The following is a 45744-nucleotide window of genomic DNA, read 5'->3' as shown; positions in this document are numbered from 1 at the left end:
CCCACCCACAGGGTCGGCAGTCTGAAAATCACCCAGCCCCCGGAGCACCCACCCCCGGAGCCGCCCCCGGCCCCCCACCCTCCCGAAAGCCCCCACCCACCCGAGAACCACCCACCCCACCACAAACAAGGGCGCCCCCTCCCCGACCCGGAGGTCGAAAAGGGGGCGCCCTCAAAAGGCTCTGCTACAACCTCAGTTGTCGCCGTCCTCGTCGATCAGGAAGCCCCGCATCGGCGCCGGAGCCTGCTGCATCGGCTGCGGCGGCTGCGGTCGGACGGCCGCCATCGGCTGGGTCATCCCGGCCGGCTGCATCTGCGGCGCACCGCTGTTGCCACCGGTCGACTGCCCGCCGAAGCTCGGCGCCGAGGAGTTGCCGCCGAAGGCGCTGTTCCCGCCGAAGGACGGCGAGTTGCCACCGAAGGACGGCTGGTTGCCGCCGAAGCTCGGCGCACCGCTGCTCATCGCACCGGCACCGGCCGGGGCCATCGACGAGGCCGCCGGCGGCAGCGACGCGGTGGCGGGGATCCGCGGCGGAGCGAGCGAGTCGTCGGCCTGCGACTCCAGCTGGCGCAGCTGGGTCTCCAGGTACGACTTCAGTCGCGTGCGGTACTCACGCTCGAACGCCCGCAGGTCTTCGACCTTGCGCTCCAGCGTGGCCCGCGCCGACTCCAGCGATCCCATCGCGACGCGGTGCTTCTCCTGCGCGTCCCGCTCCAGCGCGTCGGCCTTCGCACGGGCGTCGCGCTCCAGGCCCTCGGCCCGGCTGCGCGCCTCGCCGACGATCTTGTTGGCCTCGGAACGGGCCTCGGAGATCGCCTGGTCGGCGGTCTGCTGAGCGAGCGCCAGCACGCGGGCGGCACTGTCGCCGCCGGGGCCCTGCTGCTGCATCGGGCCGCCCATGGGGCCGCCCATCTGCTGCGGGCCGCCCATGGGGCCGCCCATCGGCTGCATCTGCTGCTGGCCCATGCCCTGGCCCATCGGGTTGCCCATCTGCTGCGGGCCACCGGGACCGCCCATGGGCTGCAGCATCTGACCGCCCATCGGCTGGACCAGCTGCTGCTGGCCGCCCATGGTCTGGTTCATCTGCTGCTGCTGCGGGCCGCCGGCGGGAAGCTGCGGCGCGGATCCGGCGGGCAGGCCGAGGGGCTGGTTGCCCATCTGCTGCTGCTGAGGGCCGGGGCCCATCTGCTGGGGACCACCCGGGCCCATCTGCTGCGGGCCGCCGGGGCCCATCTGCTGCGGACCACCCGGACCCTGCTGGCCGGGGACCGGCGGGCCGGATATGGCGGCCGGCACCGGAGCGCCGCCCTGTCGGGGCGCGTCCTGCTGCGGCTCCTTGCGCAGGTTGGCCTGGTTCTGCGCGGCGGCACGAGTCGCGGCGGCCAGCTTGGCGCGCAGGTCCTCGTTCTCCCGGAGGAGGCGGGTCAGCTCCGCCTCGACCTCGTCGAGGAAGGCATCGACCTCGTCCTCGTCATAGCCTTCACGCAGGCGGACGGTCGTGAACTGCTTGTTCCGAACGTCCTCGGGGGTCAATGGCATCTCTTCACCTCAACGTGATCGTCGGCACACCGGCATCCTGTCGCATCGCTCACCTACGACTAGGGGTGCACAAGCGAGATCAGGACATACACAATGATCATCAGTACGAAGAAGGACAGGTCGAGCGCCACGCCCCCGAAACGCAACGGCGGAATGAGCCGCCGAAGAAGCTTGAGCGGCGGATCCGTGACAGTGTACGTGGCCTCCAGGACCAGGACCATGGCCTTGCCGGGCCGCCACGAACGCGCGAACTGGAAGACCCAGTCCATGACCAGCCGTACGAGCAGGAACACCAGGAAGACGGTCAGGGCGTAGTAGAGCACCGCCCACACGATGTCCATCGCGTATCCCTCTCCCCGGTCCCGATCCCTCGGGCCTGCCGCTCGTCACCTGTCGCCAACCACTGTTGATCAGATCCACACGTAAAGTCGTGGCCGGGTCAGCTCTGGTTGAAGAACCCACCCTCGGCGATCCGAGCCTTGTCCTCCGCCGTGACATCGACGTTAGCAGGCGACAGCAGGAACACCTTCTGTGTCACGCGCTCGATACTGCCGTGCAGACCGAAGACGAGTCCAGCCGCGAAGTCTACGAGGCGCTTCGCGTCGGTGTCGTCCATCTCGGTCAGATTCATGATCACGGGGGTCCCGCCACGGAACTGTTCCCCGATGGTACGGGCCTCGTTGTAGGTCCGGGGGTGCAGCGTGGTGATGCGGTAGGGCTCTCGTTCGTTCACGACCTTGGGCATGATCACCGGTGCGCTCTTCTCCAGGTTGTGGCGACGTTCGGGTGTGATGGACGACACGGGGGCCATCCTCGGAGTCTCCTGGCGGATCGGCACCGCCGCGGGCACCGGCTGCGGGGTGATCGAGGAGACCGGGGCGGGCGCGGCGGCCGCGGGAGCCGGGGCCGGCCGGGGGATGTCCTCGGTCCGCTGGCCCGTCCGGATCGGTTCGGGGTCCGCGTCGTAGTCGTCGTCGGGGTCGTACCCCTGGCCGTCGTACGTCTCGTCCTCCACGAGGCCGAGGTAGACCGCCATCTTGCGCATTGCGCCGGCCATGCTCCTGTCTCCTCCGCTCATAGCCACCTCGCTCGCGCTCGGTGGCGGCTTCGCGATGCGCGCACCTTCTGATGGTCGCTTCGCTCGTTCCGTACGGACCGGCTCCGGCCCGGGCCGTACGGCCCCGCCTGCGGATTCCGCGGTCCCTCCACGACGGCGTGTCAGCCCGACGGCCGGTCAGATGCGTGGAGTGGGGGCCGCGGAGCTGCGATCCACGGTTCGCTAGCGCTCCGAAGAGCTGCTAGATTCTGTCCTATTTTGTCCTGCTGTCTGATCTACTTACCCGGTGACGTTACCTGAGGGGTGACCTCACTCCGAGTACCGCCGTTCCGACGCGCACATGTGTCGCTCCGGCGGCAATCGCCTGCTCAAGGTCACCGCTCATCCCTGCGGAGACCATGGTGGCAGCCGGATGGGCCGCCCGTACGGCGGTTGCGATTTCCGCCAGCCGATCGAAGGCCCGGGCCGGGTCTCCGGCCAGCGGGCCGGCCAGCGGAGCGACCGTCATCACACCGTCCAGCCGCAGCCCGGGCGTGTCGGCGATCGCGTCGGCCAGTTGCGCGACGTCCTCCGGCGCGACCCCCGCCCGGTGCTCACCCTCCCCGTGCGCCTTGTCCAGCGCCACCTGCACCAGGCAGCCCAGCTCCGGGCGCTCCGCCTTGAGCACCGCCGCGGAGAGCGACTCGACCAGCCGGAGCCGGTCCACCGAGTGCACGTGGTTCGCGTAGCGGACGACCGAACGGACCTTGTTGGTCTGCAGCTGGCCGACGAAGTGCCAGTCAAGAGGAAGGTTTCTGCACTGCTCCGCCTTGGGAGCGGCGTCCTGGTCCCGGTTCTCCGCGACGTCCGTCACCCCGAGACCGGCCAGCAGCGCGGTGTCCTCGGCGGGGTAGGTCTTGGTGACGACGACCAGGGTGACCTCCTCCCGGGCGCGCCCGGCGGCCGCGCACGCGTCCGCGATCCGGCGCTCGACCACGTCGAGGTTGGTGCCGAGTTCCTCGTACCGGTCCCGCTGGCCCTCCGTCAGCGCCGCAGTGAACTCGGGGCTTCCCGGGAACGGTCCGTAGATGTCGTTCGTCATCAGTGATCAGAGCCCAACCAGACGTAGCTCGCGAGCCGGCCGGTGCGCTGCTCGCGGCGATAGGAGTAGTGATCGGCGGATTCAAGGGTGCAGACCGGTGATCTCACCAGTTCCTTGACCCCCACCGCGGCCAGCTGGGCCGCGACTCCCTCCGGCACGTCCAGCGCCGGAGTCCCCCAGGAGGTCTCGGCGAAGGCCTCCGGCACCACCGCGGCGACCTCGGCGCGCAACTGCGCCGGCACCTCGTAGCAGCGGCCGCAGACCGCGGGCCCGGTGGCGGCGGTGATCCGCGAGGGCTCCGCGCCCAGTTCGACCATCGCCCGGACGGCCGCGGGCACCACCCCGGCCGCAAGCCCGGGCCGGCCCGCGTGGGCCGCGCCCACCACGCCCGCCACCGGATCGGCCAGCAGCACCGGAGTGCAGTCGGCCGTCAGCACCGCCAGCGCGAGCGGCCGGTCGGAGACCACCGCGTCCACCGTCGGGGCCTGACCGGGCGGCTGGCGCCCGGTCACCACGGCGACCTCGGCGCCGTGCACCTGGTTCATCCACACCACGTCGGCCGGGTCGAGACCCAGCTCCCGGGCGGCCAGCGCCCGGTTCTCCCGCACGGCCTCCGGGTCGTCCCCCACCGCGCCGCCGAGGTTGAGCTCCCCGTACGGCGAAGTGCTCACCCCGCCCCACCGGGAGGTGAAGGCGAAGTGAGCACCCGCGCGGATCGAGTGATCGATCACTTAAGGAAGTCCGGGACGTCGAGCTCCTCTGCCGGGCTCTCCACGAACGGCTGCCGGGCCGGCTGCACCTGCGGCGGCACCGGGGCGGCGGTGGTGGTGGCCGAGGTCTCGGCGGTCCGGCTCGACGACGCGGTCGAGGACTCGCCCTCCGAGCGGGACGTCACCGAGCCGATGCTCCCGTAGGACGGGCGGCCGGCCGGACGCTCCGGGGCGGCCGGCGGGGTGGCCGGGCGCTCCGGGGCGGTGGACTTGACCACCGGGTCGCGGACGATCGCCGGCGGCTGCCCGCCGTCGAAGCCGGCCGCGATGACGGTGACCCGGACCTCGTCGCCGAGCGCGTCGTCGATGACCGCACCGAAGATGATGTTCGCCTCGGGGTGGGCGGCCTCGCTGACCAGCTGGGCCGACTCGTTGATCTCGAACAGGCCGAGGTCGGAGCCGCCCGAGATGGACAGCAGCACGCCGCGGGCGCCGTCGATCGAGGCCTCCAGCAGCGGCGAGGAGATCGCCATCACGGCGGCGGCCTTGGCGCGGTCCTCACCGCGGGCCGAGCCGATGCCCATGAGCGCCGAACCGGCCTCCGACATCACGGACTTGACGTCGGCGAAGTCGAGGTTGATCAGACCCGGGGTGGTGATCAGGTCGGTGATGCCCTGGACACCGGAGAGCAGGACCTGGTCGGCCGAGCGGAAAGCGTCGAGCACGCTGACCTGGCGGTCCGAAATGGACAGCAGTCGGTCGTTGGGGATCACGATGAGGGTGTCGACCTCTTCGCGCAGGGAGGCGATTCCGTCCTCGGCCTGGTTGGCCCGGCGCCGTCCCTCGAAGGTGAACGGACGGGTGACCACGCCGATGGTCAGGGCGCCCAGGGAGCGCGCGATGTTGGCGACGACGGGCGCGCCGCCCGTGCCCGTGCCACCGCCCTCACCGGCGGTCACGAAGACCATGTCGGCCCCCTTGAGGACCTCCTCGATCTCCTCGCGGTGGTCCTCGGCGGCCTTCCGGCCGACCTCGGGGTTGGCGCCGGCGCCGAGGCCCCGGGTGAGTTCACGGCCCACATCGAGCTTGACGTCGGCGTCGCTCATCAGGAGGGCCTGCGCATCGGTGTTGATCGCGATGAACTCGACGCCCTTGAGACCGACCTCGATCATCCGGTTGATGGCGTTGACACCACCGCCGCCGATTCCGACGACCTTGATGACTGCGAGGTAGTTCTGCGGTGCTGCCACGTCGAAGGCCTCTCGCCTCGAATTTCCGGGTCGGCCCGACCCGGGGCGGGGCCGTACCGACGGATGTCGATGGGTAGGGAGCCTGGTTTCTGACTGAATGTCCGAAATGCCGACCGCCGACCCCAACCCTAAACTTGACCTTTAGGGTTAGTTCTGTGCCTCCGTCACATCACCAGGAAACACAGTCTGGTGACACAGGACACTAGGTGGCTCCGGGCACGCGTTTCAACGAACACGCCGAGCTTCCCTTTTTCTTTTGAGCCTATGTGATCATCGGCCGGCATAGGAAACCGGGGGTGACCACCAAGAGTCGGGCCGACACTTCAAGGCGTCAACCCCTCCCTCAGGCAGAGAACCTACCGGATCATCCCGACACCGCCGGCGCCTCCGGCGCCGTCACGTCGAAGTTCGTGCCCTTCTGGTTCATCAGTGCGACCAGCACCCTGGCCTTCCGGTCGATCTGCTCCGGACTCCCCCAGCGCACCGTCGCACCCCCGCTGAGCTGCAACTCGATGTCGTCGTAGGAGTGCACCAGCACCGAGCCGGCCCGCTTGGCGACCTCCGGCGGCAGCCCGGCGGCCACCGCCACCGCGCCCTGCACCAATTGCGGACGGGAGATCACCCCGTCCACGTCGTTCGCCTGCTGACTGAGTCGCAGCTCGACCACCGGAACGCCCTCCGGCGGAGCCGGTTCGGTGGCGAAGCTCACGCCCCCGGCATCCACCTGGGTGAACTGGCCGTCATCCCCCTTGACGGCGGCCACCGCCTTGCGCTGGACGACCTTCACCCGCAGGGTGTGCGGCCAGCCCCGCCACACCTCGGCCTCGGCCACCCGGGGGATCCCCTCCACCCGGTGCCGGACGTCGTCCAGGTCCACGCGCGCCAGCGGGCCGTCACCGAGCCCGCCGACCGCCGCGCGGACCTGGTCCGCCGTCAACTTGTCGTCGCTCATGCCCTGGACCGCGACGCTGCGCACGTCCAGGACCGAGGAGAGGAACACCAGCCAGGCCAGCACGCCGAGCACCGTGGCGCCGAGCACGCCCAGCACCACGATGCCCCGCCGGGAGAGCCGGAGGCGGGGAGCGGACTCCTCCACCTCCAACTCCTCCTCCAACGGGTCGGCGAGCCGGCCGTCAGCCACGGCGGCGGCCGCCGCGGTGGGCCTGGATCGCCTCGTAGACCATGCCGACCAGCAGGTCGTCGGCGTCCCGGCGGCCGAACTCGGCGGCCGACCGGCTCATGTCCCACAGCCGCTGCGGGTCGGTGAGCACCGGCAGCACGTTCTGGAGCACCCAGTCCGGGGTCAGCTCGGCGTCGTCCACCAGCAGGCCGCCGCCGGCCTTGACCATCGGCTGGGCGTTCAGCCGCTGCTCGCCGTTGCCGATCGGCAGCGGGACGAAGGCGGCGGGCAGGCCGACGGCCGCCAGCTCGGCCACCGTCATGGCGCCGGCCCGGCAGAGCATCATGTCGGCGGCCGCGTAGGCCAGGTCCATCCGGTCCAGGTACGGCACCGGGCGGTACGGCGGCATCCCGGGGACGTCCGCCACCTGCGGCAGCTCGTTCTTCGGGCCGACCGCGTGCAGGATCTGCACGCCGTACTGCTGGAGCCGCGGGGCGATCGCGGTGATCGTCTCGTTGAGCCGGCGCGCGCCCTGGGAGCCGCCGGAGACCAGCAGGGTGGGCAGCCGCTGGTCGAGGCCGAAGTAGTGGCGGGCCTCGGGGCGGGCCGCGGCGCGGTCCAGGGTGGCGATGGTCCGGCGCAGCGGGATGCCGATGTACCGGGAGTCGCGCAGCTTGCTGTCCGGCGTGGAGACCGCCACGAAGTCGCTGTAGCGGGCGCCGATCTTGTTGGCCAGGCCCGGGCGGGCGTTCGCCTCGTGCACCACGATCGGCACGCCGGCCCGCTTGGCGGCCAGGTAGGCGGGCATCGCGACGTAGCCGCCGAAGCCGACCACGGCGTCCGCGTTGACCCGCTCGATGATCTCCTGGGCGGCCCGGACCGTGCCGCGCAGCCGGCCGGGGACGGTGATCAGCTCCGGGGTGGGCTTGCGGGGCAGCGGCACGGCCGGGATGAGCTCCAGCTGGTAGCCGCGCTCGGGGACCAGCCGGGTCTCCAGTCCGCGCTCGGTGCCCAGGGCGGTGATCCCGACGGACGGGTCGTGCCTGCGGAGGGCATCCGCGAGGGCCATGGCCGGCTCGATGTGACCGGCGGTCCCCCCGCCGGCGAGTACGACATGCACCGAAATTCACCGCTCCCTGCGTGCCGGCCCCGGGGCCGGGCGCGCTGTGGTTCGTCGTCGTGGCAGCACCCGGGCCAGTTGTCTCCTGATCCGGGAGTTCTTGCTCCGGGCGGCCAGGGCCGCCTTCGCGCCCGAGGTGCTGCGCGCCAGGCACAGCAGCACTCCGATCGCGGACATGGCCGACAGCATGGCGGAACCGCCGTAGGAGAACAGCGGGAGCGGGACGCCCGCGATGGGCAGCAGTCCCAGCGCCGACCCCAGGTTGATCATGGCCTGCGCCATGATCCAGGTGGTGGCGGCTCCCGCGGCGTACCTGACGAAGGGGTCCTTCGTACCGATGGCCACACGGATACCCGCGTAGCCTAGTGCCGAGAAGAGACCGAGGACCGACAGCGTCCCCACCAGACCGAGTTCCTCGCCGGTCGCGGCGAAGATGAAGTCGGTGTGCGCCTCGGGCAGCTGGCCCCATTTCTCCACGCCGGCGCCGAGGCCGGTGCCGAAGCCGCCGCCGTTGGCGAACGCGAAGACGCCGTGCAGGGCCTGGAAGCAGGCGCCCTCCGGGTCGAGCTTGGTGACGCCGATGCAGCTCAGCCGCTCCGCCCGGTGCGGCACGGTGACCACCAGGGCGGTGCAGACCACCACCGCCACCCCGAGGGTGGCCACGAACAGCCGCAGCGGCGCGCCGACCATCCAGAGCAGCGCGAACACCATGGCCACCAGGATCATCGAGGTGCCCATGTCGCCGCCGAACATGATCAGCGCGAGCAGCAGCAGGGCCCCCGGCACCAGCGGCACCAGCAGGTGCTTCCACGAGTTGAGGGTGCCGGCCTTCTGCTTGCGGGCGAGCAGGTCGGCGCCCCAGAGCACCAGCGCGAGCTTGGCGAACTCCGAGGGCTGGAACTGGAAGAAGCCGAAGTCCAGCCAGTTCTGGTTGCCGTTGATCCGCACCCCGATGCCGGGGATGGCCACCAGCGTGAGGGCGCCGATCACAGCGATCATCACCGGGTAGGTGATCACCCGCAGCACCGCCACCGGGACGGAGGCGAAGCCGATCAGCAGGACCAGGCCGAGGATGGCCGCGATCAACTGCTTGAGGAAGTAGTACTGCGCCGTGTGGTGCTGGTTCAGGGCGAGGATCTGCGAGGCCGAGAAGACCATCATCAGACCGAGCACGACCAGCAGCAGGGTGCTGCCGACGACCAGCAGGTACGGGGTGAGCGGCCGGTCCAGCCAGTACCGGACCCGGGCCCGGAAGGCCTGGACGCGGGCCAGTGGACCGGCCGACTTGTACTTGGTCGTGGTGGCGGAGATCACTCTCATCGGCTCGGCGGCGTCCCGCTTCTCAACGCCGGAATCCGCTCTGCCCTGCCCCGCCACCGCTCCCCGCTCACTGTTCTCCGTCCGACGCCCGCGCCGGACCGCCTACTCGCCCGCCAGCTCCCGGACGGCCGCCGCGAAGAGGTCGCCGCGCTCGCCGTAGTTGGTGAACATGTCCATCGAGGCGCAGGCCGGTGCCAGCAGCACCGTGTCACCCGATCGGGCGAGCGACGCGGCCGTTCGAACGACCTCGGCCATCGCCACCGCGCCAGTCTGGCCCTCGGCCGCCTCGATCACCGGCACATCCGGAGCGTGTCGCTCCAGCGCCTCCCGGATCAGCGCCCGGTCCTCGCCGATCAGCACCACCCCGCGCAGCCGCTCGGCCGCGCCCTGCACCAGGTCGTCGAAGGTCGCGCCCTTGGCCAGGCCCCCGGCGATCCAGACGATCGGCCGGTAGGCGGCCAGCGAGGCGGCCGCCGCGTGGGTGTTGGTGGCCTTGGAGTCGTCGATGTACGCGACCTCGCGGACCACGCCGACCTCGGCGATCCGGTGGGCGTCCGGGCGGAAGGCCCGCAGGCCCTCCCGGACGGCCTTCGGGTCGACGCCGTACGACCGGGCCAGCGCCGCCGCGGCGAGCGCGTTGGCGATGTTGTGCGGGGCCGGCGGGTTGACGTCCTCGACGGCGCCCAGCTCGGCCGCGTTCTTGGCCCGGTCCTCGACGAAGGCCCGGTCCACCAGCAGTCCGTCCACCACGCCGAAGTTCGACGGGCCGGGCGCGCCGAGGCCGAAGCCGATCGCCCGGCAGCCCTCCTCGACGTCGGCCTCGCGGACCAGCGCCTCGGTGGCCGGGTCGGCCAGGTTGTACACGCAGGCGACGACGTTGCCCTCGTAGATCCGGCCCTTGTCGGCGGCGTACGCCTCCATCGAGCCGTGCCAGTCGAGGTGGTCGGGTGCCAGGTTGAGCACCGCCGCCGAGTACGGGCGCAGCGAGGGCGCCCAGTGCAGCTGGTAGCTGGAGAGCTCGACGGCGAGCACGTCGTACGGCTCCTCGGCGAGCACCGCGTCCAGCACCGAGACCCCGACGTTGCCGACCGCGGCGGTGCGCCGGCCGGCGGCGGTGAGGATCGAGGCGAGCATCTGGACGGTGGTGGTCTTGCCGTTGGTGCCGGTGACGGCCAGCCAGGGAGCGGGCTCGCCGGTACCGGGCAGCGGCCTGCGCAGCCGCCAGGCCAGCTCGACGTCGCCCCAGACCGGCACCCCGGCCGCCTCGGCGGCGGCGAACAGCGGGCTGTCCGGCGCCCAGCCGGGCGAGGTGACGATCAGTTCGGTGCCCTCGGGCAGGCTCGCCCCGTCGCCGAGCCGCACGGTGACGCCCAGCGCCTCCAGCTCGGCGGCCCGGGCGACCAGGCCGGGCCCGCTGCCGCCGTCCACCACGGTGACCCGGGCGCCGAGGCCGTGCAGGACACGCGCGGCGCTGATGCCGGAGACGCCGAGCCCCGAGACGGCGACCGGCAGGCCGCCGAAGTCCGGGTTGGTCAGGTCGGGGTCGGTCATCCGGTCACCCATCCCGCGTAGAACAGTCCGAGGCCGACGGCGACGCACAGGCCCTGGATGATCCAGAACCGGACCACGATCAGGACCTCGGTCCAGCCCTTGAGTTCGAAGTGGTGCTGCAGTGGCGCCATCTTGAAGACGCGCTTGCCGGTCATCCGGAAGGAGCCGACCTGGATGATCACCGAGAGGGTGATGATCACGTAGAGGCCGCCGAGCAGGGCGAGCAGCAGCTCGGTGCGGGAGCAGATCGCCAGACCGGCCAGGGCGCCGCCGAGGGCGAGCGAGCCGGTGTCACCCATGAAGATCTTGGCGGGCGAGGTGTTCCACCACAGGAAGCCGAAGCAGGAGCCCATCAGGGCGGAGGCCACGACGGCGAGGTCCAGGGGATCGCGGATGTCGTAGCAGTTGGCGGTCGCGGTGATGGCGTAGGCGCAGCTCTGGGTGTGCTCCCAGATGCCGATGAAGGTGTAGGCGCCGAAGACCATCACCGAGGCACCGGTGGCGAGGCCGTCCAGACCGTCCGTCAGGTTCACGCCGTTCGACATCGCGGCGATCATGAAGTACGCGAAGATGACGAACAGGACGGGGCCGATCGCCCACTTGAAGTCCCGGACGAAGGACAGGCTCTGGGACGCCGGGTTGAGCCCGCGGTCGTCCGGGAACTGCATCGCCAGGACGGCGAACCCGAGACCGACGATCGACTGGCCGGCCAGCTTCGCCTTGGCCCGCAGGCCCAGCGAGCGGCGCTTGACCACCTTGATGTAGTCGTCCAGGAAGCCGACCAGGCCGAGACCCGCGGTCAGGAAGAGCACCAGCAGCCCGGAGGCCGTCGGGCTCTCGCCCGTTATCGCCTTCGTGGCGAAGTACGCGATCAGGGTCGCCAGGATGAAGGCGATGCCGCCCATGGTGGGCGTGCCCTTCTTGCTGTGGTGCGCCTTGGGGCCGTCGTCACGGATGTACTGGCCGTAGCCGTGCTTCGCGAGCACCTTGATCAGGGCCGGGGTGCCGAGCAGCGACAGGATGAGACCGATCATCCCGGAGAAAAGGATCTGCTTCATTATTCGGCCACACCGTCCGCCAGGAGGGCCTCGGCCACCTTCTCCAGCCCCACCGAACGGGAAGCCTTCACCAGGACCACATCCCCCGGCCGCAGCTGACTGCGCAGCAGCTCGACCGCCGCGTCCGCGTCGGACACCAGCACCGACTCCTCACCCCACGAACCTTCGTTCCTCGCGCCGAGTTCCATGCAGGCCGCCTCGCGTCCGCCGACCGCCACCAGCTTGGTGACGTCGAGCCGGACCGCGAGCCGCCCGATGGCGTCGTGCTCGGCCAGGCTCTCCTCGCCGAGCTCCCGCATCTCGCCGAGCACCGCCCAGGTGCGGCGGCGCTCCGGGCCCCGGCCCCCGATCGAGACGAGCGCCCGCAGCGCGGCCCGCATCGAGTCGGGGTTCGCGTTGTAGGCGTCGTTCACGACGGTGACACCGTCGGCCCGGTCGACGACCTCCATGCGCCAGCGGGACAGCGCACCCGCTTCGCCCAGGGCTGCCGCGGTGTCGTCGACGGACATCCCGAGCTCCACCGCCACCGCGGCGGCGGCGAGGGCGTTCGAGACGTGGTGCTCACCGTACAGGCGCAGCTGCACGGTCGCGGAACCGGCCGGGGTGGTGAGCGTGAAGGATGGCCGCCCGGTGGCGTCCAGGCGAACGTCGGTGGCCCGTACGTGGGCGTCCGGTGATTCCCCGAACAGGACCACCTTCGCCTTGGTGCGGGAGGCCATCGCGCGCACCAGCCGGTCGTCCGCGTTCAGGATCGCGGCACCGTCGGCGGGCAGCGACTCCACCAGTTCGCCCTTGGCCTCGGCGATCGCCTCCTGGGAGCCGAACTCGCCGACGTGGGCGGTGCCGACGTTGAGGACCAGGCCGATCCGGGGCGGGGTGATCGAGGTGAGGTACTCGATGTCGCCCTTGTGCCGGGCGCCCATCTCCATCACCAGGTGCCGGGTGCCGGCCTCGACCCGCAGCGCGGTCATCGGGTGGCCGATCTCGTTGTTGAGCGAGCCGGGCGGGTAGACCGTCTCGCCGTGGCGCTGGAGCAGCTGGGCGATCAGGTCCTTGGTGCTGGTCTTGCCGGCCGAGCCGGTCAGCGCGACCACGGCGGTGCCCTCGGCACGGGCGACCACGGCGCGCGCCAGCCTGCCGAGCGCCTCCACCACACTGTCGACCAGGACGGCGGGCACGCCGACCGGGCGGGAGGCCAGCACCGCGACGGCGCCGTCCCCGACCGCCTTGGCCGCGTAGTCGTGGCCGTCCACGTGCTCGCCGACGAAGGCCGCGAACAGGCCGCCGGGGACCACCTTCCGCGAGTCGACCTCGACCGGGCCGGTGACCAGGGCGTCCGGGTCGGCGCCGTCCAGCGTGCCTCCGACGGCGGCGGCCACCTCGGCGAGGGTCAGTGCGATCACTGCTGCTCTACTCCTCGGTCGCCCCGCGCGGCCGCGGTCCGCGCGATGGACTCGCGCAGCACCTCCCGGTCGTCGAAGGGGCGGATCTCGTCTCGTACGTACTGGCCGAGCTCGTGGCCCTTGCCGGCCACCAGCACGGTGTCCCCCGCCCGGGCGCGGGCGACGGCGAGTGCGATCGCCTCGGCCCGGTCGGGGACGACCAGGACGGCTCCGCGCTCGGCCTCGGGCACCGCGGCGGCGCCGGTCAGCATGGTGGCGAGGATCGCCAACGGGTCCTCGCTGCGCGGGTTGTCGCTGGTCAGCAGGGCGGTGTCGGCCAGGCGGGCGGCGATGGCGCCCATCGGGCCGCGCTTGTGCGGATCGCGGTCGCCGCCGCAGCCGACCACGACGTGCAGCCGGCCCTCGGTGACCTGGCGCAGCGAGGCGAGGACGGCCTGGAGGGCGTCCGGCTTGTGGGCGTAGTCGACGACGGCGACGAACGGCTGTCCGGCGTCCACCCGCTCCAGACGGCCGGGCACGCCGGGGACGGCGGCGACGCCGGCCACGGCCCGCTCCAGCGGCAGCCCGGCGGCGACCAGCACGGTGATCGCGGCGAGCGCGTTGGCGACGTTGAACGGGCCGGGCAGCGGGACGGAGGCGTCGGCCTCGGCGCCGTCCGGGCCCAGCACCCTGAAGGTGGAGCCGACCGGCCCGAGTCGGACGTCCACGGCCCGCCAGTCGGCCCCGGCGGCGCCGGTGGCGGAGAAGGTGGTCACCGGGATCTCGGCCTCGGCGGCGAGCCGGCGGCCGTACTCGTCGTCCAGGTTGACCACGCCCCGGCGGGACTTGCCGGGCTGGAAGAGCCGGGCCTTCGCCTGGAAGTAGTCCTCCATGTCCGGGTGGAAGTCGAGGTGCTCGGGGGTCAGGTTGTTGAACAGCGCGACGTCGTACGCGACGCCGTCGGTGCGGCCGAAGACCAGGGCGTGGCTGGAGACCTCCATGGTCACCGCGTCGGCGCCGCGCTCGGCCATCACGCCGAGGATCGCGTGCAGGTCGGTGGCCTCGGGGGTGGTGCGCTCGCTCTTGATCCGCTCCTCGCCGACCCGCATCTCGACGGTGCCGATCACGCCCGGGCTGCGCCCGGCGCCGCGCAGGCCGCCCTCGACCAGGTAGGAGGTGGTGGTCTTGCCGTTGGTGCCGGTCAGCCCGAGCATCAGCAGCCGCCGGGAGGGGCGGCCGTAGACGATCGCGGCCAGCTCGCCCATGACGGCCCGCGGCCGGTCGACGACCAGCAGCGGCAGGCCGGTGGCGGCCGCCTGCTCGACGCCGGCCGGGTCGGTGAGCACCGCCACCGCGCCGGACTCCGCGGCCTTGGCCGCGAAGGCCGCGCCGTGGTGGTTGGCGCCCGGGAAGGCCACGTACACGTCGCCCGGGCGGACCGCGCGGGAGTCGTGGGTGACACCGCTGACGGCGCCGCCCTCGACGGGCGGCAGGCCCAGTTCGGCGGCCAGCTCGGCGAGCGGCAGGGCGGTGGTCCCGGTCGGGCGGGGCGGACTCACGGTGGTTTGATCGGGTTTCGGCACGGCGGGAAGGCTATCCGCCGAAGGGTGTCCAGGGCCAAACCGGCCCTTCGCCGCGCCGTGCTCCGGCCCGGCCGGTTCGTTGCTCATCGCTCGTTCACGGCTTCCAGTCGACGGTGAGGTTGGGCGCCTGGCTGCCGCTCGGCGGGACCTGCATGGTCTTCAGGGTGAACTCCATCACCTGCTTGAACACCGGGCCGCACAGCTGGCCGCCGAAGTGGCCGTTGACCGGGCCCTGGAGGGTGCAGGAGACGGTGTACCGGGGGGCGTCGGCGGGGGCGAAGCCGATGAAGGAGGCGGTGTAGCCGTCGTAGCCGACGCCGTTGGCGGCGCCCCGGTTGGCGGTGCCGGTCTTGCCCGCGACCCGGTAGCCGGAGATGGCGGCCTTGCCTCCGGTGCCCTGCTCGTCGTCGACGACCGACTCCAGCATCGAGGTGAGGGTCTTGGCCGTCTCCGGGCTGACCACCCGGGTCTGCTCCCCCGGCGCGCTCGGCGTGTACTTGCCGTTCGGGTCGGTGACGCCCTGGACGATGCTGGGCGCGACCCGCACCCCGCCGTTGGCGATGGTGGAGTAGACCGAGGTGGCCTGCAGCGCGTTCATCTGCAGCGGGCCCTGGCCGAAGGAGATGTTGTACTTCTCCGAGGCGACCAGGTCCTCCGGCTTCTTGAGCATCCCGGGGGTCTCCCCGGGGAAGCCCAGGCCGGTCGGCCGGGCCACGCCGAACTTGCGCATGTAGCCGTCCAGCACCTGGTTGGCCTTCAGCTGGTCGCCGTCGCCGAGGGTCTCGACCGCCTCGATGGTGCCGATGTTGGACGACTTGGCGAGCACCCCGGCCAGGGTCAGGTACCAGGGGTCGTGGTCGATGTCGTCCTTGAACTGCTGCCCGGCCCGGACCAGCCGGTTGGGCACGGTGACCTTGGTGTCCCAGGTCGCCTTGCCGGAGTCCAGCACGGCGGCCAGGCTCATCAGCTTGGCGGTGCTGCCCGGCTCGTACGCGTCGGCCAGGGCGGGGTTGCCCAGCTGCGCCTGCTTGGACAGGCTCAGGTCGTTCGGGTTGAAGCCGGGCGCGGTGGCCATCGCGAGGACCTGACCGGTCTTCACGTCCTGGACCACCACGTAGCCCTTCTCCGCGCCGGAGTTGGCCACCTGGTCGGTGATCGCCCGCTGGGCGGCCCACTGGATGTCCCGGTTGATGGTCAGCTTCACGTCGTCGCCCGGCACGGCCGGCTCCATCGAGCCCCCCGCGGTGGGCACCAGCCGCCCGCCCGACTGGGCGTAGCTGCTGTGGCCGTCCTTGCCGGCCAGCAGCTTCTGGTACTGGAGTTCCAGGCCGCCGGCGCCCTCGCCCTCGGCGTTGACGAAGCCGACCAGGTTGGCCGCCAGCCCGTCCGCGGGGTAGATCCGCTTCTGGGTCTCCCGGTTGAACACCCCGGCCAGCGGGTTGGCGCACTCGTTGTCCACCCGGGTGCGTCCGCCCTGGTCGGCGGGCTTGCCGAGCAGCCTCTTCTGGGCCTGGCAGGCCCGCGAGCCGGCCTGCTTCTCCAGGCCCGACTTGAGGTCGCTGATCTGCTTCTTGGCGGCCGGGGTCTGCTGGGCCGCGAGCCGCTTGTAACGGCTCTTGGGGGTGTGCAGGTCGGCGGCGATCTTCTCCTTGGGCACGCCGAGGATCGGCGACAGCAGCGCGGCCGCCTGCTCCGGCGCGTCCGGGATGCCGGTCGCCTCCGGGGTGAACATCGCCGGGTCGGCGGTGATGTCGTACGCGTCGACGGTGGCCGCCAGCGAGACCCCGTCGGAGGACGTTATCGAGCCGCGTTCGGCGGTGATCGGGATGTTCAGGTAGCGGTTGGTGTTGGCGTCGGCGGCCAGCGCGTCGGCGTCCACCAGCTGGAGCTGCACCAGGCGGCCCGCGAAGACGGAGAACACCAGCGACAGCACCACGCTGATCACCCGCAGCCGGCGCTTCGGCTCGGCCAGTTTGAGCGCCTTGGGGCGCAGCGACGGACGGCTCCGCGGGCGCACCGCCGCCTGGCTGCGGGCCGGCGGGCGTCCCTCGGGCCCGCGCTGCTGCGGCGCCCGCGGGGTACGGCCGACGGAGGCCGACCTGGCGGGCTGGGCCTTGGCCGACTGGCTGCGGGCGGGCTGCCCCTTCGCCGGCTGGCTCCTGGCCGGTTGGCCCTTCGCGGGCTGGCCCTTCGTGGGCTGGCCCTTGACCGGCTGGCCGCGGCCGGAGCCGGACTGCGCGCGCGGCGCGCCGCCGCGGGGCACCGGACGGCGGCCGTTGCCGCCGCCGGACCCACTGGTGGGCTGACGTGGAGTGCTCATGCGACCACCTCGCTGCGCTCGGCGGACGCTTCGCACCATTCGTACCTGTTGACGGTTCGCCCGTTCCGCCCGCTCACCGGCCGGCACCCCCGCTCGGCTTCGCGCCCGCGGCGGGCGGGACCGGGTTGAGCTGGATCACCGAGTCACCGGCGGACGCCGCCGGGGTCGGCGCCGGCGGCGGGGCGGCGGGCGACGGGGCACCGCCCGGCTGCGGCGCGGCCGGCGACGGTCCGGCGCCGGGCTGGGCGGCACTCGGCTGGGCCCTGGTCGGCCACGGCTCGGCCGTGGAGCGCTTGACCGGCGGGCTGTCCTGCGCCGGGCCCGGGGTGCCGATCACCTTGCCGCCGTTCGGGACGTCCAGGAAGGCCATGCCGCCGGCCGGGACCATGCCGAGCTCGGCCGCGCGCCGCGACAGGGCGTCCGGCGCCGAGCTCTTGTCGATCTCGTGCTGGAGGCCCTGCTGCTCGTCGGTCGCCGTCGTGGTCTGCTTCTGCAGCCGGGACAGCTCGAAGGAGCCCTCGTTGAGCGCGGTGTTCAGCGTGAGCAGGCCGAGCAGCCCGGCCGCCAGCAGCACCACGATGAGCACCGCGAACGGCGTGCGCCGCCGCACCGGGCGCCTGCCCGGCCGGACCGTGATCCGTGCCCTGCCCTGCCTCGGGAGTCCTCCCCGCCCCGCCCGGACCTCACCGGCCACCGGCCCCACCGCTCTCCTCCGCCCTTCGGACCCGCCGGGACCGGTTCGTCAGCCCCGCTTGCTACGGTCCCTGATCCTCTCCGCCACCCGCAGCCGCACGGGCGCGGCACGCCGGTTCTCCTCGATCTCCTCCTCGGTGGCCAGCTCGGCACCGCGAGTGATCAGTTTGAGCCAGGGCTGGTGCTCCTCCGGGATGAACGGCAGGCCCGGCGGAGCGGTGCTGGTCGCACCGGCGGCGAAGCACTGCTTGACCAGGCGGTCCTCCAGCGACTGGTAGGACATCACCGCGATCCGGCCGCCCACCGCGAGGACGTCCAGCGCGCCCGGGATCGCCCGGTCCAGGACCTCCAGCTCGCCGTTGACCTCGATCCGCAGCGCCTGGAACGTCCGCTTGGCCGGGTTCCCGCCGGTCCGACGGGTCGCCGCCGGGATGGCGTTGCGCACCAACTCGACCAGACGCGCGCTGTTGGTGAACGGTTCCTTCTCCCGCTCCCGCAGGATCACCGAGGCGATCTTCCCGGCGAACCGCTCCTCGCCGTACACCTTGAGGATCCGGGCCAGGTCGCCGTGGCTGTAGGTGTTCAGCACCTCCGCCGCGCTGATCCCCCGGGTCTGGTCCATCCGCATGTCCAGCGGCGCGTCCTGCGCGTACGCGAAGCCGCGCTCGGCCTCGTCCAGCTGCATCGAGGAGACGCCGAGGTCGAACAGGACGCCGTCCACCTCGTCGATGCCCAGGCGCTCCAGCACCTCGGGGATCTCGTCGTAGACGGCGTGCACCAGGGTGGCCCGGTCGCCGAACGGGGCCAGCCGCTCGCCGGACAGCTTCAGCGCCACCGGATCGCGGTCCACCGCGACCAGCCGCACCTGCGGGAACTGGGTCAGCAGCGCCTCGCTGTGCCCGCCGAGGCCGAGGGTGGCGTCGACCACGACGGCACCGGGGCGCGAGATCGCCGGGGCCAGGGCGTCCATGCACCGCTGGAGCATCACCGGAACGTGCTTGGGGCCCGGTTCGTTGGTGGTCATGCGCGGTGGCGCCCTTCCTCAGGTGCGGAGCAGCCCGACGTCCGGGAGCTGCGACCATTCTCGCCCACCGTGCCCCGGCACGACGAAGCGGCCCGTGGTCCCCGCCCGCTCAAGGGGAAGGTCGTGACCGCCCGGCGCCGGGGAAGGTGCGCCAGGTGGGCACGGAGCGGGAGGAGGCCACGGACCGCGTCGACCGGGCCGCACCGGCCGGGAAGGCCCGGTTGACGGGCCCCGGCGGGTGTGCTCCACTGCGCCGCAAACTCTATCGCGCGGGCCTTGCCAGTCAATGGTCCGCTCCGGCGCACCACCCGGGCGGCGGTACGGATCACCGCAGGTCGCGGGCGTGCGGGTGGACCGGTGGCGGCACGGATCGGGGGCCTTCGACGGCCGGCGCGCGCCCCCTTCCCGCCCCGCGTGCGGGTCACCCCGTACCGGCCCGGACGGACCCTCCGGTTGTGGCGATGCACCCGATCGCGGCGCCCGGTTCTGTAGCTCCCCGCTCCACCGCGCGGTCCCGATCCGCACTAACGTCGCCACCATGACAGTGACACCCGACCGGCCCTCGCCGAACGCCGCTGCCGCTCCTGCCAGACCCACCGTCATCGACCGCTTCGTCACGGCCAACCGCACCTACGCCGTGACCTTCCAGGACGGCGGGATGGACGCCCGCCCGGTGCAGAAGATCGCCGTGGTCGCCTGCATGGACGCCCGCCTCGACCTGTTCGCGGCGCTCGGCCTCGAACTCGGCGACGCGCACGTCATCCGCAACGCCGGAGGCGTCGTCACCGACGACACCATCCGCTCCCTGACCATCAGCCAGCGCGCCCTCGGCACCCGCTCGATCGCGCTGATCCACCACACCGGCTGCGGCCTGCTCGGGCTCACCGAGGACTTCCGCCGCGAGCTGGAACTGGAGGTCGGCCAGCGCCCGCAGTGGGCGGTGGAGGCCTTCGTCGACCTGGACGGCGACGTCCGCCAGTCCATGCAGCGCGTCCGCACCTCTCCCTTCCTGCTGCACACCGACGACGTCCGCGGCTTCGTCTTCGACGTCCACACCGGCCTGCTGCGCGAGATCGACTGAGTTCTCCGTCCGCTCGTCCCCGGGCCCGCCGCAGCCGCCCGGAGACGAGCGGACCGGCCACCCGCGGTCCAGGCATTCGGGAACCTCCGAATGGTGACTTCTGGCCATCCCGCGGGGGAGAATGCGCCTGCCGGTCGGACCCCGAACCACCTGGGGCGGCCAGGCCGCAGGCCGCCTTTCCCGGCGCCGGATCCTCGTTCGGAACCGCCCCCGGGACGGCCGCGTCAAGCATGGGGTGGGGCCCGGCCTCGGGACGGGGCGGGCACAGGGTGCCAGGGAGCGTAAACGGGTGACGAGCTACAACGATCAGGCCGGACTCGGCAGTCCTGCGGGGGGCGAGCAGCAGAGGGCGAACGGGTACCAGCCGGTCGGGCTCCCCGAGCTCGCCGCGGTCGTCGACCGCGTCCGTGCCAACGTCGAGAGCGTGATCGAGGGCAAGCCGGAGGCCGTCCGGATCGCCCTGACCGTCCTGCTCGCCGAGGGCCACCTGCTGCTGGAGGACGTGCCCGGCGTCGGCAAGACCATGCTGGCCAAGGCGCTCGCCCGTTCGCTCGACTGCACCGTGCGCCGCATCCAGTTCACGCCCGACCTGCTGCCCTCGGACGTCACCGGCACCAACATCTACGACCAGCAGCGGCACGACTTCGAGTTCCGCCCGGGCGCGATCTTCGCCCAGGTCGTGGTCGGCGACGAGATCAACCGCGCCTCGCCCAAGACCCAGTCCGCGCTGCTGGAGTCCATGGAGGAGCGCCAGGTCACCATCGACGGCACCAGCTACGAGCTGCCCTCGCCGTTCATGGTCGTGGCCACCCAGAACCCGGTCGAGATGGAGGGCACGTACCCGCTGCCGGAGGCCCAGCGCGACCGCTTCATGGCCCGGATCTCGATCGGCTACCCCAGCCCCGAGGCCGAGCTCGCGATGCTGGACGTGCACGCCGGCGCCAGCCCGCTGGAGGACCTCCAGCCGGTCGCGCACGCCTCCGACATCCTCAAGCTGATCGACCTGGTCCGCGGCGTGCACATCGCCGACCCGGTCCGCCGCTACGCCGTCGACCTGGTCGGCGCCACCCGCACCAGCCCGGAGCTGCGCCTGGGCGCCTCCCCGCGCGCCACCCTGCACCTGGTCCGGGCCGCCCGCGCCGCCGCCGCGCTGGACGGGCGCGACTACGTCACCCCGGACGACATCCAGCGCCTCGCCGTCCCGGTCCTGGCGCACCGTCTGATGCCGACCGCCGAGACCCAGCTCAGCCGCCGCACCTCCGAGCAGATCGTGACCGACCTGGTCGCCCGGCTGCCGCTGCCGCGCCCGCAGGGCGGCCCGGCCGTCCGGAGGGGCTGAGGTGACCCAGTCCGACTCCGCTTCGGGACTGCGGGCCGGGTTCCGCGGTCTCACCACCCGGGGGCGGTCCTTCCTCGCCGCCGGGGTCACCGCGGTGGTCTGTTCCTACCTGCTCGACCAGGACGCCCTGCTGCGCGTCGGCGTCCTGCTCGCCGCCCTGCCGCTGGTCGCCGTGGTGGTGGTCGCCAACACCCGCTACCGGGTGGCCAGCGGACGCCGGCTCAGCCCGCGCCGGGCCGTCGCCGGCCAGGAGGCCCGGGTCCACCTGCGGGTCGACAACGTCTCCCGGGTGCCCACCGGCGTGCTGCTGCTGGAGGACAAGGTCCCGTACGTGCTCGGGCCGCGCCCGCGCTTCGTGCTGGACCGGGTCGAGCCGCGCGGCCACCGCGAGGTCTCCTACCGGGTCCGCTCCGACCTGCGCGGCCGCTACCCGCTCGGGCCGCTCCAGCTGCGGCTGTCCGACCCGTTCGGGATGTGCGAGGTGACCCGCGCCTTCACCGCCTCCGACGTCCTCACCGTCGTCCCCCAGGTCCAGGCGCTGCCGTCGGTACGGCTCAGCGGCGAGTGGATCGGCCAGGGCGAGAGCCACAGCCGCACCCTGGCGCTGGCCGGCGACGACGACGTGATCCTGCGCGAGTACCGGCCCGGCGACGACCTGCGCCGGGTGCACTGGCGCTCCACCGCCCGGTACGGCGAGCTGATGGTGCGCCGCGAGGAGCAGCCCCGGCAGGCCCGGGCCACCGTCGTGCTGGACACCCGGGAGATCGCCCACCGGGGCAGCGGCCCCGCCTCCTCCTTCGAGTGGGCGGTCGGCTGCGCCGCCTCGGTCTGCGCGCACCTGCTGGAGCGCGGCTACCAGACCCGGCTGCTCACCGACACCGGGCTGTCCGTGCCCGCGCCCGGCGCGGGCGGCGGCCACGGCAGCGCCGCCACCTCCGGGCTGATCCTCGACGCCCTCGCCGTCGCCGACCTGTCCGACGGCGGCACCCTCTCCCGCGCCGAGGACCCGCTGCGTGCCGGCGGCGAGGGCCTGCTGGTCGCCGTCCTCGGCGACCTGGACGACGCCCAGGCCGCCCGGCTGGGCCGGCTGCGCAGCCGCGCCGGCGGGGCGATCGCCCTCCTGCTGGACACCGGCACCTGGGCCGGCCTGCGGATGCTCGCCCCGGACACCGGCGGCGACGACTTCCGGGCCCGGGTCCGGCAGCTGCGCGAGTCCGGGTGGACGGTGATCCCGGTGCGGGCCGGGGACTCCGTACCGGACCTGTGGCGGGCCGCCGACGGCAGCAGGACGACCGCCCCCTACCGAGAAGAGGCCGGCGCGTGACCACCCGGGCCAAACTGACCGCGTACTCGGCGCTGGCCACCGCCCTCGCCTCGCTGTGCATGATGCCGCTGCTCACCACCCGCAGCTGGTTCACCCACGCCGTCCTGGTGATCGCCGTGATCTCCGCGGTCGGCGCGGGCCTGCGCCGCTCCCCGCTGTACCGCTGGACGGTGCCGGTCGGGCAGCTGCTGGTGCTGCTCCTCCTGCTGCTGCTCGGCTTCGCGGGCGCCGGCGGGGTACTGCCCGGGCCGGCCACGATGCGGGTCCTGGACCAGGTCCTCACCTCCGGCCTGGACGACATACAGCAGTACGCCATCCCGGCTCCGCCCACCGCCGGACTGCGGCTGATCCTGGTCTCGGCGATCGGCCTGATCGCCGTCGCGGTGGACACCGTCGCGGTGACCTACCGGCGCTCGGCGCTGGCCGGGCTGCCGCTGCTGGCCCTGTACTCGGTCGGCAACGGCCTGGCCGGGGAGCACGGCAGCTGGGTCTGGTTCGCCGTCGCCGCGGCCGGCTACCTGCTGCTGCTGTTCGCCGAGGGCCAGGACCGGGTCTCCCGCTGGGGCCGGGTCTTCTACGGCGGCGCGCGCGGCTCGGTGGAGTCCGGCCGGGTCAGCCCGGGCGGCCGGCAGGTCGGCGTGCTGGCCCTGGCGGTGGCGCTGCTGCTGCCGGTGGTCCTGCCGCACTGGAGCTCCGGACTGCTGAACTCCGGCTCCGGCGGGTCGAAGGGCAAGGGCGTCGGCGGGAGCCTGTCGACCAGCCTCGACCCGCTGGTCAGCCTGGAGGCCGCGGTCACCAGGCCGACCGACGCGGAACTGCTCACCTACACCCTGGACGGCTCGCTGGCCGATCAGACCTATCTGCGGACCGGCTCGCTCGACCAGTTCGACGGCACCAACTGGAAGCTCGGCAGCACCACGGTCACCGACCTCCCGGCGACGCTGCCCACCCCCGAGGGCCTGCGCGACGCCCAGCTCCCCCGGATCGAGGGCGACTTCAAGATCGGCGACCGGCTGGAGGGCAGCTGGCTGCCGATGCCCTACCCGGCCGCCTCCGTCCAGGTCCCCAAGCCCGGCGACTGGAAGCTCGACCCGCTGACCCGCACCGTCCTGCCGGCCAACGACAAGGCGATCCGCAATCTGAGCTACCACGTCAGCGCGCTGGACCTGCGGCCCGGCGCCAACGACCTGCGCCTCGCGGCCACCGCGCCGCAGGACATCAGGGAGCACTACACCGCCGTCCCGGCCGACCTGCCGCCGGTCGTCGCCGAGAAGGCCAAGGCCGTCACCGCCGGCGCCCGGAACGACTACGACCGGGCGACGGCGCTGGTCAACTGGTTCACCGGACCGGACTTCACGTACGACACCGCGGTCAACGGCGGCACCGGCAGCGACGCCATCGCCGTCTTCCTGCGCGACCGCCGCGGCTTCTGCGTGCACTTCGCCTCCACCATGGCGGCGATGGCCCGGGTGCTGAAGATCCCGGCCCGGGTGGCCGTCGGCTTCACCCCCGGCGACAGCAAGGGCGGCGGCGTCTACTCGGTGACCGGCCGGATGTACCACGCCTGGCCCGAGCTGTACTTCTCCGGCTACGGCTGGCTGCGCTTCGAGCCGACCCCGAGCCGCGGCGTCCCGGCCCGCTACACCGAGGCGTCCAGCGCCCCGACCAGCGCGCCGACCCAGCAGGCGACCACCGCCCCGCAGAGTGCCTCGGCCGCCCCGGCGCCGACCTCCAGCTCGGACTGCACCCCGAAGCAGCGCCAGCTGGGCGAGTGCGACACCAAGGGCAAGGCCGTCGCCACGGCCGCCGAGGAGTCCTGGCTGCTCTCCCCACAGGTGCTCGGCACCCTGGCCGCGGTGCTCGTGCTGATCGCACTGCTGCTCGCCCCGATGCTCTGGCGCGCCGCCGTGCGCCGCCGCCGACTGGGCGGCGGGGGCCGGCGCGGGCCCGGCGGGAGCGGGCCGGCGGAGCTGACCGACGCCCAGGTGCTGGCCGCCTGGGACGAGCTGATCGACTCCGCCTGGGACCTCGGAATTCCCCCGGACGAGTCACGCACCCCGCGTTCGGCGGCCCGCCGGATCACCGAGAAGGCGCAGCTGGACGCGGACTCCTCGGCCGCCACCGGCCGGCTGGCGCTGGCCACCGAGCGGGTGCTCTACGCCCCGCCCGGGCGGCCCACCACGGAGCCGCTGGCCTCCGACGTCCGCACCGTCCGGCGCGGGCTGCGGGCGAGCGCCGGCCGGGCCGGGCGGACCAGGGCGCTGCTGCTGCCGCCGTCCTCGGCCCAGCTGTGGTGGCGGATCTCCGACGCGGTGCGGGCGGCCCGGGCGGCGGTCGGCAGCCGGGTCGGCCGGGCGGTCGAGGCGGTCCGCGCGCCGGTGCGGCGGGTCTTCACCCGGCGCAAGCGGTCCACGCCGGGATCGTGACGCCGGGGTCCTGATCCGGACACGAAGCCGGGGCGGGCAGTCGATCGACTGCCCGCCCCGGCTTCGTCTGTTTCGTACCCATCGGCTCCGGCCATCGGCCGGGCGGCTCAGAAGCCCCCGGTCTGCTCGTCCCGACGGCGCTGCCAGCGCTGCTCAACCCGGTCCATCATCCCGGCCTTGCGGCGCGGGGCGGCGGCCGGGCGGGCCCCGGTGCCCTGGCCCGTGGGCCCCCGGCGCCAGCCGGTCACGGCGAACACCGCACATCCGAGCATCACCAGGAAGCCCACGACGCTGACCCAGATCTGGTCCGGCACGACCATGCCGCCCATCAGCAGGCCGATGCCCACCACGAAGCCGGCGACGGCCAGGTAGACCCGCCGACGGGTGTAGGTGCGCAGCCCGGTTCCCTCAAGCGCAGACGCGAATTTGGGATCTTCGGCATACAGCGCTCGCTCCATCTGGTCGAGCAGTCGCTGCTCGTGCTCCGAGAGCGGCACGGAGTCCTCCTACTCGTCGGTCGCGCGTGCGACCGGTCCGCCCACCCCGGTCGGGGAGGCAAGTCCAATCAGCCTTGGGGCACACGGTCGGACGCCCGTGCGGGGGACCCGGCCCGTGTCGTCCATATGCCCCACGCGTCCGGCTGTCATGCTTTCCGGCTTTACCCAGATCATACGGTCCGTGGGCCCGTTACGGAGTGGTCTGCGCCGCGTGGGACGGGCCACTTCGAGCGGGGACGGCCGCATCGGAGTCAACGCGCCACGCCCCGGACAAGTGCCCGATCGGATGGAATCGTCCCGGACCTGGGCAGGTTTGCCACCGGGCGGCGCGGAGCGACCGGGGGCCGACCGGCGCACGGACGGGCTACGGGCGGGGAACCGCCAGGCCTCCGGGGCGCGAACCGCCGCCGTACGGTGTGCAAAAAAACCGTACGACGGTGGCAGGGTTCGTGAAGGGGCGCACGCGCCCCGAGAGGAGCGCGTGCCGGACGGAACGCCTCAGGCCAGGGTGGCCAGCAGGTGCAGCTGGGTCGCCACGGCGTGGAACGCGGGCTGCTCGGCGGCGGCCTCCTCCAGCTTCAGCAGCGCGTCCAGGGCACCCGGCTCGGCGTCCACCAGCACCCCGGGGACGAGGTCGGCGAAGACCCGTACGCCGTGCACCGACTCCACCCGCAGGCCGGCGGCCTCGGCCAGCCGGCCCAGCTCCTCGCCGGTGAAGCGGCGCGGCATCGGGTCCTGCGCGCCCCAGCGGCCGTCCGTGGCGGAGAGCACGGTGCGGGCCTCGTTGAAGTGGCCGGCCAGCGCGCGGGCCAGCACGGCGCCGTTGCGGTTGGCCGCCAGCAGGCTGACCACACCGCCCGCGCGCAGGGTGCCGGCCAGGCTGCCGAGCGCCTCGGCCGGGTCGTCCACGACCTCCAGCACGCCGTGGCAGAGCACCGCGTCCACGCTGCCGGGAGCGACCAGCTCCGGCAGGGTCTGGGTGTCGCCCTGGACAGCCCGCACCAGGTCCGTCACACCGGCCTCGGCGGCCCGGCGCTCCAGGGCGAACAGGGCGTCCGGGCTCGGGTCGACCACGGTGACGCGGTGGCCGAGCTTGGCGACCGGCACGGCGAAGTTCCCGGTGCCGCCGCCGGTGTCGACCACGTCGAGCACCGGCTGGTCCAGCTCGGCCGCCCGCTTCTCCAGGGCTGCCCGGACCACCTCCCACACCACGGCGGTACGCAGGGCACTGCGGGGACGCGTCGGGTACAAGGTGGGGCTCCTTGGCACGTGCAGTTCGATCAGGATGCCTCCACCTTAGAGCCTGTCAGGCCGGCGGCTCGTCGGCCTCCAGTGGCAGCCGGGGCGGCGGCGGCGCGGCGTGCAGGCCGAGCAGCCGCTCGACCAGGCGCAGGAAGAGGGCGGAGTTGCGGATCAGGTCGTCGGCGTCGCGGGCCGAGGCGGCGCCCCTGATCCCGGCCTCGGCGGCGGCCCGGCGGCGGGCGCCGGCGCCGTAGTAGAGCGCCCATTCGGCGAGTTCCGGGGCCACCTCGGGCAGCACCTCCCAGGCGCTGCGGATGGCCTTGCGGCGGCGCGGACTCTTCTCCGGGCGGCCGCGCACCGCCAGGACGGCCGCCACCGTGCGCAGCGCGGCCAGGTGGGCGGTGGCGTAGCGCTCCAGCGGGTCCTCAAGGGCGCGGGCCAGGACGAGGGTGCGGTGGGCGTCGGCGAGCAGGTCGAGGGCGGCCGGCGGCGCGGCGGTCCGGCGCAGCACGGGGTGGACGTCCGCTCCGGCGGGGCGTCGGGCGGACGGACCCGGGAGCTGTGGCAGGGCGGCGGAGTGGAGGCGGGCGGTGACGGGCTCAGGACGACTGATGGTCATGGTCTCCCCCGTTCCGAGGCAGCGCGCGGACCGGGTGGTCCGTGCCTTCCCATCGTGAACGGCACCACTGACAATCCGGCCCGGAAGGACGCTCCTGCGGCGCGAAGGGGCCGTAAGGAGTCCGGAAAGGCCGTAGGGAGGCCGGAAACGGGGTAGCGGCGGCAGGCGCGGTCCTCCCCCGGTTCCGCGCCGCCGCCGTGTCGTCGCTCCGCCGGTCCACCCCCTGGCCGGCGGCGGCGAACTCCCCCTCGCGGCCGGTCTCCCCCCGGCCCGCTCCGCCGCCCCGTGTCGGCGGTGCGGGGACCACGACCAGCCCCGTGGCGGTCCGTCCGCCGCCTCCCCCGGCCTGAGCGGCCGGGAGACGGACGGATCCGCCGCCCGGGCGGGCCGGGCGCCCGACGCGCCGCCCTCCCGGGTGCCACCACTCTCCCGTCCGCGCAGGTCGTCGGCCATCCGCTGACGTACTCAACCGCGAATCTGAGTATCCGTACTCAGTCCGTCCCGGCCCGCCGTCCGCCGGAACCGCGGCGTGCGTCCACGGCGTCCCGGGTGCCGGTACGGTACGGCGGGGCCGGGCGGAACCGGCCCCGCCGGACGAGGAGCGGACGCGATGACGAGGAGGGGGACGCGATGACGGTCCTGCCACTGATCTTCACCAGCGGGCTGGCCAGCGGCATCAACGCCTACGCGGTGGTGCTGCTGCTCGGCCTGCTGGGCAGGTTCGGTGACGCGGACTCGGTGCCGCAGGCGCTGGAGCGCACGGACGTGCTGGTGGTGGCGGGCGTGCTGTTCGCGCTGGAGGCGGTGGCCGACAAGATCCCGTACGTGGACAGCGTCTGGGACGTCGTGCACACGGTGATCCGGCCGATCGCCGGTGCCACCGTCGGCGTGCTGATCGCGAGCAACGAGCCCGGTTCCCTCAGCGAGGTCGCGGCCGGCGCGATGGGCGGCACCTCGGCGCTGGTCAGCCACCTGGTGAAGTCCTCGCTGCGGATGGCCGTCAACACCTCCCCGGAACCGGTCAGCAACATCGTGGTCAGCATGGCCGAGGACCTCTCGGTGGCCGGCGTGGTCACGCTGGCGATCTTCCACCCCTGGCTGGCCGCCTCGGTCGCCGCCGCGGTCCTGGTCGCCGGCCTGCTGCTGGTCCGGCTGGTGATCACGAAGATCCGCGCGTTCCGGGCCCGCCGCCGCGAACGCAGGACCGCCCGGGCGGCGGGCACTGCGGGCACGGCGTAAAGCTCGTCCTAGGGTCTGTCTTCAAACTCCCGTCGTTCGCCCGGAGGGCGGGCGGGGCGGCGTTGGGGTGCGTGCATCGCAAGGCGGAGGAGAGAGCCACTGCGGAGCATTGGCGACCGACGACAACGCGGCGAGGTGCGTGCCCCGGCGTCGGCCCGCAGGCGGGGGTTTGAAGACAGACCCTAGGATCGGGGCCATGGCAAAGATCGTCGTCATCGGCGCAGGAATGAGCGGGCTCGCGGCGGCCTCCCGGCTGGCGACCCTCGGCCACCGGGTGACGGTCTGCGAGGCGGGCGGCACGTACGGGGGCATGGTCGGGCGGTACGAGCGCGACGGCTTCGCCTTCGACACCGGCCCCGGCCTGCTCTCCCTCCCGGCCGTCTACCGCGACCTCGCGCTGAAGACCGGCAAGGAGCCGCTGGAGCAGCTGGTCGAGCTGGCCCCGGTCGACCCGGAGAGCCGGCACCTGTTCCCCGACGGCACCGCCGTCACCCTGCCCAACGCCTCCCGCGGCGGTGTCAGCCAGGCCCTGGACGCCGCCTTCGGCGCGGGCTCCGGCGCCCGCTGGAGCGAGGTGATGAACCACGGCCGGACGGTCTGGGAGGCCACCCGCCGCCCGCTGCTGGAGGAGGCGCTCCCGGCCGACCTCGGTGTCCTGTCCCCGGCCGGCCGGGCCCGGGTGGACACCGACCCGTACCCCGTAGCGCCGCGCACCGGCCTGGCCCGGCTGCGCCGCCCGCGGCCGTGGAGCCTCGCCGACGTGGCGCGGCGGCAGCTCGGCGGCCACCCCGGCCTGACCGCCCTGCTGGGCGAGCCCGCGCTGCGGTACGGCCTCCTGCCCGGGCAGGCCCCGGCGGGGGCCGCCGTGCTGCCGTACATGGAGCAGTCCTTCGGCGTCTGGTACGTCCGGGGCGGCCTGCGCGCGCTCGCGGACGCCGTGTACCGGCGCTGCGAGCTGCGCGGGGTCGAGTTCCGCTTCGACACCCCGGTCACCCGGGTGGTCGTGGAGAACGGCCGGGCGTGCGGGGTCGGGACGGCGGACAGCCGGATCGACGCGGACCTGGTGATCTCCGCGATGGACACCCGCGCGCTGTTCCGCCACGGCATCGCCGAGTGGCCGGGGGTGCCGGCCGAGGACTGGGAGCCGTTCGAGGTGCCCGGCCGGTTCAGCGTGCTGCTCGCCCTGCGCGGGCCCCGGCCCGAGGGCACCGCGCACCGGACGGTGGTCCACGCGGTGGACCCGGCCGCCGAGGAGAACGCCCTCACGCTGTCCGCGCCGCTGTGCGAGCGTCCCACCGTGCAGGTGCTCCGCCCGGACGACCCGGCGCTGCGCCCCGACGACGCCCACGAGAGCGTGGTGCTGACCGCGACCGTCCCGGCCCAGGAGGAGGACGTCGACTGGACCGCCCCCGGTGTCGCCGACCGCTACGCCGACCAGTTGCTCGCCCACGTCGACGCGGCCGGCCTGGGACTGCGCGAGCGGGTGCTGTGGCGGGTCGTGCGCACCCCGGAGGACACCCGCCGGGAGACCGGCGCGCTGTTCGGCTCGGTCGCCCGCCCGGTGCTCGCGGGTTCGTACGCGGGGCTGCACGCCGCCAATGAGTCGCCCGTCCCGGGCCTCTACCTGGTCGGCGGCAACGCCCACCCCGGTGGCGGCCTCGCCCGCGTCGGCATGTCGGCCTGCATCACCGCCGGGCTGATCGGCCCGGCGTAGGGCCCGGCGGCCCGGCCCGGTCGGCCTCGGCTGCCGGGCCCCTGCCGGGTCAGCCCTGGTGCCAGGTGTTCTGCTGCTGGTAGCCGTAGTTCTGGTCGTACGCCGGCTGCTGCGGGATGCCCTGGACCTGCGGGTCGGGCTGCGGCTGCCACTGCTGCTGGGGCTGGGCGTTCGGGTCCCAGGTCTGCTGGTGCTGCGGCTGCTGGTAGCCCGCGTACGGGTCCTGCTGCTGGTCCTGCTGCTGCGGGTAGCCGCCGTACGGGTCCTGCTGCTGGGGGTAGCCGCCGTAGGACTGCTGCTGCTCGTAGGCGTAGGCGGGCTGCTGCTGGGTCTGCCACTGCTGCTGGTCGTAGCCGGACTGGTAGGCGGCGGCGTACGGGTCCTGGTGCTGCTGCTGGACCTGCGGCTGCTGCTGCTCGTAGTACCCGGGGGCGTAGACGCCGTCCTGGGCGAGTTCCTGCATCTCGAAGGCGGCGGTCTGCTCGACCGCGGGCACCTCGTCGGGCACCTCGACGGGGACCGGCGCGGAGGCCCGGGTCTCCTCGACGGCGCTGACCTCGCCGACCCGCTTCCTGGCGACGGCGACGGCCGCCACCGCGGCGGCGCCGCCGGTCAGGGCGCCCAGCAGCGGCACCTTGGCGAGCGGGCCGGGCAGGCTGCCGTCGGCCTTCCGCAGGGACCAGCCGGCCTGGTGGCCGCGCTTGACCGCGAGGGTGACGAAGGTCTGGCCGACCGCGAACAGCGCGGCGCCGGCCCCGATCACCACGACCGAGCCGAGGACCATCCCGGCGGCCACGCCCAGGAAGCCGGCCAGGGCCAGGGCCCGCCAGTGCAGCGGCGCCCGGTTCTGCAGCAGCACCTCGGCGACCAACCAGAGCGCCACCACCGCCAACGCGGCGTACAGCAGCAGGTATCCGATGCCCATCCGCCCGCTACCTCCAGTCGCGTACCCGCGCTCGTGCGCCGCGCGTGTGCGGCGACTGTACCGGTTCAACGGCCGGGGTACCGCATCGCGTTCCCACCGCCCCGGACGGCGGCCGCACACGACCGAGCCCGTCACCGTCGGTGCGGTGACGGGCTCGTGAACACCCGGCGTCGGCGCTGCGCGGGCGCGGGCCCGGCCCGCCGGTCAGCGCTGGTGCAGCCCCAGGTTCTGGTAGATCTCCAGCGTCGCCGTCGAGTGGTTCAGCGTGATGAAGTGCAGACCGGGCGCGCCCTCGGCGAGGAGGCGCTCGGCCATCGCCGTGGCGTGCTCCATGCCGATGGCCCGCAGCGCCGCCGGGTCGTCGATGGCCGCCCGCAGGCGGTCCTCCAGGTCGGCGGGGAAGGCCGAGCCGCTGAGCTGGGGGAAGCGCTCCAGCTGCTTGGCGTTGGTGACCGGCATGATCTCCGGGATGATCGGCGTCTCGCAGCCGGCGGCCGTGACCCGGTCGCGCAGCCGCAGGTAGTCGTCCACCTCGAAGAACATCTGGGTGATCGCGTAGTCGGCCCCGGAGCGGATCTTCGCCACGAAGTGCCGGATGTCCTCGTCCCAGTCGGTCGAGCGCGGGTGCATGTTCGGCGAGGCCGCGACGCCGACGCAGAAGTCGCCGATGCCCTTGATCAGCTCCACCAGCTCGTACGCGTAGGTGACGCCCTCGGGGTGGCTGACCCACTCGCCCATCGGGTCGCCGGGCGGGTCGCCCCGGACCGCCAGGACGTTCCGCACGCCCTGGTCGGCGTACTGGCCGATGATGTTGCGCAGTTCCGCGATCGAGTGGTCCACCGCGGTGAGGTGGGCGACCGGGGTCAGGGTGGTCTCGGTCGCGATCCGGCCGACCATGTTGACGGTGCGCTCGCGCGAGGAGCCGCCGGCGCCGTAGGTCATACAGACGAAGTTCGGGTCGAGCGGTTCGAGCCGACGGATGGCGTCCCAGAGTTTCTGCTCGCCGACCTCGGTGCGCGGCGGCATGAATTCGAAGGAGAAGGAGCGCTTTCCGGCCGCCAGGAGGTCGCGCACCGTCAGTGCGCGATCCGTTCTCGTGGAAGCGATACCGAGTGCCATGCTGGCAGGCTATCCGGCGTTCGAAGGGGCCGGACAACCGTATTCCACCTATTGAGACAAGAGATGGAAGAGGTTCCGGTTCGCCCCGGCCCCGTCCCGCGGCGCCTCCTCCGGGCCCCCCGCGGGGCCGCTCGCACACCCGTTCCCAGCCGCACCGTTACGCTTGCTGCACCCCAGAGAACCAGCGGAGCCCCATCGTGACCTCGTCCAGCACCCGGCCGGCCAACCCCAGTGCGGCCAACCCCATTGACGTGGAGGACGTCCGCACCCGCGTCAACGCGGCGCTCGCCGCGTTCATGGACGGCCAGTCCGTGCTGCTCGACAAGATCTCGCCCCGGCTGGCCCCCGCCGCCGACGCGCTGCGCGACTTCCTGCTGGACGGCGGCAAGCGCCTGCGCCCGGCCTTCTGCTACTGGGGCTGGCGCGGCGCCGGCGGCCCGGCCGGGGGCGCCACCGGTGAGGCGATCGCCAACGCGGCCGCCGCCCTGGAGCTGCTCCAGGCGAGCGCCCTGGTGCACGACGACCTGATGGACCGCAGCGACACCCGCCGCGGCCTGCCCTCGGTCCACCGCCGCTTCGAGGCGCTGCACCGGGACAGCGGCTGGCGCGGCGACCGCGAGCAGTACGGCACCTCGGCCGCGGTGCTGCTCGGCGACCTGCTGCTGATCTGGTGCGACGAGCTGTTCCTGCGCTCCGGCCTGGAGCCGGCCGCCGTCCTCGCCGCCAAGCCGGTGTTCGACCTGATGCGCACCGAGGTCATGCTCGGCCAGTACCTGGACGTCCTGGAGCCGGTGGCCGGCGACTCGACCGACGAGGGCGCGCTGGACCGGGCGCGGACGGTGCTGCACTACAAGTCCGCGAAGTACACCATCGAGCGGCCGCTGCAGGTGGGTGCGCTGCTGGCCGGCGCCGGGCCGGAACTGGTCGAGGCCTACGGGGCGTTCGGGCTGCCGCTGGGCGAGGCCTTCCAGCTGCGCGACGACCTGCTCGGCGTCTTCGGGGACCCGGCCGTCACCGGCAAGCCGGCCGGGGACGACCTGCGCGAGGGCAAGCGCACCCTGCTGGTCGCGCACGCGATGCGGGGCCTGCCGGCCGCCGACGCCCGGCACCTGGACGAGCGGCTCGGCGCGCCGGACCTGGCGGCCCCGGAGGTCGCCGAGCTGCGCGCGCTGGTCGCCCGCAGCGGCGCGCCCGAGCTGGTGGAGCACCGGATCGAGGAGCTGATGCGGCAGTCGCTGGCCGCGCTGGAGGCCGCTCCGCTCGCCGACGACCGGGCCCGTACGGTGCTGCTGGCCCTGGCCGAGGCCGCCACCGTCCGCAAGTACTGACGGACGGCGACGGCCCCGGGGGCCTGCGGGCCCCCGGATCCCGCTGATCCGGGCCGGTCAGAGCGCGGCGCGCACCCGGCGGGACAGCTCGGCGGCGGCCGCCCGCGGATCCGCCGCGGCGGTGACGGCCCGCACCACGACGACCCTGCGGGCACCGGCGGCCAGCACCTCGTCCAGGTTGCCGAGGTCGATCCCGCCGATCGCGAACCACGGCCGGTCGGTGTCCTGCTTCGCCGCGTACGAGACCAGGCCGAGGCCCGGGGCCGGGCGGCCCGGCTTGGTCGGGGTCGGCCAGACCGGGCCGGTGCAGAAGTAGTCCGTACCGGGTTCGGCGATCGCCGCGTCCACCTCGGACTCGGCGTGGCAGGAACGGCCGATCAGCACGTCCTCTCCGAGGATCGCCCGGGCGGCCTGCACCGGCAGGTCGTCCTGGCCGAGGTGCAGCACGTCCGGCCGGGCCGCGTGGGCGACGTCGGCGCGGTCGTTGACGGCCAGCAGCTTGCCGTGCCGGCGGCAGGCGTCGGCGAAGACCTCCAGGGCCTCCAGCTCCTGCTTGGCCTCCAGGCCCTTGTCCCGCAGCTGGACGATGTCCACCCCGCCCGCCAGCGCCGCGTCCAGGAACTCGGCGAGGTCGCCCTGCTCCCGGCGGGCGTCGGTGCACAGGTAGAGCCGGGCGTCGGCCAGCCGGGTACGCAGCGTGTCCGCCGCCATCAGATCAGCATCGCCTGGGCGCGGCGCTTCACCTCGGTGCCGCGGTTCTCCCGGAGCGCCTGGATCGGGCTGCCGGGCAGCGACGGGTCCTCGGTGAAGAGCCACTCCAGGATCTCCACGTCGTTGTACCCGCAGTCCCGCAGGACGGTCAGGGTGCCGGACAGGTGCTTGACCAGGCCCGGGCCGTCGATGAACGCCGCCGGGACCTGCAGCGACTTGTTCGGCCCGCGCCGGACGGCGATCAGGCCGCCGTTCTTGACCAGGTCACGCACCTCGGTGACCCGGACCCCCCACTGCTCCGAGATGTCGGGCAGGTACATCCAGTCGGTGACCAGGGCTTCAATCTTGCTTTCGATCTCACTCACGCCACCAGACTGCCACCTCCGCGGCCCACCGCGCACCAGGCACTACCCCGCGACGGCCGACTTCAGCGGCACCGCCGGGTCGCCCGCCCGGGCCGGATCCAGGGCCGTACCGCGCTCGATCAGCCTCCGCCCCTGGGTGAGGTCGCGCGGCCGGTCCACGGCCAGCAGCGCGCTCGGCACGCCGTCGCGCAGCCAGAGCACCGACCAGTCGCCGTCCCGCGGGGAGCCGCGCCACAGCAGCTCGTCGCCCTCGGCGTGCCGGCCGGCGTACTGGACCATCCGGCCGAACTGCTCGGACCAGAAGTACGGCACCGGGTCGTAGGCCGGCGCGTCCGCGCCCAGGACGGCTGCGGCCACCGCCTCGCCGGACTGCAGGGCGTGGTCCCAGTGCTGGACGGCCAGCCGGGCCCCGGCCCGGGCCGAGGGGTAGCTGACGCAGTCGCCGGCCGCGAACACGCCGGGCACCGAGGTGCGCAGCCGCCCGTCCACCACGACGGCGCCGGCCGCGTCCAGCTCGACCCCGGTTCCGGCCAGCCAGCCGGTCGCGGGGCGGGCCCCGATGCCGACCACCACCTCGTCGGCGGGCAGGTGCGAGCCGTCCGCCAGCAGCACCGCGCCGGGCTCGACGGCGGCCACGCCGACCCCGCAGCGCAGGTCGACCCCGGCCCCGGCGTACCAGGCGGCCATCGCCGAGCCGACCTCGGTCGGCAGCGCGCCGGGCAGCGGCGCCGGGCCGGCCTCGACCACGGTCACCTCGCAGCCCGCCGCGCGGGCCGCGGTGGACACCTCGGCGCCGATCCAGCCCGCGCCGACCAGCACCAGCCGCAGCCCGGGGCGCAGCAGCGCGCGCAGCGCCAGGGCGTCGTCCAGGGTGTGCAGCAGGTGCGCGCGCTCGGCCCCGGGCAGGGCCCGCGGAACGGCGCCGGTGGCGATCACCAGCGAGCCGTACGGGAGGTCGCCGCCGTCGGTGTGCAGCACGCCGGGGGTCAGGCCGGTGGCCCGGCGGCCGGTGAGCAGCTCGATGCCGAGCTGCCCGTAGTCGATGTCCAGGGCGGTGGAGTCGGCCTTGCCGAGCAGCACGTCCTTGGAGAGCGGCGGCCGGTCGTACGGCGCGTGCGGCTCCTCGCCGACCAGCACGATCGGCCCCTGCCGGCCGCCCTGCCGCAGCTTGAGGGCGCACTGCGCCCCGGCCAGCCCGGCTCCGACGACGACCACCTGATCCGTTCCGCTCAGCTCTGCCACGCCCGTCACTGTACTCAGCGCGACGCGGCGGCCTGCGGGCCGTCCGCCCGCTGTACGGGCCTTCGGCCGGGCCGACCCCCGGCGTTAAGGTGGGGGCACCACACGGGAGCCCGGCGCACCGGGCTGAGAGGCGGGCTGGCACGGCCTGCGACCGTCCGAACCTGATCCGGGTCATACCGGCGAAGGGAGAAGAGCAGCTTTGTCACGCTTGCCATCAGGCGCCCACGCCGACGTGCTGGTGATCGGCGGGGGCGTCATCGGCCTCGCCGTCGCCTGGCGCGCCGCGCAGCGCGGGCTGCGGAACGTGATCGTGGTCGACCCCTCCCCCGGCGGCGGGGCCGCCGGGGTCGCGGCCGGGATGCTCGCCCCGGTCACCGAGCTGCAGTACGGCGAGGAGCCGCTGCTGCGCCTCGGGATGGCCTCGAACGAGCGGTACGCGGCCTTCGCCGCCGAGCTCTCCGAGGCGAGCGGCGGCCGGGACACCGGCTACCGCCGCTGCGGCACCGTCGCCGTGGCGCTGGACTCCGACGACCGCGAGGAACTGCGCGAGCTGCACGCCTTCCACCAGCGGCTCGGCCTGGACTCGACCTGGCTGACCGGCCGGGAGGCCCGCAGGCTGGAGCCGATGCTCGCCCCCGGCGTGCGCGGCGGCCTGCACGTCGCGGACGACCACCAGGTGGACCCCCGGCGCCTGCTCACCGCCCTGGCCGCCGCCTGCGAGAACGCGGACGTCCTGCTGCACCGCGCCGAGGCCGTCGAGCTGCTGGTCGAGGACGGCCGCGCGACCGGCGCCCGGCTCTCGACCGGGGAACGGGTGGGCGCCGGGCAGGTCGTCCTCGCCGCCGGCCCGCACAGCCACCGGCTGCCCGGCCTGCCCGACGGTGTGCTGCCCGCGATCCGCCCGGTGAAGGGGCAGGTGCTGCGGCTGCACGTCCCGGACGCCTACCGCCCGTTCCTGTCCCGCAACGTCCGCGCCGTCGTCCGCGGCCGGCACCTGTACCTGGTGCCCCGGGAGAACGGCGAGCTGGTGGTCGGCGCGACCACCGAGGAGCAGGGCTACGACACCACCGTCACCGCCGGCGGGGTGTACGAACTCCTGCGCGACGCGCACGAGTTGGTCCCGGGAATCACCGAACTCCCGCTGCTGGAGACCTCCGCCGGGCTGCGCCCCGGCTCGCCGGACAACGCCCCGCTGCTCGGCCCGACGTCACTGCCCGGGCTGGTCGCCGCCACCGGCCACTACCGCAACGGCGTGCTGCTCACCCCGGTGACCGCCGACCTGCTCTCCGAGTACCTGGCCACCGGTGAAGTCCCCGAAACGGCAAGGCCGTTCACGCCCCTGCGCTTCTCCCCCGAACCCCCCGCTGCGAAGGCCTCCGCATGACCGAGATCGCCCCGAACGAGATCACCCCGAACGAGATCGCCCTGACCGTCAACGGCGAGCCCCGCCGGGTGTCCGCCACGACCACCCTCGCCGAGGTGGTGGCCGCCGTCAGCGCCGCCAACACCGGTGTCGCCGCCGCGCTCAACGAGGCCGTGGTGCCACGCGGTTCGTGGCCCGGGACGGCGCTGGCCGGCGGCGACCGGATCGAGATCCTCACCGCCGTGCAGGGAGGCTGAACCATGGCCGACGACCTTCTGACCATCGCCGGGACGGCCTTCTCCTCCCGGCTGATCATGGGCACCGGGGGCGCCCCCAGCCTGGAGGTCCTGGAGCGCGCGCTGCTCGCCTCCGGCACCGAGCTGACCACCGTCGCCATGCGCCGGGTCGACGCCACCACCCAGGGCTCCGTGCTCGACGTACTGACCCGCAACGGCATCCGGGTGCTGCCCAACACGGCCGGCTGCTTCACCGCCGGCGAGGCCGTGCTGACCGCCCGACTGGCCCGCGAGGCGCTCGGCACCGACTGGGTCAAGCTGGAGGTGATCGCCGACGAGCGCACCCTGCTGCCCGACCCGATCGAGCTGCTGGACGCCGCCGAGACGCTGGTCGACGACGGCTTCACCGTCCTGCCGTACACCAACGACGACCCGGTGCTGGCCCGCAAGCTGGAGGACGTCGGCTGCGCGGCCATCATGCCGCTGGGCTCGCCGATCGGTTCGGGCCTGGGCATCCGCAACCCGCACAACTTCCAGCTGATCGTGGAGGGTGCGGGCGTCCCGGTGATCCTGGACGCGGGCGCCGGCACCGCCTCCGACGTGGCGCTGGCGATGGAGCTGGGCTGCGCCGCGGTGATGCTCGCCTCCGCGGTGACCAGGGCTCAGGACCCGGTGCTGATGGCCGAGGCGATGCGGCACGCCGCCGAGGCGGGCCGGCTCGCCCACCGGGCCGGCCGGATCCCGCGCCGCTTCCACGCCGAGGCCTCCTCCGCGATGGCCGGCCGGGCCGACCTGGACACCCGCGAGCACCCCGCGTTCTGAACCGTCGCGCATGTCACAAGCCGGTCCCGGAGGCGGTGTCCTCCGGGACCGGCCGTCCCGGGCGGCTCTAGACTCTCCGAGTGGACATGGCACTGCACGACCCCTTGATCGGCGCCCTGCTCGACAACCGGTACCGGGTCGAGCAGCGCGTCGCGACCGGCGGGATGTCCACCGTCTACAAGGGCACCGACACCCGTCTGGACCGCGTGGTCGCACTCAAGGTGATGCACCCTTCGCTGGCCGGCGACGAGGGGTTCACCGCCCGCTTCATCCGCGAGGCCAAGGCCGTCGCCAAGCTCACCCACCCCAACGTGGTCACCGTCTTCGACCAGGGCGCGGACGGCGGTCACGTCTTCCTCGCCATGGAGTACGTACCCGGCCGCACCCTGCGCGACCTGCTGCGCGACCGCGGCGCGCTGTCCGTCCGGGCCGCTCTGGACGTGCTGGAGCCGGTGCTGGCCGCGCTCGGCGCCGCCCACCGGGCCGGGCTGGTCCACCGCGACGTCAAGCCCGAGAACGTGCTGATCACCGACGGCGGCCTGGTCAAGGTCGCCGACTTCGGCCTGGTCCGGGTGCTCGGCACCGCCGACGGCGCGCCCACCTCGACCACCACCGCCACCGGCGGCACGGTCATGGGCACCGTCTCCTACCTGGCCCCCGAGCAGATCCTCCCGGACGCCCCGACCGACCAGCGGGTGGACGTCTACGCGGCCGGCATCCTGCTGTACGAGATGCTCACCGGCCGCCGCCCGCACACCGGCGACAATCCCGTCCAGGTCATGTACAAGCACCTGCACGAGGACGTCCCGGCCCCCTCGCTGGTCGCCCCCGCCGTCGGCCCCGAACTGGACGCGATAGTGGCCGGCGCCTGCGCCCGGTCCGCCGACGCCCGCCCGTACGACGCGGTCGAGCTGCTCGCCGCCCTCCAGCGGGTGCGCCGCACCCTCACCCCGGCCGAGCTGGACGCCGAGCCGCCGGCCTCCACCCGGCCCGGCCCGCGCTACCCGACCACCGAGCCGACCTCGGTGGTCCAGCCGCTGCCGCGACCCGCAGACGCCCCGCCGACCGAGCGCACCAGCGTGCTGGACATGCCGCCGGAGCTGATGGACGAGCTGCTCGCCGAGCCCCGCCCGTACGACGAGCCGACCCCGGTGCAGCGGCGCCGGCCGGCCACGCCGCGCCGCCGTCTCCCCCGCGGGCCGCTGATCTGGACGGCCGCGGTGGCCGCCCTGGTCCTGGCGATCGGCGGCGCCACCTACGGGATCTCCGAGGGGCTGTACGGCGCGGTGCCGGGCGTGCTCGGCAAGGACCGGGCCGAGGCGCAGCGGGTCCTGGACAAGGAGGGCCTGCACGGCAGGTTCGTCGAGGTGTTCAGCGAGTCCGTGCCGTCCGGGCAGGTGATCTCCGTGGATCCCGGGGTGGGGGCGCGCACCCGCAAGAGCGACAGCGTCACCGTCACCGTCTCCAGGGGCCCCAAGCGGATCGCGGTGCCGGACCTCGCCGGCAAGAGCTCCGCCGACGCCGCCTCGGCCCTGGCCGGCGCCCAGCTGACCAGGGGCGGTGTGACCGAGACCTACGACGACACCGTGCCCGAGGGCTCGGTGATCAGCAGCTCGCCGGCGGCCGGGCAGCTGCTGCAGGAGAACTCCGCGGTCTCGCTGGTGGTCAGCAAGGGCATGGTGCCGGTCCCGAACGTCACCGGGATGGGCAAGGACGAGGCGCAGAAGGCGCTCCAGGCGGCGGGCTTCACCATGCAGACCAGCGGCTGGGACGTGTTCGGCGCGGTCACCTCCTCCGGCCAGAGCCCGGCGGCGGGCGAGCGGCGCCCGCAGCGCAGCGTGGTGACGGTCAAGTTCTCGCTGTTCTAGGGCGTGTCCGGCCCGCTCGGCCGCCGCGAGGGGTTCAGCGCAGCGGCCCGTCGCCGGGCTCCTCCTGGTAGGAGTAGCGCTGCTCGCGCCAGGGGTCGGCGAGGTTGTGGTAGCCGCGCTCCTCCCAGAAGCCGCGCCGGTCGGCCCGCATGTACTCCACCGCGCGCACCCACTTGGGGCCCTTCCAGGCGTACAGCCGCGGCACCACCAGCCGCACCGGGAAGCCGTGCTCGGCGGTGAGCGCCTCGCCGTTGCGGTGGGTGGCGAGCAGGGTGCGGGGGTCGGCGAAGTCGGCCAGCCGCAGGTTGGCGCTGTAGCCGTACTCGGCCCAGACCATGACGTGGGTGACGCCCGGTGCCGGGGGCACCAGGTCGAGCACGGCGGCGGCCGACACGCCCGTCCATTCGTTGCCGAGCACCGAGAACTTGGTCACGCAGTGCATGTCCCCGACGACGGTGGTGCGCGGGAGGGCGCAGAAGGCCTCGAAGTCCCAGCTGTGCTTCTCCGCCGAGGCGGTGGCGCCGAACACCTGGAGGTCCCAGGTCAGCGGCTTGAAGCGGGGCACCGGCCCGTAGTGCAGGGCGGGCCAGCCGCGCTGCGCGCGCTGGCCCGGGGGGAGCCTCGGGTCAGACGGCGGAAGCGGTTCGTGTTTCGACTGACCCATGGATCCATGGTGACAGACGGCGGACGAGCCTCGGCGCGCGCCCCTTTGCGCGGATTCGCGCCCCGGCCCGTACGGAGCAACGGTCGAGCCCCCACCAGCACGTTCCGTGATGAATCGGATATTCCGCCACATCTCCTAGTGAGTGTGAACTTACTGGAATTTCCTCCCGAAGCGGTGCCAGGATGCGCAGCGCAGGACCCAGCACAGGACGCAGGACAGGACTCACGCAGGAGGCATCACCATGCAGGGCGATCCCGAGGTCATCGAGTTCCTCAACGAGCAGCTCACCGCCGAGCTGACCGCGATCAACCAGTACTTCCTGCATGCCAAGATGCAGGAGAACTTCGGCTGGACGAAGCTCGCCAAGTACACCCGGCACGAGTCCTTCGACGAGATGAAGCACGCCGAGACGCTCACCGACCGGATCCTGTTCCTGGACGGGCTGCCCAACTACCAGCGGCTGTTCCACGTCCGGATCGGCCAGACGGTCAAGGAGATGTTCGAGGCGGACCGCCAGGTCGAGGTCGAGGCGATCGACCGGCTCAAGCGCGGGATCGTGGTGATGCGGGCCAAGAACGACGTCACCTCGGCGAACATCTTCGAGGACATCCTGGCCGACGAGGAGCACCACATCGACTACCTCGACACCCAGCTGGAGCTGCTGGACAAGCTCGGCGAGGCGCTCTACCTCGCTCAGGTCATCGAGCAGCCGGAGTCCTGAGGCGGTCCTCCCGGGCGGCCCGGACGGCCCGGGCCGTTCAGGCCGCCCGCAGTGGGACCACCGGTGCGGCCTTCGGGGCGGGGGCCGGGGCGGCCGGGGCCTCCGGGTCCGCGAGGCCGAGCTTCGCGGCCAGCCGGGCGGTCGGGCAGGGGCGGGCGCCGTGCTCGCCGAGCAGCGCCTGGATGCGGCGCACGCAGGACCCGCAGTCGGTGCCGGCCCGGCAGCCCTTCGCTATCTGGCGCGGGGTGCTGGCGCCGCCGTCGATCGCCTTCTTCACCTGGTCCTCGGTGACCGCATGGCACATGCACACGTACATCGCGGTCTCTCCCGGGGTGGAGCGGAATGGATCTTGACTAAGGTTCGCCTTAGTTCACTGAGGCTTACCTTACCCGGGCAAACGGGTACGAAAAAGCCCCTCCGGGCTCGGGAACACCGAATCCGGAGGGGCCTTCGTCACATCCGACGGACGCCGGGCCTACTGGCCGCGGTACATCTCCGCCACCAGGAACGCCAGGTCCAGCGACTGGCTGCGGTTGAGGCGCGGGTCGCAGGCCGTCTCGTAGCGCTGGTGCAGGTCGTCCACCAGGACCTCGTCGCCGCCGCCGACGCACTCGGTGACGTCGTCGCCGGTCAGCTCCACGTGGATGCCGCCCGGGTGGGTGCCGAGCGCGCGGTGCACCTCGAAGAAGCCCTTGACCTCGTCCAGGACGTCGTCGAAGCGGCGGGTCTTGTGCCCGCTGGAGGCCTCGAAGGTGTTGCCGTGCATCGGGTCGCAGATCCACACCGGCTTGGCGCCGGAGGCGGTGACCTTCTCCACCAGGGTGGGCAGGTGCTCGCGGATCTTGCCCGCGCCCATCCGGGTGATGAAGGTCAGGCGGCCGGGCTCGCGCTCCGGGTCCAGCTTCTCGATCAGGGCGAGCGCGTCGTCCACCGAGGTGGTCGGGCCGAGCTTGACGCCGATCGGGTTGCGGATCTTGGAGGCGAACTCGATGTGCGCGTGGTCCAGCTGCCGGGTGCGCTCGCCGATCCACACCATGTGGCCGGACACGTCGTACAGCTCGCCGGTGCGCGAGTCCACGCGGGTCAGCGCGGTCTCGTAGTCGAGGACCAGCGCCTCGTGCGAGGAGAAGAACTCGACCGCCTTGAACTCCTCCGGCACCACGCCGCAGGCGCTCATGAACGCCAGGGCGTTGTCGATCTCCCGGGCGAGCTGCTCGTAGCGCTGGCCGGCCGGCGAGTTGCGGACGAAGTCCTGGTTCCAGGCGTGCACCTGGCGCAGGTCCGCGTAACCACCGGTGGTGAACGCGCGCACCAGGTTGAGCGTCGCGGCGGACGCGTTGTACATCCGCTTCAGGCGCTCCGGGTCCGGGATGCGGGACTCGGGGGTGAACTCGAAGCCGTTCACCGAGTCGCCGCGGTAGACCGGCAGGGTCACGCCGTCGCGGGTCTCGGTCGACTTGGAGCGCGGCTTGGAGTACTGGCCGGCGATGCGGCCGACCTTCACCACCGGCACCGAGGCGGCGTACGTCAGCACGGCGGCCATCTGGAGCAGCGTCTTCAGCTTGTTGCGGATGTGCTCCGCCGAGACGCCGTCGAAGGCCTCGGCACAGTCACCACCCTGGAGGAGGAAGGCCTCCCCGCGCGCCACGGCCCCGAGCCGGGCGCGCAGCTGGTCGCACTCGCCGGCGAAGACGAGCGGCGGATAGGAGGCGAGCTCGGCAAGGGTCTTGCGCAGAGCCTCTTGGTCCGGCCATTCAGGCTGCTGCGCCGCGGGCAGGGACTGCCAGGAGTGGGCAGCCCTCGAAGTCTCAGTCGTAGCGGTCACATCGCCAAGGCTACGGGGTGACAGGAGTGACTCGTGACTATTGCCCGAGGGATGAGACATATCTCGGACAAAGACGTGACGGCCCTCACCCGCCCCGGCGCATCCGCTAGGGTCGAACCATGCACGCGCCCCACACCCACTCCTGGTGGTGGGCCTCCCCCAAGGGTGGCCCACGAACGACGCGTTCCTAGACGAACACGACGGCCGCCCCTCGGGGCGGCCGTCGGCGTCTGCGCAGACGGCCCTCCGGGAGCGGACCTTGCACCGCCTCTCACCAGCCCACCCGGAAGGAAGCCGTTCCCGTGACCACCGCCGTCGACCTGCTCACCCGCCTCACCGGCCCGGACGCCCCCGCGTTCGCCCTGCTGCACCGCCGCACCCCCCGGCTCAGCCCGGACACCGTCGAGGTGCTGCTGGGCACCGTCGACCGCTACGAGCACCTCGCCGACCTGCCCGTGCGCAGCGGCCCGCCGGCCGGCGGCGGCCCGGTGCACGATCTGCTCGCGCTCGTCCCGTACCGCCAGATCCGCGAGCGCGGCTTCGAGGTGCACGACGACGGCACCCCGCTGCAGGCCCTCTCGGTGACCGAGCAGCACACCCTGCCGTTGGCCGAATTCACTTATGCCCTACCGAAATTGCCGGTCTCACTTGCCGGTGGCGGGTTCGATGTGGACGACGATTCGTACGCGTCGATCGTCCGCAGGGTCATCCGGGACGAGATCGGCAACGGCGAGGGCGCCAACTTCGTGATCCGGCGCGACTTCCACGCGACGCTGGAGGACTTCTCGCCTGAGCTCGCGCTGACGCTCTTCCGCCGGCTGCTGGAGCAGGAGCGCGGCGCGTACTGGACCTTCCTGGTGCACACCGGTGACCGGGTGCTGGTCGGCGCCTCCCCCGAGGTGCACGTCCGGCAGAGCGGCGGCACCGTCGTGATGAACCCGATCTCCGGCACCTACCGCTACCCGGCCGGCGGCTCCGACCTCGACTCTCTGCTCCAGTTCCTGCACGACCCCAAGGAGCTGGAGGAGCTCACCATGGTCGTGGACGAGGAACTCAAGATGATGTGCACGGTCGGCGACCTCGGCGGCCAGGTGCTCGGGCCGCGGCTCAAGGAGATGGCCCACCTCGCCCACACCGAGTACGAGCTGCGCGGGCGCACCTCGCTGGACGTCCGCGAGGTGCTCCGCGAGACGATGTTCGCCGCGACCGTCACGGGCAGCCCGGTCGAGAACGCCACCCGGGTGATCAAGCGCTACGAGACCACCGGGCGCGGCTACTACTCCGGCGCGCTCGCCCTGATCGGCCGCTCCGCCAGCGGCGGGCAGCTGCTGGACTCGCCGATCTGCATCCGCACCGCCGACATCGACCCGGCCACCGGCCGGCTGGTCGTCCGGGTCGGCGCCACCCTGGTGCGCCACTCCGTCCCGGAGTCCGAGGTCGCCGAGACCCACGCCAAGGCCGCCGGAGTGCTCACCGCGATCGGCGCCCGGCCCACGCCCGCCCGGCTGCCCCACCCGGTCGGGCCCCGGCTCGCCGACGACCACCGGGTGCAGGCCGCCCTGGACTCCCGCCGGGCCGACCTCGCGCCGTTCTGGCTGCGGATGCAGCAGCCCGCCGAGATCACCGAGACCGAGCCGACCCTGGTCGTGGACGGCGAGGACACCTTCACCTCGATGCTCTCCCACCTGCTCGGCTCGCTCGGCCACCGGGTGACGGTGGCCCGGTACGACGAGCCGGGGCTGCGCGAGCGGGTCGCGGCGCACCGGGGCGCACTGGTGCTCGGCCCCGGCCCGGGCGACCCGGCGCTCGCGGACGACCCCAAGATGATGCTGCTGCGGCCGATCGTCGCGGACGCGCTGGCCGCCGTCCGCTCCGGCGCCCGCACCTCGCCGCTGCTCGCGGTCTGCCTGAGCCACCAGCTGCTGGCCGCCGAACTCGGGCTCGCGCTGGGCCGCAAGGCCGTCCCCTACCAGGGGGCGCAGGAGCGCATCGACCTGTTCGGCGGCAAGCAGACGGTCGGCTTCTACAACACCTTCACCGCGCGCTGCTCGGAGGCCGACGCGGCACGGCTCGCCACCGAGGGCGTCGAGGTCTCCCGGGACGCCGTCACCGGCGACGTGCACGCCCTGCGCGGGCACGGCTTCGCGGGGCTCCAGTTCCACCCGGAGTCGGTGCTCACCCGCGACGGGGTCGGCATCGTGGCGGGCCTGCTGCGCGGGGCGACGGCCGCACTGCGCTGAGCCGACGGCGCGGCCCCGGGCGGACG

40 protein-coding genes and 1 riboswitch are annotated in these 45744 nt (G+C 73.3%); of the genes, 13 read left to right on the top strand and 27 right to left on the bottom strand.

Annotated features, from left to right (window positions below; translation table 11 throughout):
* Positions 1–192: 192 nt before the first annotated feature.
* The 16 genes from ACFVGO_RS33110 to rsmH form a co-directional block, all read right to left on the bottom strand.
* Complete coding sequence (locus ACFVGO_RS33110; RefSeq protein ID WP_380551092.1) at positions 193–1539, bottom strand: DivIVA domain-containing protein; 1347 nt, start codon at positions 1537–1539, stop codon at positions 193–195.
* A gap of 59 nt (positions 1540–1598) precedes the next feature.
* Positions 1599–1880 (bottom strand): YggT family protein, encoded by a 282-nt coding sequence (locus ACFVGO_RS33105; protein WP_030060143.1) that lies wholly within the window; start codon positions 1878–1880, stop codon positions 1599–1601.
* A gap of 98 nt (positions 1881–1978) precedes the next feature.
* On the bottom strand, positions 1979–2596 hold the full coding sequence (locus ACFVGO_RS33100; RefSeq protein ID WP_224276937.1) for a cell division protein SepF: 618 nt from the start codon (positions 2594–2596) through the stop codon (positions 1979–1981).
* 292 nt (positions 2597–2888) lie between these two features.
* Entirely contained in the window at positions 2889–3677 is a 789-nt protein-coding gene (locus tag ACFVGO_RS33095; RefSeq protein WP_359912801.1) for a YggS family pyridoxal phosphate-dependent enzyme, read from the bottom strand.
* Positions 3677–4408: a peptidoglycan editing factor PgeF gene (gene pgeF / locus ACFVGO_RS33090; protein ID WP_359912804.1), complete on the bottom strand. Its 732-nt coding sequence runs from the start codon at positions 4406–4408 to the stop codon at positions 3677–3679. Before pgeF ends, ACFVGO_RS33095 begins: the two co-directional genes overlap by 1 nt.
* A complete protein-coding gene (gene ftsZ, locus ACFVGO_RS33085; RefSeq protein ID WP_359912807.1) occupies positions 4405–5637 on the bottom strand; it encodes a cell division protein FtsZ in 1233 nt (410 codons plus the stop codon). The genes pgeF and ftsZ overlap by 4 nt, the downstream gene beginning before the upstream one ends.
* A gap of 364 nt (positions 5638–6001) precedes the next feature.
* Positions 6002–6778 (bottom strand): FtsQ-type POTRA domain-containing protein, encoded by a 777-nt coding sequence (locus tag ACFVGO_RS33080; protein ID WP_359912810.1) that lies wholly within the window; start codon positions 6776–6778, stop codon positions 6002–6004.
* Positions 6771–7877, bottom strand: a complete 1107-nt coding sequence (gene murG / locus ACFVGO_RS33075; protein WP_359912813.1) for an undecaprenyldiphospho-muramoylpentapeptide beta-N-acetylglucosaminyltransferase — start codon at positions 7875–7877, stop codon at positions 6771–6773. The genes ACFVGO_RS33080 and murG overlap by 8 nt, the downstream gene beginning before the upstream one ends.
* Before the next feature lie 6 nt (positions 7878–7883).
* Entirely contained in the window at positions 7884–9197 is a 1314-nt protein-coding gene (gene ftsW, locus ACFVGO_RS33070) for a putative lipid II flippase FtsW (RefSeq protein WP_359912816.1), read from the bottom strand.
* Positions 9198–9299: 102 nt separating this feature from the next.
* Entirely contained in the window at positions 9300–10748 is a 1449-nt protein-coding gene (murD, locus tag ACFVGO_RS33065; RefSeq protein WP_380635776.1) for a UDP-N-acetylmuramoyl-L-alanine--D-glutamate ligase, read from the bottom strand.
* Positions 10745–11806: a phospho-N-acetylmuramoyl-pentapeptide-transferase gene (gene mraY, locus ACFVGO_RS33060; RefSeq protein ID WP_359827635.1), complete on the bottom strand. Its 1062-nt coding sequence runs from the start codon at positions 11804–11806 to the stop codon at positions 10745–10747. The genes murD and mraY overlap by 4 nt, the downstream gene beginning before the upstream one ends.
* Positions 11806–13209, bottom strand: coding sequence for a UDP-N-acetylmuramoyl-tripeptide--D-alanyl-D-alanine ligase (gene murF / locus ACFVGO_RS33055; protein ID WP_359912822.1), 1404 nt, complete (start codon positions 13207–13209; stop codon positions 11806–11808). The genes mraY and murF overlap by 1 nt, the downstream gene beginning before the upstream one ends.
* On the bottom strand, positions 13206–14858 hold the full coding sequence (locus tag ACFVGO_RS33050; protein WP_359912825.1) for a UDP-N-acetylmuramoyl-L-alanyl-D-glutamate--2,6-diaminopimelate ligase: 1653 nt from the start codon (positions 14856–14858) through the stop codon (positions 13206–13208). Before ACFVGO_RS33050 ends, murF begins: the two co-directional genes overlap by 4 nt.
* A 7-nt stretch (positions 14859–14865) precedes the next feature.
* Complete coding sequence (locus ACFVGO_RS33045; protein WP_359912828.1) at positions 14866–17091, bottom strand: penicillin-binding transpeptidase domain-containing protein; 2226 nt, start codon at positions 17089–17091, stop codon at positions 14866–14868.
* Positions 17092–17164: 73 nt separating this feature from the next.
* Positions 17165–17701, bottom strand: a complete 537-nt coding sequence (locus tag ACFVGO_RS33040; protein WP_359912831.1) for a cell division protein FtsL — start codon at positions 17699–17701, stop codon at positions 17165–17167.
* A gap of 132 nt (positions 17702–17833) precedes the next feature.
* Positions 17834–18808: a 16S rRNA (cytosine(1402)-N(4))-methyltransferase RsmH gene (gene rsmH, locus ACFVGO_RS33035; protein WP_359912834.1), complete on the bottom strand. Its 975-nt coding sequence runs from the start codon at positions 18806–18808 to the stop codon at positions 17834–17836.
* Positions 18809–19346: 538 nt separating this feature from the next.
* On the opposite strand from rsmH, the gene ACFVGO_RS33030 reads away from it, so the two are divergent.
* The 4 genes from ACFVGO_RS33030 to ACFVGO_RS33015 all read left to right on the top strand — a co-directional run bounded on the left by ACFVGO_RS33030 (position 19347) and on the right by ACFVGO_RS33015 (position 24978).
* The gene (locus tag ACFVGO_RS33030) at positions 19347–19889 is read left to right on the top strand and encodes a carbonic anhydrase (protein ID WP_224283459.1); all 543 of its coding nucleotides are present in this window, start codon (positions 19347–19349) and stop codon (positions 19887–19889) included.
* 289 nt (positions 19890–20178) lie between these two features.
* Entirely contained in the window at positions 20179–21228 is a 1050-nt protein-coding gene (locus ACFVGO_RS33025; RefSeq protein WP_380357231.1) for an AAA family ATPase, read from the top strand.
* A 1-nt stretch (position 21229) separates the two neighbouring features.
* Complete coding sequence (locus ACFVGO_RS33020; RefSeq protein ID WP_359912838.1) at positions 21230–22552, top strand: DUF58 domain-containing protein; 1323 nt, start codon at positions 21230–21232, stop codon at positions 22550–22552.
* Positions 22549–24978, top strand: coding sequence for a DUF3488 and transglutaminase-like domain-containing protein (locus ACFVGO_RS33015; protein WP_359912841.1), 2430 nt, complete (start codon positions 22549–22551; stop codon positions 24976–24978). The genes ACFVGO_RS33020 and ACFVGO_RS33015 overlap by 4 nt, the downstream gene beginning before the upstream one ends.
* A gap of 107 nt (positions 24979–25085) precedes the next feature.
* Here ACFVGO_RS33015 and ACFVGO_RS33010 read toward each other — a convergent pair whose 3' ends face one another.
* From ACFVGO_RS33010 to ACFVGO_RS33000, 3 genes are all read right to left on the bottom strand, one after another.
* Complete coding sequence (locus ACFVGO_RS33010; RefSeq protein ID WP_380635771.1) at positions 25086–25475, bottom strand: DUF3040 domain-containing protein; 390 nt, start codon at positions 25473–25475, stop codon at positions 25086–25088.
* Positions 25476–25973: 498 nt separating this feature from the next.
* Positions 25974–26726, bottom strand: a complete 753-nt coding sequence (locus tag ACFVGO_RS33005) for a methyltransferase domain-containing protein (RefSeq protein WP_359897125.1) — start codon at positions 26724–26726, stop codon at positions 25974–25976.
* A gap of 55 nt (positions 26727–26781) precedes the next feature.
* The gene (locus tag ACFVGO_RS33000; RefSeq protein WP_380635781.1) at positions 26782–27330 is read right to left on the bottom strand and encodes an SAV_6107 family HEPN domain-containing protein; all 549 of its coding nucleotides are present in this window, start codon (positions 27328–27330) and stop codon (positions 26782–26784) included.
* Positions 27331–27966: 636 nt separating this feature from the next.
* Here ACFVGO_RS33000 and ACFVGO_RS32995 point away from each other — a divergent pair.
* Positions 27967–28575: a DUF4126 domain-containing protein gene (locus ACFVGO_RS32995; protein ID WP_380635769.1), complete on the top strand. Its 609-nt coding sequence runs from the start codon at positions 27967–27969 to the stop codon at positions 28573–28575.
* Positions 28576–28771: 196 nt separating this feature from the next.
* Positions 28772–30289 carry a phytoene desaturase family protein gene (locus tag ACFVGO_RS32990; RefSeq protein ID WP_380635767.1) on the top strand — a complete coding sequence of 506 codons (1518 nt, stop codon included), beginning with the start codon at positions 28772–28774 and terminating at the stop codon, positions 30287–30289.
* 49 nt (positions 30290–30338) lie between these two features.
* Here ACFVGO_RS32990 and ACFVGO_RS32985 read toward each other — a convergent pair whose 3' ends face one another.
* Both ACFVGO_RS32985 and metF read right to left on the bottom strand, forming a co-directional pair.
* Entirely contained in the window at positions 30339–31214 is an 876-nt protein-coding gene (locus tag ACFVGO_RS32985) for a hypothetical protein (RefSeq protein ID WP_380635765.1), read from the bottom strand.
* A gap of 204 nt (positions 31215–31418) precedes the next feature.
* Entirely contained in the window at positions 31419–32333 is a 915-nt protein-coding gene (gene metF / locus ACFVGO_RS32980) for a methylenetetrahydrofolate reductase [NAD(P)H] (RefSeq protein WP_380635763.1), read from the bottom strand.
* A 197-nt stretch (positions 32334–32530) separates the two neighbouring features.
* Between metF and ACFVGO_RS32975 the strand changes: the two genes are divergently transcribed.
* On the top strand, positions 32531–33661 hold the full coding sequence (locus ACFVGO_RS32975; protein ID WP_359897116.1) for a polyprenyl synthetase family protein: 1131 nt from the start codon (positions 32531–32533) through the stop codon (positions 33659–33661).
* A gap of 57 nt (positions 33662–33718) precedes the next feature.
* Here the strand turns inward: ACFVGO_RS32975 and thiE are convergent, their stop codons facing one another.
* From thiE to ACFVGO_RS32960, 3 genes are read right to left on the bottom strand one after another with little or no spacing between them, the layout of a single operon-like run.
* Positions 33719–34372: a thiamine phosphate synthase gene (gene thiE, locus ACFVGO_RS32970; RefSeq protein WP_380635761.1), complete on the bottom strand. Its 654-nt coding sequence runs from the start codon at positions 34370–34372 to the stop codon at positions 33719–33721.
* On the bottom strand, positions 34372–34737 hold the full coding sequence (locus tag ACFVGO_RS32965) for an Rv2175c family DNA-binding protein (RefSeq protein ID WP_189915099.1): 366 nt from the start codon (positions 34735–34737) through the stop codon (positions 34372–34374). Before ACFVGO_RS32965 ends, thiE begins: the two co-directional genes overlap by 1 nt.
* Positions 34738–34779: 42 nt before the next feature.
* A complete protein-coding gene (locus ACFVGO_RS32960; RefSeq protein WP_359897112.1) occupies positions 34780–35988 on the bottom strand; it encodes an FAD-dependent oxidoreductase in 1209 nt (402 codons plus the stop codon).
* Between the two features lie 83 nt (positions 35989–36071).
* Positions 36072–36184, top strand: a riboswitch (TPP riboswitch).
* Positions 36185–36187: 3 nt separating this feature from the next.
* Between ACFVGO_RS32960 and thiO the strand changes: the two genes are divergently transcribed.
* From thiO to pknB, 4 genes are all read left to right on the top strand, one after another.
* Positions 36188–37363: a glycine oxidase ThiO gene (thiO, locus tag ACFVGO_RS32955; protein ID WP_359897111.1), complete on the top strand. Its 1176-nt coding sequence runs from the start codon at positions 36188–36190 to the stop codon at positions 37361–37363.
* The gene (gene thiS, locus ACFVGO_RS32950; protein WP_380551970.1) at positions 37360–37599 is read left to right on the top strand and encodes a sulfur carrier protein ThiS; all 240 of its coding nucleotides are present in this window, start codon (positions 37360–37362) and stop codon (positions 37597–37599) included. The genes thiO and thiS overlap by 4 nt, the downstream gene beginning before the upstream one ends.
* Before the next feature lie 3 nt (positions 37600–37602).
* Positions 37603–38400 (top strand): thiazole synthase, encoded by a 798-nt coding sequence (locus tag ACFVGO_RS32945; protein ID WP_049655375.1) that lies wholly within the window; start codon positions 37603–37605, stop codon positions 38398–38400.
* Between the two features lie 86 nt (positions 38401–38486).
* Positions 38487–40268 (top strand): Stk1 family PASTA domain-containing Ser/Thr kinase, encoded by a 1782-nt coding sequence (gene pknB / locus ACFVGO_RS32940; protein ID WP_359897143.1) that lies wholly within the window; start codon positions 38487–38489, stop codon positions 40266–40268.
* Between the two features lie 34 nt (positions 40269–40302).
* On the opposite strand, the gene ACFVGO_RS32935 is transcribed toward pknB, so the two are convergent.
* Positions 40303–40932: a sulfite oxidase-like oxidoreductase gene (locus ACFVGO_RS32935; protein ID WP_359897107.1), complete on the bottom strand. Its 630-nt coding sequence runs from the start codon at positions 40930–40932 to the stop codon at positions 40303–40305.
* Between the two features lie 241 nt (positions 40933–41173).
* Between ACFVGO_RS32935 and bfr the strand changes: the two genes are divergently transcribed.
* Entirely contained in the window at positions 41174–41653 is a 480-nt protein-coding gene (gene bfr, locus ACFVGO_RS32930) for a bacterioferritin (protein ID WP_359897105.1), read from the top strand.
* A gap of 37 nt (positions 41654–41690) precedes the next feature.
* Here bfr and ACFVGO_RS32925 read toward each other — a convergent pair whose 3' ends face one another.
* On the bottom strand, positions 41691–41969 hold the full coding sequence (locus ACFVGO_RS32925; protein ID WP_359897103.1) for a (2Fe-2S)-binding protein: 279 nt from the start codon (positions 41967–41969) through the stop codon (positions 41691–41693).
* Between the two features lie 159 nt (positions 41970–42128).
* On the bottom strand, positions 42129–43538 hold the full coding sequence (locus ACFVGO_RS32920; RefSeq protein ID WP_380357613.1) for a class II 3-deoxy-7-phosphoheptulonate synthase: 1410 nt from the start codon (positions 43536–43538) through the stop codon (positions 42129–42131).
* Between the two features lie 242 nt (positions 43539–43780).
* Between ACFVGO_RS32920 and ACFVGO_RS32915 the strand changes: the two genes are divergently transcribed.
* On the top strand, positions 43781–45718 hold the full coding sequence (locus tag ACFVGO_RS32915; RefSeq protein ID WP_380357616.1) for an anthranilate synthase family protein: 1938 nt from the start codon (positions 43781–43783) through the stop codon (positions 45716–45718).
* Positions 45719–45744: the final 26 nt, after the last annotated feature.

It is taken from the genome of Kitasatospora sp. NPDC057738, assembly GCF_042798815.1.
Lineage (GTDB): Bacteria > Actinomycetota > Actinomycetes > Streptomycetales > Streptomycetaceae > Kitasatospora > Kitasatospora lactacystinica.
Note: the sequence above shows the minus strand (reverse complement) of the source record. Positions and strands in the feature narration are given on the sequence as shown.

What these genes read in the sequence shown, in the direction of transcription:
- thiS (WP_380551970.1), top strand. Translation starts at nt 37,360, where the DNA reads ATGACCGAGATCGCCCCGAACGAGATCACCCCGAACGAGATCGCCCTG.
- mraY (WP_359827635.1), bottom strand. Translation starts at nt 11,806, where the DNA reads ATGAAGCAGATCCTTTTCTCCGGGATGATCGGTCTCATCCTGTCGCTG.
- ACFVGO_RS32935 (WP_359897107.1), bottom strand. Translation starts at nt 40,932, where the DNA reads ATGGGTCAGTCGAAACACGAACCGCTTCCGCCGTCTGACCCGAGGCTC.
- ACFVGO_RS33110 (WP_380551092.1), bottom strand. Translation starts at nt 1,539, where the DNA reads ATGCCATTGACCCCCGAGGACGTTCGGAACAAGCAGTTCACGACCGTC.
- thiE (WP_380635761.1), bottom strand. Translation starts at nt 34,372, where the DNA reads ATGGCGGCGGACACGCTGCGTACCCGGCTGGCCGACGCCCGGCTCTAC.
- bfr (WP_359897105.1), top strand. Translation starts at nt 41,174, where the DNA reads ATGCAGGGCGATCCCGAGGTCATCGAGTTCCTCAACGAGCAGCTCACC.
- ACFVGO_RS32985 (WP_380635765.1), bottom strand. Translation starts at nt 31,214, where the DNA reads ATGGGCATCGGATACCTGCTGCTGTACGCCGCGTTGGCGGTGGTGGCG.
- rsmH (WP_359912834.1), bottom strand. Translation starts at nt 18,808, where the DNA reads ATGACCACCAACGAACCGGGCCCCAAGCACGTTCCGGTGATGCTCCAG.
- ACFVGO_RS32990 (WP_380635767.1), top strand. Translation starts at nt 28,772, where the DNA reads ATGGCAAAGATCGTCGTCATCGGCGCAGGAATGAGCGGGCTCGCGGCG.
- ftsW (WP_359912816.1), bottom strand. Translation starts at nt 9,197, where the DNA reads ATGAGAGTGATCTCCGCCACCACGACCAAGTACAAGTCGGCCGGTCCA.
- ACFVGO_RS33100 (WP_224276937.1), bottom strand. Translation starts at nt 2,596, where the DNA reads ATGGCCGGCGCAATGCGCAAGATGGCGGTCTACCTCGGCCTCGTGGAG.
- ACFVGO_RS33050 (WP_359912825.1), bottom strand. Translation starts at nt 14,858, where the DNA reads ATGAGCAACGAACCGGCCGGGCCGGAGCACGGCGCGGCGAAGGGCCGG.
- ACFVGO_RS32920 (WP_380357613.1), bottom strand. Translation starts at nt 43,538, where the DNA reads ATGTCTCATCCCTCGGGCAATAGTCACGAGTCACTCCTGTCACCCCGT.
- ACFVGO_RS32995 (WP_380635769.1), top strand. Translation starts at nt 27,967, where the DNA reads ATGACGGTCCTGCCACTGATCTTCACCAGCGGGCTGGCCAGCGGCATC.
- pknB (WP_359897143.1), top strand. Translation starts at nt 38,487, where the DNA reads ATGGCACTGCACGACCCCTTGATCGGCGCCCTGCTCGACAACCGGTAC.
- metF (WP_380635763.1), bottom strand. Translation starts at nt 32,333, where the DNA reads ATGGCACTCGGTATCGCTTCCACGAGAACGGATCGCGCACTGACGGTG.
- murD (WP_380635776.1), bottom strand. Translation starts at nt 10,748, where the DNA reads ATGACCGACCCCGACCTGACCAACCCGGACTTCGGCGGCCTGCCGGTC.
- ACFVGO_RS33030 (WP_224283459.1), top strand. Translation starts at nt 19,347, where the DNA reads ATGACAGTGACACCCGACCGGCCCTCGCCGAACGCCGCTGCCGCTCCT.
- ACFVGO_RS33045 (WP_359912828.1), bottom strand. Translation starts at nt 17,091, where the DNA reads ATGAGCACTCCACGTCAGCCCACCAGTGGGTCCGGCGGCGGCAACGGC.
- ACFVGO_RS33095 (WP_359912801.1), bottom strand. Translation starts at nt 3,677, where the DNA reads ATGACGAACGACATCTACGGACCGTTCCCGGGAAGCCCCGAGTTCACT.
- ACFVGO_RS32925 (WP_359897103.1), bottom strand. Translation starts at nt 41,969, where the DNA reads ATGTACGTGTGCATGTGCCATGCGGTCACCGAGGACCAGGTGAAGAAG.
- ACFVGO_RS33105 (WP_030060143.1), bottom strand. Translation starts at nt 1,880, where the DNA reads ATGGACATCGTGTGGGCGGTGCTCTACTACGCCCTGACCGTCTTCCTG.
- ACFVGO_RS32945 (WP_049655375.1), top strand. Translation starts at nt 37,603, where the DNA reads ATGGCCGACGACCTTCTGACCATCGCCGGGACGGCCTTCTCCTCCCGG.